A 56,006-nucleotide genomic window follows, 5' to 3' on the forward strand; every position below is an offset into this window, starting at 1 on the left:
ACGTATCCTCCTGATCCCGTGGCCCGGATGCCGGGAATTTGCGCCACTCTGGCACCGGTATTTCGGTGTGGCAAGGCGCAATTTGATCAAATTAAATTCCTCAAAAATGAATACCCTTTCAAGCAGCGAATGGTTTAACAATGGCGCAGAGTTATTAGGTTTCCAGCAACCGACTCGGTTTGTTTCACAAAAAAGGAGATGCCCCATGGGTTTGCGCATCAATGACACCGTTCCGAATTTCACTGCAGAGACGGATCAGGGCACTGTTCAGTTCCATGACTGGATCGGTGACAGCTGGGCGATCCTGTTCTCGCACCCCAAGGATTTCACGCCCGTCTGCACTACCGAGTTCTCGGCCGTCGCGCAGCTGAACGACGAATGGGCGGCCCGCAACACCAAGGTAATGGGCGTCTCAGTCGATGGTGTCGAGGACCACAAGAAGTGGAAGAAGGACATCGAGGCGTATGGCAACGCCAACCCCGGTTTTCCGATCATCGCCGACGACGGCCTAGCCGTGTCCAAGGCGTTCGACATGCTGCCCGCAGAGGCGTACCTGCCCGATGGCCGCACCCCTGCAGACAGCGCCACTGTGCGTTCGGTCTTTATCATCGGCCCGGACAAACAGTTGAAATTGTCGATGACCTACCCGATGACCGTGGGCCGCAACTTTGCCGAAATCCTGCGCGCGCTGGACGGTCTGCAGATGAGCGCCAAGGGCGTGGCCACCCCCGCGAACTGGGTGCCGGGCGAAGACGTGATCATCCCGCCTGCGGTGTCGAATGACGAGGCAAAAGAAAAATTCGGTGAGTTCGAAACCATCTTCCCGTATCTGCGTAAAACCAAAGCGCCCAGCTAAAGTAGCTCGGGCAGGGCGCTAAGCTCTGCCCGATTCCAATCCCCCTTTTGGGGTGACTAAGCTGCGGATCGTTGAGGGTGCTGATACAGTTTCCGACGGTAGGCAGCACGCTTGAATTCACGCGTCAGCTTGTCGGCCAGCGGCGGGCTTGCCTGTATGGTCGAACCGCCGATTTCTTGTGCGACTTCCTGATTGCCGCTTCCTTGCAAGGAAAGGATCGGCTGCCCAGTCACCCAGTGCATTTGCAGGAACGTGTCGACCGGTCGGTCAATCTGGTCGGTTACGGCAAGCAACCGCTCAGCCGCACGCCGCCCGACCACCTGGCAGACGCATTGCAGGCCAATGACTTTTGGCAGGATCAGACGCAATCCGTTTTGCTTTACAAGCGTTCGTGCCGCATCCTCGCGTTGTTTCACGGGAATTCGGATATAGTGATCCGGGGTTGCAAGCGGATCCAGCATTTCCAACGCACTGGCCATGCGGCAAGGGTCTATACGCAGATCATCCTCGGTAATGATAGCGCGGTCGATCTTCTCATCAACGAGCTTGCGCCAGATTCGCCGATGGCTCGCGAAAACTCCGATCTCCGCTGGGCGCAGCGGAAAAGGGTATCTGGGGCGATACAGATCGCCTGGAAACAATTGTACATCCGCGATTTGAGCAGGGTCCTTCCCATCGACGGCCTCGAACAGTTCCGCATCGGGCAGACTGGCACACAGCCGTTCGGCATTGGGTCGCCGCGCTGTGCTTGCTGTCATATGGATGACAAAAGTCCTCATGCCACAGTGCATAGAACACGATAACGAAAGGGGGAAGAGAAACCCGAAAGAAACACTTCCCCGTGATCCATCAGAAACCGTAACGCAGGCCGACATTGACGCTGAAGGCGTCGATATCATCCTCGACCGTACCCGTGGACGCACCGTTTGGTGCCAAACGTGCCGAGGATACGTCGAATGCGCGGGCATATCGGGTGTCCAGGGTCAGAGAGGTATTTGGGCTGATCTCATAGGCTACACCGGCAATAATTTGCGCAGCAAAGGTGGTGTCGGTGTCGTTCAGTTCGACGCCCGGCCCGTAGACAAAGTCCAGATCAGAGTAGGTGGCACCAAGACCCAGACCGACATAGGGCGTGAAGGCCCCTGCCTGTTTGAAGTCGACCAGCACATTGGCAAACAGCGATGTCTGCGACACGTCACCCGAAATGTTGCCTTCCGCGCCGGGACCGTTGCCCGAGAAATTGACGCCGTCCACGTCGTTATCACGATAGGACAGTTCCAGCTCGATCCGGGTGCCAAACTGATCGTTCGACCATTGCGGGATCTCTTTGCCGACCGCGATGCCCAGCCCATAGCCGCCATCGAAATCGGTATCCACCGACTGCGATGATCCATTGATCGTGCCGCTAAAGTCGCTGTCCTGTAGTTGGCTGTACCCGGCAAAGCCCTGAAGATAGAGACCCTCGGACAAGCTCTGTGCGGCCAGCGCGGACGCGCTGATCGTCAAAGCTGTCGAGGCGAGAAGAAGACGCGTAACTATGACCATGTCCTTTGTTCCACAATTGGTATGGCGCACATGTGGGCAGTAGAAGCAGGAATGAAAGGCGCCAGCCCTTCACTTCAATTCACAGGATATTGGGCGTGTGTGAGTGAATAAGATCAGCACCGACCTAACATTTTGATTCACGGTCTATGTGGTCGAATTCGAACTTTCAGAACTGTTTGTAAGCAAAGGTTCGGAAAGCAGCTCATCGATAAAGTAGCTCAGCAATTGCACGCGCCCCGTAACTCCTGCTTTGCGATACACCGCGGCGCATTGCGCTTTGACCGTGCCTTCTTTGGTTTGCCGCAATGTCGCGATGCCCGCAATTGACAGACCCTTTATAGACAACAGGGCAACGTCGCGCTCAGCATCACTCAGGTTCCACTCAGTGAATTGAGAGGCGATGAGTTGAGCAAACGCGCCCTGCGCGACACTCAGTTGTCGTTGCATGTCGCGCACACGCCTGTTTTGGGACCGGATCAGTGCAATCGTCGCGGCAAGACCGCCGATCAATGCCAGGGCCAGAACCAGTTCGAAACTATGCAGGTGGCGAAAGCCCGCGCTTTCCCCACCGGTCCAGTCCAGCATCGCGTCCGTCACGAAAAAGGCGGCGCAGACGGCCTGCACCACCAAAAGGAGCCAAAGCAATGACGTTTGTGAAAGCTTCATGAGGCTCCTGTGATTTTATCCGATCAATCGTCGTCCTCTTCGAGTTCGATGGCAGTTACCACGCCGTCCGTCTCGGACAGGACGAGTTCAGTTTCCACGCCATCCTTGATGAGTTCAACCTCGATCTCGCCGTCTTCGAATTCGATCTCTTCGATCTGGTATCCCTGCGCCTCCAGGGCCGTGCGGATATCGGACTCGGTGGTGCCCAGTTTGTCGCCCAGCCCGACATTGGCCAGTGCAAGAACCGGCGCTGTTGCAATCAATCCGGTCAGTGTCAGCAGTTTCAAGGTTTCCATTTTGCATCTCCTTTTTGCGTTGTGGCGATGTTGTGAAACTGGGAACAGGGCGCGTGCGCTGCGATTGGCTTTTGGTTGAAACGCAAGGAATTGGACCAAGGTTTATCCCGGTAAAATGCGGTTTCAGGCCACCTGGTTCTGCATTTGACCGAATTGTGCTAGGGTCATGTGGGGGAATTCTACAGGCACGAAACCACGGCGTCGGGCGTTCAGACTGTGTAAAACAGGAGAAGACGATGGCATTCACAGATTGGTACGTTGAAGGCGATGCATTCGGGAACTGCAATTGCGGCTATGCCTGCCCTTGTCAGTTCGAAGAATTACCAACCCACGGAAATTGCCGCGGCTTTGAGGTGCTTGAGGTTTCCAAAGGACATTTTGGCGACACCGACCTTGCGGGCACAAAAGCTGCGCTGATCTACGCCTGGCCTGGCCCGATCTTTGAGGGCGGCGGCCAGATGCAGGTGATCATCGACCCAAGCGCCTCGGACGCGCAACGGGCCGCATTGGAAAAGGTCTTTCACGGGGAAGAGACCGAGGAAATGGCAACCCACTGGCATGTCTTCCGCACGATGTGCGACACGGTTCACGAGACCCTTTATGTGCCGATTGATTTTGAGATGGACATGGATGGGCGCACTGCCAAAGTCTCAATCGGTGAGGTGCTGAGCTCAACTGGCCGTCCTATCGAGGCCCCACATGGCGGTGGTCCGCATCGCGTTCGGATCGACATTCCCGGTGGTATCGAATTTACCCTGGCCGAGATAGGCAGCGCCTCGACCAAGGCAGATGCCGCGATCTCGCTGGATTTAAACGACAGTTATGGCCAATGGCATGTCATGAAACACGGTCCAAGCGGCGTTTCACACTGACAGATGCGACACACGGGCATGACTAAACCAAACCCGAACTCATAGGCTCATAGTAAACCCGAAAGTGGACTTAGGCAGAGTGTTCCGCTGCGTAGGTGGTGTCACCAAATCATTGGGACCGACAGGTCTGACCGAAGAAGGCGGACTTCGTAGGGTTTGAGGACTGGCAGAGCGGTCTCGCCATAACCCGTTTTGCTGCACATAAGTTCGGGGAACAGTTCAAACAGCTCGCGTTTGGTGGCCGGGGCCATTGCGCTCATTGTGGTGTCGCCGGGGAAAAAGGACTCGGACCAGACACCTTCGACATTCACTAGCTCATGTTTGTCGAACAATATATGGATGTATTCGACCCCTTGTTCCGGAGGGAGTTGTTCGATGCCCTGACCGTCGACCATGCCTTTGGCCGGGGCCAGCATTACAGAATCAAAGTAATACAGCTCCATAACAGCAGAGGTTACAGCAATCCGATGCTGGGGAGAGACCAAAAGATCCCGACTAGGACAACCTTCGGTAAAGCGGTCGGCGCGGATACGAACCGGGCAAAGGTGCGGATCACGTTTCAACTCTTGCGCAGATAACTGGCGCCGGCCAATCCAGCGCACCGGCCGCGCACTGCCATCTGCCGTGATCACTTCGTCTCCGGGTTCCAGTGTTTCAATTAGGCGTCGACCTGCCGCCGTAAGGATCAGGGACCCGGAAGTAAAGCAAACGAAAGTTGGAAGTGTATCGTAGACCGAAGGCGACGCAGGGTTTTGCGTCAGTGTGTTGCCTGACAGTACATCGTTGACCGCAACCTGACCGGATGTGACGACGATGTACTGAGTTCCTTGCCATTGCAGCAAAGTAAAAGTAACTGGCGATCCGCCGACATTGGCGGTGTAATTCTCAAAAACCTGGAAATCTTCGGAAGTATTCAACCCAGCGATGCCGCTCACATCAAATTGCTGGCTGCCATCGGCGTCCGGGTTTTCAAGTTGGTTGTCATTGTCGGTAATTGCCACCTGAAAGGCGTTCGTGACCGTGACATTCGGATTAAAAAGCGGATCGGCGCTTACTTGATACAGTGTAAAAAAATTCATGGATTAACGATGCCCCTGAAATTGAAACACTCATCTTCATTCCCACCACAATACACGCAATGCGTGTATTATATAAGGTGCTGATTTCTTGTTTCGGGACCTATGGCACCAATGGCAGAGTGAGGCGGGTTAAGTAAGTTCTGAGCATCAGACCTAACCAGATGGCGCAAAGACAAAAAAAGGCCCCGGTCAATAGCCGGGGCCTTTCTGCATTCAAAGTGGGGCAGATTACTCTGCGCTTTCCTCTTTCTTTTCTTTCTTCTCTGGAACGATCTCTTCGCCGGTTTCCTGATCGACAACTTTCATCGACAGGCGGACCTTGCCGCGATCGTCAAAGCCCAGCAGCTTGACCTTTACTTCCTGACCTTCCTTCAGAACATCCGACGGATGGTTCAGGCGGCGGTTTTCGATCTGGGACACGTGGACCAGACCGTCGCGCTTGCCAAAGAAGTTCACGAAGGCGCCGAAGTCGACGATCTTCACGACTTTACCGGTGTAAACCTGACCCTCTTCCGGCTCAGCGACGATCGAGTGGATCATCTCATAGGCCTTCTTGATCGATTCACCATCAGGCGAGGCGATCTTGATCACACCATCGTCGTTGATGTCGACTTTGGCGCCCGACACTTCGACGATTTCGCGGATGACCTTACCGCCCGAACCGATCACTTCACGGATCTTGTCGGTCGGGATGTTCATGGTCTCGATGCGCGGGGCGTGGACCGAGAAATCGTTGGTCTCGGACAGGGCTTTTCCCATCTCGCTCAGGATATGCATCCGGCCGTCCTTGGCTTGTGCCAGGGCTTTCTCCATGATCTCGGGCGTGATGCCTGCGACCTTGATGTCCATCTGCAGCGAGGTGATGCCGTTTTCGGTACCTGCCACTTTAAAGTCCATGTCGCCCAGGTGGTCTTCGTCACCCAGAATGTCGGACAGAATGGCATAGTCGCCGTCATCTTCCAGGATCAGGCCCATGGCCACACCGGCAACCGGTGCTTTCAGCGGAACGCCCGCATCCATCATCGACAGCGAACCGCCGCAGACCGACGCCATCGAGCTGGAGCCGTTGGATTCGGTGATCTCCGACACGATGCGGATCGTGTAGGGGAAGTCGGTCGCCGCAGGCAGAACCGCCTGCAGGGCGCGCCATGCCAGCTTGCCGTGGCCGATCTCACGACGGCCCGGGCCACCAACGCGGCCAACTTCACCCACCGAATAGGGGGGGAAGTTGTAGTGCAGCAAGAAGTTCGATTTGAAGTTGCCGTGCAGCGCGTCGATGAACTGTTCGTCGTCACCGGTGCCCAGCGTGGTCACGGCCAGCGCCTGCGTTTCACCACGGGTGAACAGGGCGGAACCGTGTGTACGGGGCAGCATCGAGGTTTCTGCAACGATTCCACGGATATCGGTGGTCGAACGACCGTCGATCCGCTTGCCGCCTTTGACGACGTCGCCGCGCAGAATGCCAGCTTCCAGCTTTTTCATTGCGGAACCGAGGTTGCCGTCTTCCAGCTGCTCTTCGGTCAGTGCTGCTTTGATTGCTTCACGCGCAGCGGCAACAGCGGCGGTGCGCTCTTGCTTGTCGGTGATCGCGAAAGCGGCGCGCATCTGCTCTTCACCGGCAGCTTTGACTGCGGCGGACAGCTCGGAATAATCCGGTGCCTGGAAGTCGAACGGCTCTTTCGCGGCGTCTTCGGCCAGCGCGATGATCAGGTCTATGACGGGCTGAATCTGTTCATGTGCGAATTTGACCGCACCCAGCATTTCGGCCTCGGACAGCTCGTAGGCTTCCGACTCAACCATCATCACGGCGTCCTTGGTACCGGCAACAACCAGATCCAGGCGCTGTTCAGGGTTCAGGCGCAGGTCCTGCATGTCGTCAACGGTCGGGTTCAGAATGTATTCACCGTCCTCAAAACCAACGCGGGCACCGGCGATCGGACCCATGAACGGCGCGCCGGAAATAGTCAGCGCAGCCGAGGCAGCGATCATCGCAACCATGTCGGGGTCGTTGACCAGATCGTGGGACAGCACGGTGCACATCACCAGAACTTCGTTTTTGAAGCCGTCAACGAACAGCGGGCGGATCGGACGGTCGATCAGACGCGCGGTCAGCGTCTCTTTTTCGGTCGGGCGCGCCTCGCGCTTGAAGAAGCCACCCGGAACCTTACCGGCGGCATAGTATTTTTCCTGATAGTGGACGGTCAGAGGGAAAAAGTCCTGACCCGGTTTTTGCTGCCGCGCAAAGGTCACGTTCGCCATGACGCTGGTTTCGCCCAGTGTCGCGATCACGCTGCCGTCGGCCTGACGGGCAACCTTGCCGGTTTCCAGTGTGAGCGTCTCTTCGCCCCACTGCATAGATTTTTTCGTTACATCAAACATATGCGTATCCTAGATGGGAGCACTCCCGCCCCTGCGGGTCTCCCGTTTGCATGGCGGCCCCATTGCCGCCGATCCCATTTTAGCTTTCGTCTGAGTGCCGGGATCAGGGCACAACGTCTCAGATAACGCGCGCATACATGAGATTGGTGTAGAAGGAAAGGGGAACCGCACAAGGCCGGTGGAGGACTGCGCAGCCTACGCCCGATCCATTTTGGACCGGGCCAGAGCCGTTCAAAAGATTGCGTGCGCGAGGATCATCACCACGCCGCATCCCAGAGCATAGCCAGTGTCGACCATGATCGCGAATACGCTTTTTTGCGCCCAGGCCCCGACCGAGGCCGTCTGCGCCGCCACTGCAAGGATGGCCAGAAGGGCGACGCCCAAACTGTTGGTGGTTTCGGTGAGCGCGATCACAGTGGCCAACAAGATCAGGAACACGATCTGCGCGGCCATCTGAGGCAATGGCGGCGATCCCGGCGGTGTCGGATCAATCCGCGTTCCTTCGGCCCAGCGCTTCTGGAATCCGACCGGTCCATAGACCAGCCATCCCAGCAGAAAGGCCGCGATCACCCCCGCTGCAAGGGCCAGCCAGTTGATCATAGCGCTGTCTCCAGCGCTGCAAGGATCGCAGTCCATCCACCCTCGTGATTGTCGCGGCTTTCCTGTGATGGGAATCGGACGTGATGCAGGCGCAGTTCGGTCCCTGCATCGGTTGGCGTGAAATCCAGCGTCACGGTGGAATCATCCTGACTGTACGGAGAATTCCACGTAAATTGCAGCCGGTTCGGGCGGTCGATGACCTTGTATTCGCCCTCATGTGGCAAATCCCCGGCTTCGGGCGCGCGCATGATGATCTTGAACCGTCCACCGACCTTTGCGTCGGAATGCGCCTCGGGCACCGTCATTCCCGGCCCCGGCAGCATGAATTTGGCCAGCATGTCCGGGTTCAGCCAGGCGTCGAACACCTTTTCAGGCGGGTGCGGGATTGCGCGTGTGATTTCAAGTGACAGATCCGTCATCTTCTGGGTCCTCCAAAGCAGTTTCCAAAGCGTCCAGCCGAAGCGCCCAGATCGAACGCAAACTGGCAAACCATTCATCCACGGCTGACAAGGGATCCATTTGAACCTCGATCAAATGCTCGCGCCATTCCGTCCGGCGCCGCACCAGTTCGGCGTTTTCCAGCACCTTGATGTGCTTGGATACCGAATTGAGGCTCATATCGAATTGCCGCGCGATGTCCGTCACCCGCAAGGGTCCCTGCTGCGCAAGCATCGTCAGGATCGCACGGCGGGTCGGGTCGGACGCGGCCTTCAATATCGCACTCAGATCAGAGCGACTCTCTCGTTCAACCATATGGATGAATTACATCCTTCTTTTGCTTCAGTCAACCAATTGGGTGAATAACACGGATAAAGCCCCTTGGCCAGAAGTTGGGACCAATGATCCCGGTGCCGTCCAAAGTCGTTTATCAAGTCATATAAATTCACTAACGGGAATGCGTTTGGTGAAATTATGTCGTCAGTGTAAGCTGTTATCACGAAGCCCGCGGTCGAATTGACGGAGAAGCGCCAAGGGACAAAATCTCGTTTCCGTCCGCTGGTCGAATACCTTGGCGTTTGCACTTAGCGAACAGAAGGGCAGACGAATGGCACAAACCAAGAAAATGCTGGATCCGGACCCCCGGATTTACGACTTCGAGACCGAATACGAGCTTGGGCAAGACAACGTCCGGCCATTCGGTCTGGACATCCACAACCCGGTCTTTTTGATCTCGAGCATCCTGATCTTCGCGTTCGTTCTGATCGCATTGGCCAATCAAGAGGGTGCCGCGGCACTTTTTGGCTGGCTACGACCATGGCTCACCAGCACGTTTGACTGGTTCCTGGTCCTGTCGGTCGATGCAATCACGCTGTTCTGTCTTGTTCTGATCGTTTTGCCGGTTGGCAAGGTGCGGATCGGTGGCAAGGACGCAAAGCCCGACTATTCCTATGCCGGATGGATTGCGATGATGTTCGCAGCCGGTATCGGCATCGGGCTGTTGTTCTTTGGGGTGATGGAGCCCGTTTATTACAATTTTGCCGAAGACGGCAACGCGGTGCCTCTGGGTATGGATATCGCGGTTCCGGGCAATGAATATGCTGGTATCGTCGGTACGATCCATCATTGGGGGCTGGAAGGCTGGGCGGTCTATGCCGCAGTTGGCCTGAGCTTGGCCATCTTTGCATATAACCTTGATCTTCCCCTGACCCTGCGTTCGGCCTTCTACCCGATCCTCGGAGAGCGTGTCTGGGGTTGGTGGGGCCATATCATCGATACGCTGGCGGTGTTTGCGACGCTCTTCGGACTGACCACTTCGCTTGGACTTGGGGCGCAGCAAGTTGCGGCGGGGTTGAATGAGGTGTTTGGCATCGAACCCAGCCCAACAGTCACAGTTTTGCTTATCATCGGCATCACGCTGATTGCGTTGGGTTCAGTCCTGATGGGAATGGATGCTGGCGTCAAACGGTTGAGTGAAATCAACATGATCATGGCCGTGGGTCTGTTTGTCTTCGTGATCGTTGTTACCGGCGTCGGCACTGCTTTCGCACGGTATTTCAACGTGATGAAGGACTACGTGTGGCACCTGCCGGCATTGTCCAACCCGTTCGGACGTGAAGACACCAGCTATTTCCACGGCTGGACAACCTTCTACTGGGCTTGGTGGATCGCATGGTCACCTTTTGTGGGCATGTTCATCGCTCGCATCTCGAAGGGTCGCACAGTGCGCGAGTTCATTCTCTGCGCCCTTCTGGCACCGACGGCAGTCTGTGCCCTGTGGATGTCGACATTCGGTGGTGCTGCCATCGACATGCTGAACGCAGGCAGTGCCGAAGGTGTGCGTGCAACGGTGATCGACAGCTACGCCCCCGAGGGCGCATTGTTTGGCTTCCTCAAGGAACTGCCCCTTTATGGCATTGTCGCGCCAATCGCACTGGTCCTGATCGTGATCTTCTTCGTCACCTCGTCGGATTCCGGTTCACTGGTGATCGACACGATTACTGCGGGTGGCAAGATGGACGCCCCGGTTGTGCAGCGGGTGTTCTGGTGCACGCTTGAGGGTCTGGTCGCCATTGCGCTGTTGCTTGGCGGCGGTCTTTCCGCCCTGCAAGGCGCCGCGGTCTCGACCGGTATCCCGTTCACGCTGGTGGTTCTAATCATGTGCTACTGCTTGTGGCTGGCGCTGAAATCAGAACGGGCCAAGATGTAAGTTCTTGATCTAGGAACCTTTAAGCGTCCGTCTTTTGGCGGGCGCTTTTTTGTCACTGGACAACTTAAAAAGCCCGAAAACTTCGAGGCCAAATGGCACGGAACTGTGGCCCTGTCGTTTATGCTTCGGCGACATTCACGGCAGTTTCGAGCGCCTGATCAAGACTGTTCGCCACCTGATCCACATCGTCCAGTGACAAACAAAGCGGTGGCACCATCCGCAGGCATTGTTGAAACGGACCGGATTTCGACAAGATAATCCCTTGTGCGCGGCAGGCTTCGAAAACCTCTGTCGTCATGTCCTTGTCAGGCGTTTTGCTGTCCCGGTCCTTGACGAGCTCCAGCGCAAGCATCAGTCCCTTTCCGCGCACATCGCCGATGACGTGATACTTGTTCTTTAAGCCATGCAGCCTTTCCAGAAGCGCAGCGCCGACGGTACGGGCGTTCTCCTGCAATCCCTCGTCCCGCATGACGGCAAGAACGGCGCGGGCCGCGGCAGCCGATGTCGGATTGGCGCCATAGGTGTGGAACATGAACCTTTCTGCCATGGGCTCGGCGATGTGCTTCTTGGCCACAACAGCCCCGATCGGGAAGCCATTTCCCAGACCCTTTGCCATGACGACGATGTCGGGCACGACGCCGTCCGCTTCGAACCCCCAGAAATTTTCGCCCGTACGGCCAAAGCCCGATTGCACCTCGTCCGCGATATAAAGACCTCCTGCCGCGCGCACGCGTTCGGCTGCGCCGGACATATATCCGGGTGGCATTTCAATAATGCCGCCATAGCCCTGCACGCTTTCGACAAAGATGCCCGCCACATTGCCGGATGTGGCAGTGGCGATTGTGCGGTCGATCTCATCCAGATAGGGTTGGGTCCCGGGGCCAAAGATGCCGCGGTATTGATTGGGTTCGGGCACAAACGCCACGTTGCCGGGCATGCCCGGGTGGCGCCAGCCTGAGATACCGGTGATCGACTGGGCCGCAGCCGTTGGTCCGTGATAGGCGGTACGCAGCGCCAGCAAATCCAGATTGCCAGTGTATGTGCGCGCCATGGTCATCGCCAGATCAACCGCCTCTGAACCAGAGTTTGTAAGGTGCACGACCCAGTCATGTCCTTTGGGCATCGTTGCGGCCAATTCTTCGGCCAGATGCGCAGGCGTTGGGTGGTAAAACATTGTCGTGCAGTGGGTCAGCTCTTGCGCCTGTGCAGTTGCCGCCGCCACAACACGAGGATGCGAATGTCCGACCGAGATACAGACGTTCATGCCCAGCAGGTCAGTGTATTTCCGACCCTCCGTATCCCAAAGGTATTGGCCCTGACCTTTCTTGAAAACGATAGGTTCGCGAAACGGTGTGAACCGCGTTAGTGAGGCCGCATAGTACTGATCCCGTCGCGCGGCTGTGTTCGAGAAGTCCCAGTCGGTGTGAAGGGGGTGGTCGGTCATTTGGAACCTCCGGTTTTCAATCGTGAGTTTTCGGGGTCAAAGGGGGCCTCAGGCAGGATGGTTGCCGCACGATGTTGACCCAGGATTGAGATGGTCAGCCCCCCGCGCGCGGTCGGGTCACGCAGATAGGCCAAGGCCAGAACCTTACCGGTCCGGTGGCCATAGGCACCCGAAGTGGCGATCCCCACCGGCAGACCGTCTTTCCAGACCGTGTGTGCGTAGAACGGATCTATCTCACCGGCGTCGACCTCAAGCAGCACCATGTCCCATTCGTTGTCCCTTGCTAGTTCGTCGCGTAGGCCCTTGCGGACAAACGGGGTCAGACCGGCCTCAAGTGGGCTGCGTTCGGTCGTCAGGTCACTGCCCCAACCGCGATAGCCTTTTTCAAGGCGCATGGAGTTCGCCGCATAGGCCCCATAGAACCCAAGGCCATGAGGTTTGGCGATCTCTTCAAGCTTCAGGAATAGCTGCACGGCATGTTCTTTAGCCATGTGCAATTCCCAGCCGCATTCGCCCAGATAGGACACCCGCAGGGCACGCAGGGGAAACCCCGCTACATGGATCTCTTGCGCGGTGAGCCATGGCATATGGTTCAACTCGGGCAACACATCGGCGGATTTGGGCCCCATGACGCCGATAACTGCCAGATCCTCGGAGACGTTTCGGATGGTGACGTCAAAGCCCTTGGCAACCTGCGTCAGAAGATCATGGTCGATCTGCTCGGCCGCGGCGGCGCTGGTCAGATAGGCATGATCTTCAGTCAGGCGGGCGACGGTGAATTCTGACAGAACACCACCTGCCGGGGTCAGCGCATGGGTCAGGCCGATGCGTCCCGGCGGGATCGCGCGGTTCGCGCCCAATGCTTGTAGGAAGGCCGCGACATCGGGGCCGGTGACGTCGAATTTCGAAAACACCGACAAGTCGGCCATGGCGACGCGGTTGTGCGCGGCCTCGACCTCTCGCGCCACGGATTCGAACCAATTGGCGCGACGGAAGGTTTCGCCGGCGACTGCTCCGGGCGTGTTTGAGAACCAGTTTGGACGCTCCCACCCATAAGCCGCGCCCATCACCGCGCCACGTTCGACCATCAGGTCGTGCAGCGGAGACAGCCGCAGGCCGCGTCCTGCAGGCCGTTCCTCATGCGGATAGTGCACTCCAAATTGCAGGCCGAAACACTCGACGGCCTTGACCACGCGATAATCACGATCAGCCCAGGACCCAAAGCGGCGCGAATCCACCGCCAGTGCGTCCATAGGTGGCGCGCCGTGGGTCATCCAATGTGCCAGGAACCAACCCGCGCCACCACCTTCCATCACCCCCATCGATGAGCCGGTCAATAACCATGCGTTTTCCAGCCCGTGCGCAGGGCCGATCAGTGGATTTGCATCCGGGGTGAAGGTAATCGGCCCGTTGATCACCGACTTGACGCCGCCGGTTTCCAACGCGGGTATGCGCTCCATGGCGGCCATGATGATATGTTCAACACTGTCCAGATCCGGCGGCATCAGGTCCGCGCCAAACTCGGGTGGCACACCATCAACGGACCAGACCTTGGCGTCCTTTTCATAAGGCCCCAGGATCAGCCCATCGCGTTCCTGCCGCACATACCAGCTTTCTTCAGGGTCGCGAATGATCGGCAGTTCGGGCAGACCCTCTTTGATCCGGGACGATACGGCCTCCACCGTGTCCGTCACCAGGTATTGGTGCAGCACCGGAACAGACGGGATGTTGAGTCCCATCATATGCCCGATTTCCCAGCCCCAGGTGCCTGCGGCGTTGACCACGTGGGTGGTTTCTATGATCTCCTTCGCAGTCTCAATCCGCCAATGATCCTGCTGACGCTCAATCGCGGTGACTGCGCAATTGCGTATGATCCGAGCCCCGCCACGCCGGGCAACCTCAGCCATTGCGTGGGTCGCCAGCGTAGGGTCTACATGGCCGTCATCAGGTTCATAAATCCCGCCGATCAGCCCATCCAGTTTGGCCAGAGGGAAGAGCTCGGCGATCCGATCGGGCGTCAGGACCTCCAGCGGGTAGCCGGTGAATTCGGACAGACCGGCCACATGGCGGAACTCATCCATTCGGTCGGGGTTGAGGGTAATCCGCATCGCACCTGAGCGGTGAAAGCCGCAATCGCGTCCGGTTTCCTGCGGAAGTATATCGCGGTAAAGCCGGACAGATGTGGCGCGCAATTCTTGAATGGTGGGATTATGCGCGAAATGGGTGCACAGCCCCGCCGCGTGCCAGGTCGACCCATGGGTCAGATCGTTTTTCTCGACCAACACCACATCAGACCAGCCCGCCTTGATCAGATGATACAGTAGTGACACGCCCATCGCACCGCCACCGATGATGACAACCTGCGCCTTGATCATGCGCGCATCCTTTCGCCCGAGGGATCAAAGGGCGGTCGGAGCAATGGCTGCGCCAGATAGTCCTGCCCGGCAACCCGAACCGTGAATTTTCGATCGCATGTCTGGGTCAACGTCTCGCCCGGTTGGACAGCGACCATGGCGAAACACAGGTTCAGCCCCGTACGCGGCCCGCGCCCGCCCGAGGTTGTCAGCCCCACATGGGTGCTACCCTCGAACACCGGTTCGTCATGCAGCATCAGTGCATTGCCGAGAACTTGCAGAAGGATCAGGCGTTGTTGCAGACCATTGGCCTTTTGCTGTTCCAATGGGGATTTGCCGAGAAAATCCTTGGACCAATCAATGGTGAACCCCAGGCCGGCCTCAAGCGGAGTGATCTGGGGACCAAGTTCATGCCCCCAATGCTTAAAGCCCTTTTCCAGCCGGCAGGCGTCCACCGCATAGTGACCAAGAGGGCGTGCACCCGCGTTTTGCAAAGCATCGAACAGTTGAGGTGCTTTAGCGTTGGGTATGGTTAGTTCCCAGCCCAATTCGCCGACAAAACTAACGCGCGTGGCGCGGCAAGTAATGCCTGCCATTTCGGCGGTGGCGGCATAGCCAAATGCCATTTCTGGAACGCTGCCAAGACCCTGTAGCAGCGTTCGGCTGCCACCTCCCATTACACCGATTGTGCAGAATGCTTCGGTCAATTCCTTTACAGACACATCGCCCTTCAAATGCCTGCGCAGGAACATCAGATCGCGCATGCGCGTGGCGGCGCCCGAGGTCAGATGAAACGCATCCCTACCCAACCGCGTGATAGTCACATCCATTTCGATCCCACCGCGCGCGTTAAGTATCTGCGTATAGACAGCCCGACCAATGGGCACGTCCATCTGTGCGGTCGTCAGGTGGTTCAATGCCTTCAGAGCATCCGGCCCGGTGATGTCCAGTTTGGCAAACGGGCTCAGGTCAATCAGCGCAGTGCCCTGAGCCAAGACTGCCGCTTCGGCCTCAACCAGCGTCCACCACCCCTGATCTGTTGTCGAATAGGGCTGTGCCGGTCCGTAATACAGCCCGCGTTCCCAACCGGCCGTCAGGCCAAAATGCGCCCCAGCCTCAGCCCAGAAATCGTGCAGCGCTGTGGTGCGCAGACCTCGGCCGGCGTTGGGCTGTTTATATGGCCAATGCAAAGCGAAAAGATCCGCGACGGCCTCTTCCATGCGGTCGGCCATATGTTCAGCGCTGGCTGTGTGCGGGTCGACCCGGGCGACATCGACCTCCCACATGTCCATCGGGGGGTGGCCGTCGACCATCCAATCCGCCAGCGCCCGCCCAATCCCCGCCGAAGACATGACCCCGACCGAGTTCATACCCGCAGCCACAAACAATCCATCGACCGTGGTTTCACCAACAAGCGGCCTTGTGTCCGCGGTAAAGCTTTCCGGGCCATTCATGAAATGCTGAATGCCGACCGTTTCAAGGCTGGGACACAGCTCTAATGCGGCCTCCATGAAGGGGGCAAATTGATCCCAATCCTCAGCCAGTTCAAGAAAGGGCCTGTCCCCTTCGGGGCCGTATGCGTCCCAACACTTTGCGTTGGGTTCAAAGCCACCGATGACCAGTTTGGCCGCGTCGCCCTTGATGTAGATGCCCCGGTCCAGATCGCGGATCACCGGAAACGGGTTGGGCAGGTCAGGCATGGGTTCGGTGACGACATACATGTGTTCAACTGACTGCAATGGCAGCGCCACGCCAACGCTGGCGGCCAGCTCGCGTGACCAAGCGCCGGTGGCAATGACAACCTGATCGGCGTCCAGTTCCGTTCCGTCGGTCAGGCCTACACCCGTGATCCGCTGCCCCTTTTTCCGTAGGGACTGAATCCCGGTATATTCGCGTATCGTCACCCCACGATCCCGTGCACCTTTGGCGTATGCCATGCACAAATCGACCGGATTCACATTGGCATCTTCCGGTACATGCAGCGCGCCGACATGGTTCTTCAGATCAAGGTTTGACAGGGGCACGTCCGAGGCGTCGATCATGCGCGGGGTCAGTCCCAGCACCTGACCCAGATCGGCAATCCGGCGCAGCTCGTCCAGGCGGGCGGGGTCGCGGGCCAGCCAATAGCCAGCGGTTTGGCGATATCCAGTGGACATGCCAGTCTCGGCCTCAAGGGTCGGAAAAACCTCAAGTGCGGCCATTGCCAATCGGGTCATGTTTGGAGTTGCTCGAAGCGGGCCGACAATCCCCGCCGCATGCCAGGACGTGCCCGAGGTCAGCTGATTGCGTTCCAGAACAGTGACGTCATTCGAACCGCGTTTGGCCAGATGGTAGGCCAGGCTCAGACCAATAGCGCCACCTCCGATGATCAAGATACGGCCCATCAGAAGTAATCCAGATCTGGCTTCTCGACCTTGCGCTGCGCGATATAGTCCTGCAGCGCGGCGTCGATGTCGGGGTCGAGACCGGGGTCTTGATATGCGTCAAGCTGCTCTTTCCAGATTGCATTGGAGCGGGCTGCGGCATCCAACTCTCCGGCCGCGTGCCATTGTTCGAATGAATTGTCTTCCGGGGTCCAGGGCCGGAATAATGCGGACATGAAATTGGCCTGCGTATGCTCAGAGCCCAGAAAGTGCCGCCCCGGTCCGGTCGCGGCAATTGCCTCCATCGCCTGAGCGTTCTCGCTCATGTCGATTCCATCGAAGAACCGTCCGACTTTGCCGCACAGATCATGATCCAGGATTGTCTTTTCGAACGAAGTCACCAAGCCGCCTTCAAGCCATCCAGTGGCGTGGTTGATAAGATTGGCGCCCGCGAACATCGACATCATCAACCCCCATGTGGCTTCTTGCTGGCTTTGGCCGTCCGGAACTTTTGAGGCGCTGAGCGTGCCAACCGTGTGCAGCGGCACCCCCAGCCTGCGGGCAAGCTGACCGGCAGCTAATACCATCAACCCGGCCTCGGGCGTGCCAAAGGTCGGTGCCCCGGATTTCATCGACATGGTCGAGGCGAAACTGCCCATCATGCAGGGCGCCCCGGGGTTTATAAGTTGGGTCAGCGTCATCGCCGCCATGGTTTCAGCCAGCACCTGAGCCAGCGTCCCGGCAACGGTGGACGGAGACATAGCCCCGGTCAGAACCCAGGGGGTGCAAGCGACCGGTTGCCCGGCCCGGGCATAGGTTTTCAACGCGCCCGACATGTGGCTGTCCATTACCAGCGGCGCGTTTGTATTCGATACGCAGTACAGCACGGCGTTCTCCGCGACGAAATCATCACCGAACACAATTCGTGCCATGTCGATCGCGTGGCCCGCACGCTCGGCCCCGATAAAGGCCCCCATAAAGGCGCGGTCAGAATGGCGTATATGGCCATAGAGCATGTCGAGATGGCGTTTGTTGGCCGGTAAATCCACCGGCTCGCAGACCACGCCGCCCGAATGGTGCAGCCAGGGCAGGCTGTGATGCAGCTTGACCAGATCGACGAAATCCTGATGCGAGGCATAGCGCCGCCCGCGGTCCAAATCATGCACAAAGGGCGGACCCCAAGCCGGGCATAGCACGCTGGCGTCGCCGCCCAGCTGAACGTTGTTGGCCGGGTTTCGGGCATGTTGAACGAACTGTGCTGGCGCGGCTGCCATAATCGTTTTGCGGCAGAACCCCGGCGCGAACCGCACACGCGAGCCATCTACGTCACAGCCTGCATCGGCAAAAATGCTCAGAATCTCTGGGTCGTCTTGGAACTCCATCCCGGTTTCGGCAAGGATGGTATCAGCATTGGCCTCGATCTGTTCCAACCCTGCCTCGCTGAGGACATTGAAGGTCGAAAGCTTGCGCAGAATATACGGCGCGCGCGCCTCGGGAAGAGTGCGAGATCCAGCGGCCCTGCGGCGTCGAGATGAGCGCGAACGTGTCATGGCCAAAGCGTTGACCGAGTGCTTGACGTAAACCAAGAAAATTCCAACAGTATAAAGATCATTTATACTAAGGATGAGCAATGCTGGATCATCGTAAACTCTCACCAAGTCTGATGCGTTCACTTGAGGTTTTCGTCGCCGTTGCGGAAACGGGTCAAATGCGGGCGGGCGCAAAACTTCTGAATCTGTCGCAGCCAGCAGCGTCCCAGCACGTCACAGCGCTGGAAAAGGCATTCGGCACAGTGCTTTTGGATCGCAGTACGCGTCCGGCGCGGCTGACCTATGCGGGTGCGCGTTTGCATGGAAGAGCGCAGAAAATTCTGGATGCACTTTCCGACATGGAAACGGAACTGCGCCACGTTGGCCAGAAATCCCTGACGCTGCTGCGGGTCGGCATTCAAGCCTCGATCGCCACGACGCTGACGCCCTCTTTGGTAGATTTCGCGCAGCGTGAGTTTAATGTCGAAGATATTACCCTGCATGCCGGCCAAAGCGGCAACCATGAACACCTGCTGCGGACTAAACAAGCGGACCTCGCGATCACATCAAATCCGTTTCTGGATATGGATGGCTTGGAGCGTCATCACGTTCTGACCGAAAGATACCTTCTGGTTCTTCCCGAAGCATATGACGGCCCGACAGGCAGCCTGGAGGCGATACAAACGCGGCTTCCTCTGGTGCGGTTCGGAGATACAACCAACGCGGGCCGCCAGATTGCGCAGCATCTGCGCCGATTGCGGTTTGAGCCCGACAAGGTCATCCAGGCGGACCGCTCCAGCATGGTTACGTCCTGTGTTTCTGCAGGTCAGGGGTTCAGCCTTTTGACGCCGACTTTGCTGATCGATGGTCTGGTTGAAAATATGAGCCTGCAGTTAAAAGATCTTCCGGTCTCGGGCCTTTCGCGCACTTTAACGGTTGTCGCCAGAAAGGAAGAGCTTCAGAGCTTTCCGGAGGCGCTTGCAGACATGTCCAGGCAGAAATTGGTGCAGCGCATCACCGGCCACATGGGCGACATCGGAGCAAAAAGCGTAGAGTACGATATGGTCTAGAGCGCCGTCACAAGCTGAACAGCGCGGGGAACTTCGGGCTCAGGTTCAGCCTAAAGTCGCTACCTGTTGGTGAACTTCGACAACATTGCCTTCGGGGTCGCGAAAGAACACTTGGTGCCACTCTTTCGAAAAGGCAGTGCCATAGTCCGAATAAGGAACCGCGTTTTCATCAAGTATCCTCAGGACCGCGGCAAGATCATCCGTTCGGAACGCAATGTGTCCGCGGCTCACCGGATTGATGACCTGATCATTTTTGAAAGCGACGTCAAAGTCCCGTTCCGCAAGGTGCATCTGCATGCTGCCGTCCGTTGCAAAGCGGATTTGGCCGTCATAACCCGAGTCTTCGGTTGCTTCAGAGCGCGGGAAATTATGCTGTGGAATATCACCCAAACCCAAGACGTTTGTATAAAAGTCGTGTAGGCGGTCAACGTCGTCTGCCACCAGGTTAATATGATGAAATTCCAGCTTCATTTGGTTCCATTTTACTTGTCGTCACACACTGGATGTGTGCTTGGGGGACTGAGGTATTGAGCAGCTGTTGATCAGGTCCCGGGATAGTGCCGACAGAGTTTGTGAACTGCAAGCCGGATTGAGCCCCACCATACCGCTACTCCGAGCGCGCGTTCCCTGATCCAACAAAAAACGCCCGCCAATTAGGGCGGGCGTCCGAAATCCAAAAGCGGTAAGATCCGAAATTAACGACGGATGCCCAACTTTTTGATCAGGTCCTGATAGCGCGCTTCTTCTTTGCCCTTCAGGTAGTCCAGCAGCTTACGGCGCTGGGCGACCATCTTCAGCAGACCGCGACGACCGTGGTTGTCTTTTTTGTGGGTCTTGAAGTGCTCGGTCAGGGTGGTGATGCGCGAGGTCAGGATGGCAACCTGGACTTCTGGCGAACCGGTGTCGCCGTCCTTGGTGCCGAATTCTTTCATGACGCGTGCTTTTTCAGCGGCAGTAATCGACATCGGGGTCTCCTTTAAAAGGTTAGAGTTGATGGCGCAGGCCGGGATGTCGTCCAGCACAGGCCCATGGAGAAAACCGCACCGATTCCGATGCGGATGGGCGCGTATAAGCGGATTTCAGGCAAATGGCAAAGGGATTCTATTGCTTCAACTCAGCGCGTTGAGCTGCGACAGTTCCTGACCGTTGATCAGTTGGATATCGTCCAGGGTCAATCCTTTGGCACCAAGCAGTTGCGCGACGTCTTGTCCGTCGACCATGATACGGGTCAGGTTTTCGTTTTCAGCGTCTGTTTCAATGTGGATCTCCGGATCTTCCTCGCCTTCCCACGAGATCAACAGCTTGTCCTGCCCGGGTTCAAAATCCATGACCTTGACGGCATCGTCATCATCCTCGGGGTTCAGGTGGATGCTGTCAGCACCTTCGCCTCCGGTCACGATATCACCGCTATGGGCAACAATAGTGTCGTCGCCAGCACCGCCATTCAGAAAATCCGCGGAGTCTTCGTTTTCGCCATCCGCGCCGGTCAGCACATCGTCACCGTCGCCGCCAAACAAGACGTCTTCACCTGCGCCACCAGCAAGCTCATCGTCGCCATAGCCCCCATGCAGCGCATCGGCGCCCGCGCCTCCGGTCAGCGTGTCGTGGTCCTGCCCGCCGTACAGATCGTCATCCCCATCGCCGCCGTCCAGCCTGTCGTCGCCGAAATGGCCAAAAAGCTTGTCGTCGCCATCATTCCCGGACAGGACGTCATCGTCACCTTCGCCATGCAAAACATCATCGCCTTCGCCACCCTGGATTGTATCAACGCCATCGCCGCCATGCAGGGTGTCATCGCCCATGCCCCCCAGCACAGTGTCGTCGCCGCCGTAGCCGTTGATCTGGTCGTCGCCATCTTGCCCGGCCAGAATGTTTGTGTCGTCGTCCCCGGCCACAACCAAATCGCCTTCGAATTCCGAGACTGTGGTCCCGGTCGAGGACTCTTCGACTTCGTCGATGTTTTCACCAATCTCAAGATAACTGCCGTCAGAGACCTCTTGCGGTTCATCTTCGATGATCTCGTCTTCTTCGGTGTCGTCGTCAGCCTCGATAATACCGCCCATCGCATAGGCTGCTCCGCCCATTGCGGCCAGGCTCAGCAATCCGAACAGAAACATGGCAACCCTCCGAGAACGCACTGCTCCGAGGGTGAAATATCCCATGTGATCAGTCAGTTGGTCAAAGCCAAGCTGAACTTGTGGTTAACCGTCGGTCACCACGGTTCGGGCTGTTGGGTATAGGCGATGTAAAGCGGGTGCTTGGGGTGTCCGGCCTTGGTCAGCCCCAAATGAAACAGTTGCTGACCGGTGCCGCGCAGCAGCGTCTCAACCGCCGGGCCGCGGTCCAGATGTGCACCATGGGTGCCCCATGCGGCGATGACCTGATCGGCCCATTGAACACCATCCAATATGGCCGCGTCGTTCTCGGGTCCTACCGGGTCGGCAGCAGCGCGCATCTTGCGCGGGTCGGTGTCGCGCCATGCGAAGATGTTGGTTACCTGAAACGCTCCGAACCCCAGCGCCCGCGCGCGGCGCTCGCAACGTTCCACTGTCGGGTCGTTCTGAACCTCGGTCGCAGTTGACGGGTTCAGCATCACGAACAGCGCTTTGCGCCCTGCCGGATCCCAGATGCGGGTCAGGCTATAGCGATATTTCTCGCAATCGGAATAGACGGCGGTCGAGGGCGCGTCGCCCTTGGTGTGGGAACGGGTAATCATGGACTTCGCCTAGCACGTGGCTTAGGTAACGAACACCCGGCTGGGGTGCAATTCGCCGGATTTGTAGATCCCGACCGCCACGGCCTTGCCGTCCAGCGAAGCCCAGGCTTCATCGCCGTATTCCACGTCCGAGGCCAGAACCATGCCCGGATTGCCGTTGCGCAGGCGGGTTGCGCCTTCTGGTGTGCATTTCAATTCAAGCAGATCGGCGAGGCCGGTTTCCAGCGGGTGCAGGTAGTCGTCCAGTGCGGTTGTCTTGGCCATTTCATCGATCTGTTCGATGCTCAACCCGTCTTCAACCTCGAACGGGCCGGACCAGATGCGGCGAAGAACTTTGACATGGCCATGGCATCCCAGCGCCGCGCCCAGATCACGCGCGATCGAGCGGACATATCCGCCTTTGCCGCAAGTCATCTCTAGCACAACGTGGTCTTCGTCGGGGCGGTCGACCAGAATCAACTCTTCGACCCAAAGCGGGCGGGCGGATAACTCTACTTCTTCGCCGTCTCGCGCCAATTTGTAGGCCCGTTGCCCGTCAATCTTAACGGCCGAGAATTTGGGCGGGACCTGCATGATATCGCCCAGAAACGGGGTCAACGCCTGTTTGATGTCGTCATCCGAAGGGCGCGCATCGCTTTGTGCGATCACTTCGCCCTCGGCATCGTCGGTGTTGGTTGCCTGACCCAAGCGCACGGTGAAGGTGTAGGCCTTCAGCGCGTCGGTGATATAGGGAACGGTCTTGGTCGCCTCACCCAAAGCCACGGCCAGAACGCCGGTTGCTTCGGGGTCAAGCGTGCCTGCATGGCCCGCTTTCTTGGCATCCATCGCCCACCTAACCTTGTTGACCACAGCGGTCGAGGTCATGCCCGCGGGCTTATCCACCACCAGCCAACCGGAAATGTCGCGACCCTTGCGTTTGCGTCCCATTCTACACCCTGAATCTTACCGAGGCGCGCGACCTAACGGATCGTTCTGCCACTGTCAATTTCAGGGCGTATCTTCGACCACGCCTACAATAGGGCCAAGCGAAAACCCAACATCCGACCGATTGCCCGCGCGTTCATACATACGAGAGATATTGCCGTCGAAGAACAGGGCATTCGGGGTATCCAGTACATCGCGGAACAGGCTGCCGAATTCGTGAAAGGTGACATAGTCATCCGAGATCGCGAATACTGCCCGTGTCCCATCCGCGCTGGTGCCAACGCCGTTGCGCACATAGCGCGAAGTTGAATCAGGCAGGAAGCGCGGGTGCAGTTCACCATCTATGACCAGCATTGGGCCGGATTGCGTGGCGAAATGGCACTGCGGAGCCTGATCCACATATTCCAATGTCTCAAAAACGTCGGCGCGGCCTTCGCGGATGCAAAACACTCCGTTCGGTAGCAAACCGAAGTTGCCCGGCCCGGCATTGGGGATCACCCGCATCTGTTCCTGACCGCCTTCGACGTAATGCCCGACGGGCGAGCGGTCGTCATGATACATGCCCGCGTTCATGGCAAATGCCAGACGCTTTCCCTGTGGGGCCAGGGTCTCGTTCACCGATGAGAAATGGCCCAGCACCTTACCGTCTTCATCATTGAGGAAGAGGCGCAACTCTTCGCTGACGGCATCAACTTCGCAGACGGTGTACCGCTTGTCCTCATGGGTCACCTTCTCGCATGTGACCGCTGAGGCCTGCGCGGCCCAGAAGACCGCGCCCAAAATGACAAATGCGCGGATCACTCGTCCAGATCGCGGCGTACCGCGTCCTGATCGAACATGCGGCGGGTGTCATCCATTCGGTCAAACGTGTCGTCCAGCCGGAACCGCAGATCGGGTGAGAATTTCAGGCCGACCTTCTTGCCGACCGCCCGCCGTAATTCACCCTTGTTGCGGGCCAGCAGCGCGATCACATCCTCCTGCCCCTTGCCGCCCAAGGGCAACACATAGGCGGTGGCGATCTTCAGATCGGGCGAGGTGCGCACCTCACCCACGGTGATTGACATGCGGTTCAGGTCGGGGTCGTGGACATCTCCGCGCGCCAGAACCTCGGACAGGGTGCGGCGGATCAGTTCGCCGACACGCAGTTGTCGTTGGGACGGGCCGGGGCCATCGTGGAATTTGTTCTTTGCCATATCCCCGATCTAAGCCCAAAGCAGGGCTTTGCCAAGCGGGCGCGAACGGGGTAGGAGGCTTTGAGCCGAATTCAACAAAAGGACCAGCGCTATGACCCATATTCCGGGGATCGTCATCACAGGGGCTTCGGGCCGTATGGGGCAGATGCTGATCAAAACCGTGACGAACAGCGATCAGGCGCGTTTGGTTGGTGTGGTTGAGCGAACGGGCCATGACTGGATCGGGCAGGATGTGGGCGAGGCGATGGGCGGTCAGGCGCTGGGCGTCACCGTCACAGACGACCCGCTAGAGGCGTTTTCGCAGGCGCAGGCGGTGATCGATTTCACTGCGCCCGAGGCGACGCTGGAGTTTGCCTCACTGGCCGCGCAGGCACGGTGCGTCCACGTGATTGGTACCACTGGCATGTCGGATGAGCAGATCGCAGCGCTGGAACCGGCCTCTCGCCATGCGGTCATCGTGCGGGCAGGGAATATGAGCCTTGGCGTCAACCTACTGGTGCAGCTGACCAAAAAGGTCGCCGCAGCGCTGGATGAAGATTTCGACATCGAGATCATCGAAGGGCACCATCACCACAAAGTCGACGCGCCCTCGGGCACCGCGCTGATGCTGGGCGAGGCCGCCGCCGAAGGGCGCGGGGTTGATCTGGCCGATGTGTCCGATCGAGGCCGCGACGGCATCACCGGCGCGCGCAAGCGGGGGGATATCGGGTTCCATGCCATTCGCGGCGGTGACATCGTGGGCGAACACGACGTGCTGTTCGCAGCCCCCGGAGAACGCATCGTCCTGCGCCATCTGGCCACCGACCGCGCCATCTTTGCCCGCGGCGCGCTGAAGGCGGCGCTGTGGGGGCAAGGCAAGGCTCCGGGTCAGTATGACATGGTGGATGTGCTGGGGCTGTAAGGAATCCTACCTGAACGCGGCGATCCCCGGCGGTTCTGCATGTCCCAGGTCGATATGCGCGAACAGAGCATCCAAACGCTGGTCCCATGTCGGGAACTGACCTGTCAACGCATAGGTCAGACGCTCTGCTCCGATTGATATGCCTAACGATGCGGCCTCGCCGCCGATGATGATCTCTCCGATTTCGGTCCAGTTGGCAGATGGTGGATAGGATTCGGGTGCGGGTTCAGTTTGATTGCCGACGCGGTAATAAACGCCCATTGTGACCAGATAATCCTCGCCAAACGGATCTGGAAAGAAATAGCCTGAGGCGTCGCGGGCGGCCAATGCCTCGGCCTCATCGCGCAGCAGGACCTTTTGCGAGAACGGCAAGTTCATCCCATCCAGAACCGAGCGCACGTCATCGGCCTGAGGCACGCTGACAAAAGCAATGCGGGATGGGTCAAGGCTGAACTCTTCAGTCAGAAGACGCACCATAAGTTCCGTGGTATCACGCCCGCTGACCGCGTCTTCTGGATGGCAGCCAACCTCGTGAAACAGGGGCAGGACATCGGGGCGGTTTTTTTCTTCCACATCTGCGACGCGAGCCAGCGGTTGTATGACGAAAGCGTTTGGTTGCAATTTCTTTTGCTCGAAATCGTGCCGCAGCCCGCCATTATAGTCGACGTTCCCGGTGACAATCGAAAAAGGTTGTGACTCGGAAAACCCGAGCTTGGCGAACGCGGCTTTGAGACCAGCCAGTGTTTCGGCGAACTCGGCCTCGAACGCCTCATTCTGGCCAGTTGCGCCGATAGCAAATCGCGGTAGCGCCGCACTCGCGGTAGCTGCGGTGCCTAGTTGTACCAATTTCCGACGGTTCAATCCCATCTGCGCCTCCCTTGTGCACACACAGGGAGAGTATCACAGAAGTTTGCGGCAAAGGTTAAGGGAATCTGAAAAGAGCCGCCCGGAAGCGACAGGTTTGGCTACAGATCGCGTATCTTGTCCGCGCGCAAGGGGCAGGCAAGGTAAACGCCGAACTCTTTACCGATATCGGCGCTGACCCGGGCGTGCACCCGGCCCTGCCGATCAAGGAAGCGCTGGTTGTCTTCAACGGGGAATATCCCTTCGTGCCAGATGCCGGGATGAATATAGAGGCCACGCGTGCCGTCACACCAGAATGCGACCACCTTTTCCGGCGTCAGGTTGTCGCCGGGCAGGGCGACAGGCACGATGAAGGGCTTGTTGTCCAGCGGCCAGAACATCTGCCCGCCATCGGGGTGGTAGTTCATGTGCCACAGTAGAACCTGATCGCGCGGTGCCGTCTGCAGGTCGGTCTGCGCCTGTTGTGGATCAGCGGACCAACCCAGAACATAGTGGCCTTTGACGGCCTCGTTTTCACCATAAAGCACGTCACCCTGCCAATCGCATTTGAACGTGCCTTCGACCCAGCCGCCCTCGTCGCCGGTGCCTTCGTCAATCTGGCGCCAGCCCTGTTGGGGCCAGCGAGCGATTTCAATCTCGAAGGTATCGGGGTCATCAACTAGACAGCCATAGCCTTTGACCGACGTGTCCGTGGCCCGGATCAGCGGAACCTCGTGCCAGGGAAGGGACGGTTTTGAACTGGCCTCGAAGATATATTCCGGCGCGCTCATGATGTGCCCAGATGCCTGTCGACCATGCGCTGTACCATCGGTGCGAAATGGGTGAAATCCGGCGTTTCCATGTCAGCCCGCTTGCCTGCCTCGTCCAGATAGCGCACCTGAATGATCTCTTTCAGGTTCGGATTACTCTCGAACTCTGCGACCTCCTCAGCGCTCATCGGCCCGCCCTGCAATTCCAGTGTATGGACCGAAGCGGTGGACAGGCGGTTGAAATATTCAGGCTTGGTGGCGCAGAGATACCTCTTGGCTGCCACGTGATAGCGGCAGCAATCGGTGATAACCGAGGGGAAGAACTGTTCCAGCACCTCAGCGCCTGCATCCTCGTGATGACGGTCCTCGGTGTCATCTGGGTGATAAGTGCCGAACTCGGAGGTGAAATGGCCGATATCGTGCAGCAATGCGCCAACAATGATTTCCTCGGGCTGGCCGTTCTGCTCGGCGATCGTGGCACCTTGCAACATGTGTTCAGCCATGGTGACGGGCTCACCCAGATATTCCTCACCGCCGCGGCGGTCGAAGATATCGCCGATGAAGGCCACGATATTGTCCCGGCTCAGGGTCGAGAAATTGGGCTTCATTCTGCGGCCTCCGGTTGGCTCATTTCCATCGCGGCCAATGTGGACAGCAACCCGTCCTTGTCGGCGTAACAGCCCTGCAACCAGCGTGAGCCCGCACCGGAATAGCCCAGACGCGCGTGCAGCACGCGGGTGTTGTCGACGATGAAACTCTCGCCTGGTTCCAGTTTGAACGACACGCCCATGGCAGGGTCGTCGATGATCTCGCCCAATTGGCGATAGGCGGCGTAATAAGCCTCCATCTGATCAAAGGGCACATCGACGAACGGAGCCGATGAGCGGTTGTTGAACCGGATACCGACCAATTCACCATCCGGTGATAGCTCGATCATGGGGCGGCGTGAGCGCAGGCAGATACCGTCCGAGCCCTTGTATTCGAACCGGGCGGGATAGCCTGCAAGCAAGGCAAATCCTTCCGGGTTCTGTTCGTGCAGTTTTTCAGCAGCGCGAAAGCCGTCAACCACGATGGAATCACCACCCTCGGCGCTGTTTTCCAGACAATACAGAATTTGCAGCGTCGGAACCGGATCACGATAGGGGTTGTCGGTATGCGCCTGCAGACCAAGTCCAGTATAGGCCAGGTTCGTCGGGTTCACTTCGGTCCGAACCTCGAAATAGGGACCGTAGTTGGTTTCGCGCACATAGCCGAACAGATCAGCGACTTTCAGCAGGGATTCCGGTTCGGTCGGGCCGCCGGTCAGCTTGGCAAAGCCATACTCGGCCACCGCGCCCAGCCAGCCGCGTTTGGCGGCGGGGTTGGCCAGGACTTCATCCCAATCAGCGCTGGGCGCGTCGATGCCGCGTTCCCAGGTAGTGATGCCGGGAGCCGTCCGACCCATGGGGCGGTTTTGATCGCGGTCATAGCTATGCTCGGCCAGCCAGTCGGCGGGAAAGGTGACGGTCTTGCCTTCTGGCTGAAAGGTGACTGTCAGATCACCATTGCTGATTTCGGCGGCGCTAACCGAAATGTCTGAGGGGATATCACCGATGGTGATCAGACGTTGGCCATTGCCGGGCGCGCGCGTTTCGGGGTCCAGCGCGTTGTCGCGTAGCCAGATGGCGTGAAAGCGAGCCTTTGTGCCAGTGTCGAATTCTACGGTCACAACCGAGGCGTCATGGGTGGCAGAGCGCAGCATGGGGGGTCTCCTGTTCAGCGCGGGCTTTGGTTGAGGAGATACGCCTCTTGTGGCATTACGACAATTAATCCTTCTTTCTGCTGAGGCTTGGAAAAACTTATGGCTAAGAAAAAGATCGGGTTGCCGCCCTTAGACTGGCTGCGCGTTTTCGAGGCAGCGGGGCGTCTGGGCGGGTTTTCGGCAGCGGCGAGGGAATTTGGTCTGACACAAGCGGCGGTAAGCCAGCGGATCGGTAACCTAGAGGCCTGGCTAGGGCGCACGTTGTTTGTGCGTGAGGCGCGTGGCGTGTCATTGACTGTCGAAGGGGAAAGCTATCTGCCACTGGTGCAAGACAGTTTGCAGGCGCTTGAACGCAATACCGAGGATCTGTTTGGAAAATCCCCGCGCGAATTGCGGGTGGCCGGTTTGTCATCGCACATCCATGCGCTTGTGGTGCCAAGTCTTGCCCGGTTTCAGGAGGTGCAGCCGAAGGTGCGTGTCCTGACCGATTCCGTGGCGCGGCGGTCGTCGCTGGATGAAGAGCGGACATGGCTGCAAATCCGCTATGGTCGCGGTGCCTGGCCCGGGCGGGATTCCGAATTGATCGCAGCCGAAGTGTTGGTGCCGATGGCGGCTCCGGGTGTTGAATGGGGCGCGCCTTTGATTGATCTGCGCGGAGAACGGCCGGGGTGGCGAGACTGGGCGCGAAAGGCTGAGCAGGGCGATGTGACGACGTCGACCATTAGCTTCGATTCAATGGAACACGCGTTGTCCGCGGCACGTCAGGGCATGGGCGTAGCGTTGGGGTCGGTGCCCTTGGCCAAGGCGGATCTACAGGACGGGCGGTTGCGCCGGTTGCACCTGCCCGAGCTGAAAACGAAGGATGGGTATTGGCTGACATGGCCGGAAGAACGGGCGAAATCAAAGAAGCAGCGCGCTCTGATAGCGGATTTTCTGGAAGCTCTGCGGGGATAGGCGATCAGAAATCGATCGCGATGCCTTTCTTCTCCCAATCGCCATAGCGGGCCGGGTCAGGACCGTCGCGACCGCCCAGTTCCTTTGGCATCTCTTTCGCTTTGGCCTCGGCCTTGCGACGGCGCTCTTCGGCTTCGGCCAAGGCGCGCTGGGCGGCAGGCGGCAGGTCTTTGCGGTCGTCACTCATGACTTCGGGTTCCTTTCCGTGCATGGGCTTGATATACGCCCGCGTCCGCCATTGGCAATGCGGGCGAGGATTTATTCAAAGGCGATTCCATGTCCGACAACGCAACAGCCGCCCGACGCAGCGCAATCTATCTGCTGGATCAGATACTGGGCGAAGGACGCCTGCTGTCCGAATGTCTGGCCGCCGGTGCGCTGGACCGGTTGGCCCCTGAAGATCGCGCGCGGGCGCAACGTCTGACGCTGGAAACCTTGCGCGGGTTGGAGCGTGCGGATCGTCTGCTGGAAAACCACCTGAACCGTACCCCCGCTTTGACTGTGCATAATGCCCTGCGCCTTGGCGCGGTCGAGCTGTGCCACGGTGAAGCGGCACATGGTGTGGTGAATTCAATGGTCGACATTGTAGGGCGTTCACGCAAGCACGGACGGCTGAAAGGCCTGGTGAATGCCGTGTTGCGTAAAGTGGCCGCCGAAGGGCCCGAAGCATGGCCCAAAATGCGCGTGCCGCGTTTGCCCGAATGGCTGCGTGATCCGCTGATCATGGCCTGGGGGGAGGATGCAATCGCGGGAATGGAAAAGGTGCAATTTGCCGGCGCACCGCTTGACCTGACTGTGAAGCCGGGTGCCAGCGGACCGGGTGAAGTCCTGCCGACCGGTTCGACGCGGCTGCATGATGCCGGTCAGGTCACTGCCCTTCCGGGCTATGGCAAAGGTGATTGGTGGGTGCAGGACGCGGCGGCCGCTATTCCAGTGCGCATACTTGCCCCGAAACCGGGCGAAAAGATCCTCGACCTTTGCGCCGCTCCGGGTGGAAAAACACTGCAACTGGCGGCGGCTGGGGCCGATGTTACGGCGCTCGACGTCTCGGAAACGCGGTTGGCGCGGGTGTATGAGAACCTCAAACGCACAGGACTGACTGCCACCGTCGTCGCAGGAGACGCGCTTGAACACCAGGGCCAGTATGATGCCATCCTTTTGGACGCGCCGTGTTCGGCCACGGGAACGATCCGCAGACACCCGGACCTGCCTTTTGCTAAAGACGGATCGGAATTTGGTGAGTTGATCGAGCTGCAGGCCCGGATGCTGGCCCACGCTTGGAGCTTGTTGAAACCCGGCGGGCGGCTGGTCTATTGCACTTGTTCTCTCCTGCCGGATGAGGGCGAGGTGCAGGTCGAAGAAGCGCTGGTCCAACACCCCGATATGTCGGTGGATCGGACGGCTTTGAACATTGCCGGAATCGAGTCCGAATGGATCACTGAAGAAGGCGGCCTGCGCCTGCGGCCCGATTACTGGGCTGATCTTGGTGGAATGGACGGGTTCTATATCGCACGCCTGAACAAATCGACGTAGTGGCACGCTTTTCGATGACTTGACGATCGCCCCGGTCTATCGTTGGGTCTCAGGCGCCAGCAGAGCGCAAGGGGCAGAGTAACGAGCGTCATGTCAAAGACAGATACCATGACCAATCGGTGGACACGGTTTCAGAACCGTCTCTATGCACGACTCAGCCAGCGGCGCAAAGCGGTCTCGGGGTTTGTTGGCGAGCCGGAACCACGCACGGTTGGCTCATTTGCGCGCGGACGTCAGTTGGTCGCCGGAAATCTGCTATTTGCGGGCTATCTGGTCGAAGCTCAGGATACCGAGCTGTGGGATGTGGCCGCGCCCAGCACCGGGTTCGACAATGAACGCCACGGCTTTGCCTGGCTCGACGATCTGGCTGCTGTCGGCGATATGCGCGCGCGTGAAAAGGCCCAGCGGTGGGTCTGGGGCTGGATCAACGCGCATGGTCGCGGTCAGGGGCCGGGCTGGGCACCTGATCTAACCGGTCGGCGCGTCATACGCTGGATCAACCATGCGATTTTCCTGTTGCGCGGCGCAGATGAACACCAAAGCAGGATGTTTTTTCGCTCGTTAGCCCAACAGACATGGTTTCTGTCCAAGCGTTGGAAGGCAGCGACCCCCGGTCTTCCCCGGTTTGAGGCGCTTGCCGGGCTGGTGCAGGCCGGATTGGCGCTGGAGGGGTTGGAGCAAATGGCTGATCCCGCCCTTCGTGCGTTGGCGCGCGAATGCGACAGCCAGATTGATGAGCAGGGCGGAATCTTAACCCGCAACCCCGAAGAGCTGCTTGAGGTTTTTATGCTGCTTTCATGGACCTCGGCCGCGCTCAGCGCGTTGGGCCGGGGCACGCCCGGGGCGCAGGCAAGTGCCATTAAACGCATGGCCCCCACCTTGCGCAGCCTGCGTCATGCGGACGGGGCTTTGGCCCGATTTCACGGCGGTGGGCGCGGTGTCGAAGGGCGTCTGGATCAGGCACTGGCGCAAAGCGGTGTCAGGCCACATCACGCCACGGGGCTGTCCATGGGATTTGCCCGACTTTATGCGGCCAGAACCAGCGTGATTGTGGATGCCGCCACTCCACCCAAGGGGGCGGCGTCATGCAACGCCCATGCCTCGACCCTGGCGTTCGAGCTAACCTCGGGCCGCAGACCGCTGGTGGTCAATTGCGGATCGGGCGAAAGCTTTGGGACGGAATGGCGGCGTGCGGGTCGGGCGACACCGTCGCATTCGACACTGTGCCTTGATGGGTATTCAAGCGCTCGACTGGCGCCGCCGACGCAGGGCGCCGAACGCGAGGCACTGGTGGATGCGCCGCATGAGGTTCCCATTGATTTCGAGGACGCCTTTGAAGGCACGCGCTTCATGGCCGGGCATGACGGGTATACCAAGGTCTTCGGATTGACTCATGCCCGCACTTTTGAGCTGCGATTTGATGGGCGGGAGCTGGCCTGCGAGGATATTTTGCTGACGGCCACTGACAAAGCGAAGCACCAATTTGACAAGGCGATGGACGCCTCGGGATTGAAAGGCATCGCCTTTGATATCCGGTTCCACCTGCACCCGGACGTGGATGCGGCGCTGGATTTGGGGGGTGCGGCGGTTTCGATGGCGCTGAAAAGTGGTGAGATCTGGGTTTTCCGCCACGACGGCGTCGGAAAATTGTCCGTAGAACCAAGCGTTTATTTGGAAAAAGGGCGTTTAAAACCACGCGCGACAAAACAGATCGTTCTATCTGGCCGCGCAATGGAGTATGCGACGCGCATCCGGTGGACGCTGAGCAAGGCCCAGGACACAGCCTATGCCGTGCGGGATATACACCGGGACGAGCCCGAGTTTGACTGACGCCAAAAGGACCTTTGACCCCATGACCGATCTTCACCCCGTGCGCCGCGCGTTGCTTTCCGTTTCCGACAAGACCGGGCTGATCGAGCTGGGAAAGGCACTAGCCGAGCGTGGGGTGGAACTGCTGTCGACCGGCGGTACAGCCAAGGCGCTGCGCGATGCCGGGCTTGCGGTGAAGGACGTCAGCGAGATTACCGGCTTCCCCGAGATGATGGATGGTCGTGTGAAAACGCTGCATCCAATGGTGCATGGCGGCCTGCTGGCCCTGCGCGATAATGACCGCCATGTGGCGGCGATGGACGAACATGGTATCGGCGCGATCGACCTGCTGGTGGTGAACCTCTATCCGTTCGAGGCCACTGTGGGCAAAGGTGCGGGTTACGACGAATGCATCGAAAACATCGATATTGGTGGCCCGGCGATGATCCGCGCGGCCTCGAAGAACCACGCTTTTGTGAATGTGGTTGTGGATGTTAAGGATTACGACGCGCTGCTGGCCGAGCTGGCGGCCAATGATGGGCAGACATCCTATGCGTTCCGTCAGAATCTGGCGCAGACAGCCTATGCCCGTACTGCTGCCTATGACACTGCTGTGTCGAATTGGATGGCTGATGCGCTGGCCGCGCAGGCCCCGCGTCGTCGCGCCTTTGCCGGTGAGCTGAAACAGACCCTGCGTTATGGCGAAAACAGCCACCAACAGGCGGTCTTCTACACCGATGGCACCAACCGCCCCGGTGTCGCGACCGCGGTGCAGCATCAGGGCAAGGAACTGAGCTACAACAACATCAACGACACGGACGCGGCATTTGAACTGGTAGCCGAGTTCGATCCGGCGCAAGGCGCAGCCTGCGCGATCATCAAACATGCCAACCCCTGCGGTGTTGCCAAAGGCGCGACATTAATCGAGGCCTATAAGGCCGCGTTTGATTGTGACCGCACTTCGGCCTTTGGCGGGATCATTGCGCTGAACCAGCCGCTGGATGCCGAAACCGCGCTGGAAATCACCGGGATTTTCACCGAAGTTGTGATCGCTCCGGGTGCGTCGGATGAGGCCAAGGCAATCTTTGCCGCCAAGAAGAACCTGCGTCTGCTGACAACTGATGGCCTGCCGGATGTGACCGCAGGTGGCAAAACCGTCCGTCAGGTAGCCGGTGGCCTTCTGGTGCAGGACAAGGACAACGGATTTGTCGGCCTGGATGACCTGAAGGTCGTCACTAAGAAATCCCCGACCGAGGAACAGATGCGCGATCTTCTGTTTGCGTGGAAAGTCGCCAAACATGTCAAATCCAATGCCATTGTCTATGTCAAAGACGGAGCAACCGTGGGTGTTGGTGCCGGACAGATGAGCCGCCTGGACTCGGCGATGATTGCAGCCAAGAAAGCCGAGCGCATGGCTGATGCTCTGGGCTTGGCCCAACCACTGACCATTGGTTCCGCCGTGGCGTCGGATGCGTTTTTCCCGTTCCCGGACGGTCTGATGGAAGCGGCCGAGGCCGGCGCGACCTGTGTTATCCAGCCGGGTGGCTCGATGCGCGATGACGATGTGATCGCAGCCGCGGATGAGGCCGGTCTGGCCATGGTCTTTACCGGCATGCGCCACTTCCGCCACTGATGCGCTTTCGTCTGCTTCTCTGGGCCGTTTTGGCCGCGTTACTGATCGACCAGATCAGCAAGTATCTGGTCGTTCACGTGATGCGCGTAGCCGAAGGGAACATTGATGTCCTGCCGCCGTTGCTGGTGTTCAAATACGGTGAGAATCGGGGCATCAATTTCGGCCTGTTTCAAGGCAATACCGATGCCGCCCGATGGGCGTTGATCGGTGTTTCCATGGTCATCGCAATCGGTGTGCTGATCTGGCTGATGCGCACAGCCCCGTCGAAACTGATGCTGGTTTGCGGCGGGTTGCTGATCGGCGGGGCGCTGGGCAACGTCGTGGATCGCCTGCTTTATGGCTATGTTCTGGATTTCCTGAACATGTCCTGTTGCGGCATCAACAACCCTTTCGTGTTCAACCTTGCTGATGTGTTCATTTTCGCGGGAGCGATTGGTCTGGTGCTGTTCGAAGGCAAAAAGGCCGCGTGACGCGCCATTTGAAATGCGATAAAAGCGCCTGAAACAGGCTGGAGACTCTGATGCGGCTGCCGCGTTCCTTATTTGCTTTGACATTGGCTTTTGCGGCTGCAGGCTGTTCCGATATCGGATTGCGCCACTTGGAAGCGCCCGGGCAGGGGCCGGACGAATTCTCGGTCCTGCCTGTCAAACCACTGACTCAGCCCAAGGATTACGCTTTTCTGCCTGCGCCCACTCTGGGTGGTGAGAACCTGACCGATCCGAACCCTAAGGCCGAAGCTGTCGTTGCCCTTGGCGGGAACGAATCTTCGCTGAATGCAAATACGGCCATCCCGTCCACGGACGCCGCCCTAGTGACGGCCTCCAGCCGGTATGGGGTTCCGGCAAATGCCCGGCAGGTGGTTGATGCCGAGGATGCAGAATTCCGCAGAAAGCAGAGCCGCCTGACGCGCTTGCGCTTGTTCAACGTGGATCGGTATTCGCAGGTCTACCGCCGCGAAACGTTGAATCCCGACCGTCAGAATGAGGCAGCACGCCAAGCCGGGATAGAAACACCTTCGGCGCCACCGGTAGATGAATAATCTTTAACTTTTCGTCATTGGCCTTGAACCCGCGTGGCGCCACCGTAGTTTGAACAGCATAAATCAAACGGAGGACGCCCTATGGTTCGGGCCCTGGCATTGTCGGCAGCCCTGATGGCCGCAACCCCTCTTGCTGCAAGCGAGGGGCACGAAGCGGTTACGACCTTTACGTTGGACAACGGCATGGATGTCGTCGTGATCGAGGATCACCGCGCCCCTGTTGTGCAGCATATGGTGTGGTATCGCGCGGGGTCGGCGGATGAACCCGTGGGATCATCGGGCGTGGCGCATTTCCTTGAGCACTTGTTGTTCAAAGGCACTGACACTTTGGCCCCAGGCGAATTTTCCGCCACCGTTGCGGCCAATGGCGGCACCGACAACGCGTTTACGTCGTATGATTACACCGCGTATTTCCAACGGGTTGCCGCCGACCGGTTGGAACTGATGATGCGGATGGAAGCAGACCGGATGCGCAATATCCGCCTGAACGAAAGTGATATTGCCACCGAGCGTGACGTGATCCTTGAGGAACGCAATCAGCGCACCGACAACAGCCCGCGCGCCCTGTTTGGCGAACAGATGAGCGCGTCGCAATACCTTAACCACCGCTACGGTGTTCCGATCATCGGTTGGCGGCACGAGATGGAGACGCTGGACATGGAGGACGCGCTGTCCTTCTACCAGACCCATTATGCGCCCAATAACGCCATTCTGGTCGTCACCGGTGATGTCGAACCTGACGAGGTCAAATCGCTGGCCGAGCAGTATTACGGCGTGATCCCCGCCAACCCTGACCTGCCCGAACGGGTCCGGTCGCAGGAACCGCCGCAAACGGCAGAACGCCGTCTGACATACAAAGACGCGCGCGTGTCCCAGCCCTATGTGCAGCGCAGCTATCTGGCACCCGAGCGTGATCCGGGCGAACAGGAAAAAGCGGCTGCTCTGTTTCTGTTGGCAGAACTGTTGGGCGGAAGCACGACATCCTACCTGAACGAAAAGCTTCAGTTCGAGCAGCAGAAGGTTGTCTACACCGGGGCGTTCTATCGGGGTGTCTCGCTGGATGATACGACCTTTGATCTGATCGTCGTCCCGGCTGCAGGCGTTTCCCTGCAGGAGGCCGAAGATGCAATGGATCAGGTGGTTGCCGACTTCATCGCTGAGGGTGTGAACGAAGAAGACCTCGATCGGATCAAGATGCAGCTGCGGGCGTCGCAGACCTATGCGCGCGACAATGTGGATGGGATTGGCAACCGCTATGGCCGCGCGCTGACCAGCGGCCTGACAGTTGAGGACGTGCAGGCCTGGCCCGATATTCTGCAAGCCGTCACTGGGGATGAGATCATCGCCGCTGCCCGCGAGGTAATACAACCGGAAACATCGGTCACCGGCTGGCTGATGCGCGATGACGAGGTGACGCAATGAAACGGATATTCGCAACCCTGATCGCGTTCGTTGTCGCCCTGCCCGCGTGGGCCGATATCGAGATCGAAGAGGTTACTTCTCCTGGTGGTATCACCGCCTGGCTGGTCGAGGATCACTCGATCCCCTTCACCGCGCTGGAGCTGCGTTTTCGCGGCGGCACATCGCTGGATGACGCGGACAAACGCGGTGCGGTCTACCTGATGAGTGGCCTGATTGAAGAAGGCGCAGGTGACATGGATGCCCGCACCTATGCACGTGAGTTGGAATCGCTGGCGGCCTCGTTCCGGTACGGTGCAACCGATGACTCGGTGTCGATCACCGCGCAGTTCCTGACCGAGAACCGGGACGACGTGATCGACTTGCTGCGCACCACCATTCACGAGCCGCGCTTTGATCAGGATGCGGTGGACCGGGTAAAGGCGCAGGTGTTGTCCGGCCTTAAATCCGATCAAACCGACCCGAATGACATTGCGGGTCGTAACTTTGCCCAAATGGCCTATGGCGACCACCCTTATGGCACCGAAGGTAAGGGTACGATCGAAAGCGTGACCGCGCTGACGCGCGATGACGTGGTCACCGCCTATCAGGATGTCTTTGTCCAAGACCGGATGTATGTCGGCGCGGTGGGTGACATCACTCCCGAAGAGCTGGGCGCGTTGCTGGATAAACTGCTGGCCGACCTGCCAGAAACTGGCAAGCCGATCCCTGAACGTGCTGATGTGTCCATCCCCGGTGGTGTCAGCGTAGTCGAGTTCGACACGCCGCAATCTGTGGCCCTGTTCGGACATGCAGGCATTGACCGCGATGATCCCGATTTCTTTGCCGCCTTTGTCCTGAACCACATCCTTGGCGGGGGCGGGTTTGAAAGCCGCCTGATGCAGGAAGTGAGAGAAAAGCGTGGCTTGACCTACGGAATCGGCACTTATCTGGTGCCCAAGGACCTGGCCTCGATCTATCTGGGGTCCGTGTCGTCAAGCAATGATCGCATTGCCGAAGCGGTCGAGGTGATCCGCGATGAATGGGCTCGGGCCGCGTCCGAAGGTGTAACCCAGAAAGAATTGGACGATGCCAAAACCTACCTGACGGGCGCTTATCCGCTGAGGTTTGATGGCAATGGCCAGATCGCGGGGATCATGGTCGGGATGCAGATGGAAGACCTGCCCATCGACTATATCGCCACCCGCAACGACAAGGTGAATGCGATCACGCTGGAAGAGATCAACCGGGTCGCCAGCGAATTGCTGGACCCTGATGGGCTCCACTTCACCATTGTCGGTAAGCCTGAAGGTCTGGACGGCTAAACCCGTTCAGGCCGCGACGGGCTGTTTCTGTGCCCGAAGCGTATGCTTGTTGCTGCTCAGAAGCTTTTGCCGCGCATGCCTGAAATGCGCGGCTTTGAGCGCATCGTCGATATGCCGGTTGCGGCGTAGCAGGCGGGAAAGACGGAAATTGTCGAACACCAGGCAAGTTGTCGGCTCAGAGGCGATGACGGTGGCCGTTGCGGGTAGGCCAAGGCCGAATGTCAGCTCTCCTAGTGTCTCGTCCGAGCCGCAAATATTGATGACCTGACCATTTTGAAGGATGGTTGTTCGCCCGCTCAAGACATAGCCAAGGAAATCTGTTGTTCTGGCTTCTTCGATCAGAATGTCGCCTTTGGCGAACTCCTGAACCGACGCAGTGTTCAATAGCTTTCGGGCATGATGCGGTTTCAGTGACCCAAGATGATGCGAGATGAACTGGCGCTCGGCTGCGGAAAAGCGAATGAGATGCCGCGAAAGGTATCCGCGCAGCAATCCGATGACCGAGATCGCGATATAGGCCATTTGTATGATCGAACCGGCAAGATTGAATTCTTCAACCATGCTGATCAGAACGCAGGTTGCTGCAACGATAACTAGAACCGGGTAGAGCACACCATTGCCGCGGACTATGCCGACTTGCAGTAAAAAGTAGTTCAGAATGTAAAGGCCAGCCCCGGCTACGCCGATCATGGTGGCCAATTCGACAAACTCGGTAAATTCAAATGGACTATTCAGCATGTAAGGACCCACCCTCGCAATGAATGGGTCCTACGCTGCGTCAATCACGTGAAGCCGTAAATGAACAACTTCACAGGTTAATGGCCGTTATGAGCGTGCTTTCGCCTGCGCGCGTAGCATTTGTCCCATCATCTGGCCGAACTTGCCCGAACCACGCTGGTACAGCGCGCCGTCTACGGCCAATACTGTGCCGCTGATATAGCTGGCCAGATCGGAGCTTAGGAACATACAGGCATTCGCGACGTCCTGCGGCTGACCCCAACGGCCCAGGGGGACGTCCTTGCGCAGCGCTTCTCCGGCATCTGGCGTAGGGGCCAAACGCTTGGCCCCTTCGGTACCCTCGATAAAGCCCGGCACGACCGAGTTCACGCGGATACCCTCGACACCCCATTCCATCGACAGGGTGCGGGTGATCTGATCCACGCCCGCCTTGGCGGCACAGACATGGGCCTGGCCTTCGTAAGGCAGATAGGATTGCGGGGCCGAAATGTTGATGATGCTGGCACCCGGACGCTTGAGGAAAGGATAGGCCCCCTTCATCACGTGGATCGTGCCCATCAGGTCGATATCGATCACGGTCTTGAAGGCGTTGACTGACATTTCGGCCGCCAAAGCCGGGAAGTTGCCCGCCGCGCCCGATACCAGCACGTCGAAGTCACCGAGCGCGTCGTGGAACTGTTTCAGCCCGTCCGCCACGGCCTCTGGGTCGCGCACGTCAAAGGTCGCACCGATGGCGTCCTGTGCGCCCGCTTCTTTCAGCGCGGCAACGGTGTCATCGACCTTTTCCTGCGATCTGCTGGCGACCGCCAGTTTGGCACCCGAGGCCGCAAAAGCTTCGGCAATGCCGCGATTGATACCGCTGGTTCCGCCGATGACGACGATGGTTTTTCCTGAAAAGTCCATGTAGGCCTCCCTTGGCGGGGAGCCCTACTCGCCGTAGGGCACCCAGATGTTTTTGACTTCGGTCGCAGCCTGCAGGAAGCGGCGGGAATGGTCCACGCCCCAATCGATTGCCGTCGCGTTATTCACCCAGGTCCGTTTCAGGTTCCCGGCCGAGACGACCTCGATCTCTTTCGACAGGTCGGTGGAAGAGAACGACCAGACCGCATCGACGTTCAGGTGCGAGGCCAGCGGTTTCGCCAGTTCCGCGTGGCTGCCGGTCAGGATGTTGACCACGCCAGCGGGGACGTCAGACGTCTCAAGGATCTGGTAGAAATCAGTCGCTGCCAGAGGATAGGGCTCTGAGGCCACCAGGACTGTCCGGTTCCCCATCGCAATCGCCGGGGCCATTGCCGAGACCAGACCCAGCAGAGGTGCCTCATCCGCGCACAGCGCGCCGATGACACCCACGGATTCCTTCATCGCAATCGCCACGCCACGGATCGGAACGCCGTGCACCTGACCGTCGTACTTGTCGGCCCAGGCGGCGGCGGTGAACAGGCGCTGGATTGAAGCTTCGACCTCTTTCGCACCGTCTTTCTTGCCGGTCATCGCGTCGATGCGAGCGGCAAACTCGTTGGCGCGTGCCGAGAGGTTTTCGCCGATGTAATACAGGATCTGTGCCCGCAGATGACCGGTGGTCTTGGACCAGCCTTTAGCACCCGCTGCAGCCTCAACCGCGTTGCGTACATCCTTACGATTACCAACCCCCACATGGGCCAATAGACCTGACTTGCCCCAAACAGGTTTCGAATAGCCGCTGTCAGGCCGCGCCTGCTTGCCTCCGACATACATCTTGGCGGTGCGGTCGATTGGATCGACCGGGGCACCTTCGCCGGTGGTCGCATCGACCTTCGCCAACGGCTTAGCTTTGCCCTTTAGCCTGGTATAGGCCGTCAGCCCTTCCCAGCCGCCTTCACGACCAAAGCCGCTTTCGCGCACACCGCCAAAGCCAGCGGCCGCATCAAACAGATTGGTGGCGTTCACCCAGACCACGCCCGCAACCAGCTTGGGCGCGATGTCCAGCGCGAGGTTCACGTTCTCGGTCCAGACCGTCGCTGCCAGCCCGTAGCGTGTGTTGTTGGCCAGTTCCACGGCTTCTTCTGGTGTGCGGAAGGTTGAGGACACCAGAACCGGGCCAAAGATTTCTTCCTGCATCAGCGGGTCAGAGGTTTCGAGGCCCGAGATCAGCGTCGGGGGGTAATAACACCCGTTCGCCGGCAGATCGCACGCTGCTTGGTGCACGTGACCAGCGGTGTTGCTTTCGACCATGCTTTTGATGGTTTGCAGTTGGACCGGGTCTACAACCGCGCCCACATCGATGCACTTATCCAGCGGATCGCCGATACGCAGCGAGTCCATCCGTGCGCGCAGCTTCTCGTGGAAACGGTCGGTGATTCCTTCTTGAACCAACAGGCGCGAACCGGCGCAGCAGACCTGACCCTGATTAAACCAGATCGCATCGACCAAACCTTCGATAGCACTGTCAATATCGGCGTCGTCAAAGACGATGTAAGCCGACTTACCACCCAGCTCCAACGTCAATTCCTTGCCCGAACCAGCGGTCGCTTCACGGATACGGCGGCCAACAACAGTCGAGCCCGTAAAGGCGATCTTGTCGACGTCCGAGTTCACGATCATCTCACCCACTGCGCCGTCACCAGTGACGATGTTGATTACGCCTTTGGGCAATCCAGCTTGGGTGCAGATATCGGCGAACAACAGGGCTGTCAGCGAGGTGTACTCGGCAGGTTTCAAAACCACCGTGTTGCCCATGGCCAGGGCCGGGGCAATCTTCCACGACAGCATCAGCAGCGGGAAATTCCACGGAATGATCTGCCCGCAGACGCCCAACGCCTCAGCATCGGGCAGTTCGCTTTCCATCAGCTGCGACATGCCTGCGTGGTAGTAGAAATGACGCTGCGCCAACGGGATGTCGATGTCGCGTGATTCACGGATCGGCTTGCCGTTGTCGAGGCTCTCAAGCACCGCAAACAGGCGCGAATGCTTCTGCAACAAGCGCGCGATGGCATAGAGGTACCGCGCACGGGCTGCACCGCCCAGCTTCTCCCATTTCGGTTGCGCCTTGCGGGCGGCAGAAACAGCAGCGTCCACATCGGCCTGTTTGGCCTGCGTCAGCTTGGCCAAAACCTCTCCGGTCGCCGGGTTGCGGCTGTCGAACCCTTTGCCGGGTTTGGTGAACGCACCATCGATATAGTGACCGAACTTGTCGCCCTGATCGACCAGCCAGGCCAGAGCCTCGGCGGCGCTTTCGGGGGCAGGGCCGTAATCCATGGTTTCGAATATCTCTTTGACTGTCATTGTTTTTGTCCTCAGCCCATGGAGTGACGGTAACCGGCGGAGTATGCGCCAGTTACATAGTGTTCCAACTGCCGCTCGATATCGCCCAACAAGGACGACGCGCCAAAACGGAACAGGTCCGGCTCCAGCCAGCGGTCGCCCAGTTCGTCCTTGATCAGCGACAGGTAAACCAGCGCGTCCTTGGCTTTTGAAATCCCGCCCGCAGGTTTGTACCCGACCCGGTATCCGGTGCGGTCATAGTAGTCGCGGATTGCACGGATCATCACCAAAGACACAGGCAGGGTGGCGTTGACGCTTTCCTTGCCGGTCGAGGTCTTGATGAAATCCGCCCCGGCCATCATGCAAACCAGCGAAGCACGCGCGACGTTGCGCAGGCTGCCCAGCTCTCCGGTGGCGAGGATGGCTTTGACATGTGCATCGCCGCAGGCGACGCGGAAAGCCTTCATCTCATCATACAATGCCTGCCAGTCACCCGACAGGACATGACGGCGCGAGATCACGATGTCGATCTCTTCGGCCCCGGCCTTTACGCTTTCTTCGATCTCGGCCACGCGCAGATGGAATGGCGATAAACCAGCCGGGAAGCCGGTGGAAACCGCGGCAACAGGTATGCCGGTGCCATGCAGCGCGTCTGCAGCGGTTTCGATCATGTCGTGATAGACGCAAACGGCCCCGGTTGTGATAGGCGGCATATCCAGCGCCTTCAGAACCGAAGGTGCAACGGGTTGCCGTGCCTTGGCACACAGACGGCGGACTCGACCAACCGTGTCGTCACCCGACAGGGTGGTCAGGTCGATCATCGTGACCGCCTTTAACAGCCATGCGGCCTGATATTCTTTTTTGACGGACCGACGACCGGGCAGGGTCGCGGCGCGGCGTTCAATGGCCGAAGTATTGACCTGCACGGCGCGTACCCAGTCCAGATCAAGATCCATACCGGGGTTTCTGGGCTCGGTCACTTGCGGCAGATGCGCGGTGCGCACGGGGCTTTCTGAGCTCTGCGTTTCCATCTTCACATCCTTTGGGAGGTTTGCGCCAAATTCGCACGGCTTGGCGCTAATTGGAAGGCATAGCGGCCTTCCGTGTGCAATTTTTTTGACCAAATGGACAAATTTGAGGTTTTCTTGCGAATAATTCGCAATAGCGTTGACTTAGTTGCGAATGGTTCGCATATTCATTCTCAAGAGGATACCTAAATGGGGTCAGAAATGATTCGTCGTAGTTTTCTTGCGGTTATGGCTTTTGCCGCCGCTTTGCCCCTCGCGGCATGGGCCGAGGCGTCGCTGAAGGTTGTTGCCACCACGGGCATGATCGCTGATGCGGCACGTCAGATCGGTGGCGATCAGGTTGAGGTCAAGGGCTTGATGGGCCCGGGCGTCGACCCGCATGCCTATCGTCAGACCCGCAGCGACATCGTTGCTATGACCCGGGCGGATCTGATCCTGTGGCACGGTCTTTACCTTGAAGCGCAGATGGAAGACTTCTTCCATGATCTCGGACGTAAACGTCCAGTCGTGGCTGTGGCCGAAGGTGTCGATAAGTCCAAACTGCGCGCGCATGACGACTATGCCGATAAGTATGACCCGCATGTATGGATGAGCCCGGCAGTTTGGCGCGATGTGGTGGTCGAGGTTCAAGAAGCCCTGACAGAGGCCCGCCCCGAGGCTGCTGATTTTTTCGCCGCGAACGCGCAGACACATCTGGCCGAGATTGATCAGTTGGAAGCCTACGGCAAACAAGTGCTGGCCGACGTACCGGAAAACAACCGTGTGCTTGTAACGGCGCATGACGCCTTTGGCTATTTCGGTGAGGAATACGGCTATGAGGTGCTTGGTATACAGGGCATCTCGACCCAGTCCGAAGCCGGTCTGAACCGGATTGGCGAGCTGGTCGATACCTTGGTGGATCAGCAGCTGACGGCAGTCTTCGTGGAAAGCTCGGTTTCTGATCGGTCCATGCGCGCGCTGATCGAAGGGGCCGCGGCCAAAGGCCATGATGTTGGCATCGGCGGAGAGCTGTATTCCGACGCAATGGGTGAACCGGGCACCTATGAAGGCACGTATATCGGGATGCTGGATCACAACATCTCTGTGATTGCCGGAGCGCTGGGCGCAGACGTGCCCGAACGCGGCATGAACGGCAAATTGTCGGCGGGGTCTTGAACGATGCTGTCGCTGGCTGCGCATCAGGGTGCTTCGGTTGCTGAAAAAATTACAAAGGACTGCCCGCTGGCCATTCGCGGCCTGACTGTCTCATACGGTCAGAAACCTGCCGTGTTTTCGGTGGATATGACCGTGCAACCCGGCGCGATGACGGCGATCATCGGCCCGAACGGGGCGGGGAAGTCTACGCTTCTGAAGGCGGCGCTGGGCATCGTTTCGCCCCTGTCCGGGCAGGTGTCCGTCTTTGGTGAACCGCTGGAGAAACAGCGTGCACGAATTGCCTATGTGCCGCAACGCGCAAGCGTCGACTGGGATTTTCCGACGCGCGTGATTGATGTTGTGTTGATGGGTCTGTCCCGCGAGCTGGGCTTGCTGGGTCGTGTCCGTGCCCGGCATATGTCCCGGGCCATGGACTGTCTTAACCGGGTCGGGATGCGCGATTTTGCCGATCGTCAGATTGGTCAATTGTCCGGTGGCCAGCAACAGCGCGTTTTTCTTGCCCGTGCTCTGGCGCAGGATGCTGATCTTTATCTGTTGGATGAACCCTTTGCCGGTGTCGATGCCGCGACGGAGAAAGCAATTATCGCAGTGCTGAAGTCGCTGAAAGAGGCGGGCAAGACCGTCGTGGTCGTGCATCACGATCTGGCCACCGTGACTGATTATTTCGACCATGTATTCTTGATCAATACCCGCAAAGTGGCCGAGGGAACTGTGGCCGAGGCCTTTACCGCCGAAACCCTGCAATCGGCGTATGGCGGCCGTTTGGCCACTGCGCAGATCGACCAGATTTCGCGCGCATTGGGGTAAATCATGCTTTGGGATGCTCTGACCCTGCAGCTGGGCTATAACGCCACGCTGGTCGCGATTGGTGCGACCTTGCTGGGTATATCCGCTGGTGTGACTGGCACGTTTCTTTTCCTGCGCAAACGCGCGCTGGTCAGCGACGCAATCAGCCACGCAACTCTGCCCGGCGTCTGTCTTGGGTTCATGGTTTTGGTCGCCCTTGGCGGCGATGGGCGCAATCTGATCGGTCTGCTGGCCGGATCGGCCGTGTCGGCCTGGGTCGGTTTGCTTTGCATGAATTGGCTGACACGCCACACACGACTGGCCGAGGATGCCGCCATTGGTGCCATCCTGTCGGTGTTCTTCGGCCTTGGCATCGTGCTGTTGACCGTGATCCAGACCATGGGCGTCGGTCGTCAGGCCGGGCTGGAAGGGTTCCTGCTTGGCTCGACCGCAGGGATGTTGTGGGCCGATGCGCTGGTCATCGCAATCGGTGGGGCAGCGACGCTGTTGCTGGTCATGATCATCCGCCGACCTATGACCATGGTGGCTTTCGACCCGGAATACGCCGCTGCCCGGGGGCTGCCGGTGCACCGGATTGATCTGGCGATGATGGGGCTGGTCATGGCGGTTACCGTGGTGGGCCTGAAAATTGTCGGGCTAATCCTGATTGTGGCGCTGCTGATCATCCCACCTGTCACGGCGCGGTTCTGGACGGACCGCTCGGACCGCGTGGTGCTGCTGGCTGGCCTGGCCGGAGGGTTGGCGGGCTATCTGGGGGCGGCGATGTCGGCCTCGGCCCCCAATTTGCCCACCGGCCCGATCATTGTTCTGGTCAGCTTTGGCTTTTTCGCACTGTCCCTGTTACTTGCGCCTGTTCGGGGTGTTCTGGCAGCGGTTCTGCGGCAACTGCGGTTCCAGCGTCGGGTTCACATTCGGCAGGGTCTGCTGGCACTGGCGCAAGGGCAAAAGATCTATGAGCCGTTGACCTTGCGCCTGTTGCGGCGTGCCGGTTTTGCGCGGGCAGATGGCGTGGCCACCGAAATCGGCAAAACCCGGGCTGCCAAGGCGCTGCGGGATGAAAAGCGCTGGGAAATCGTCAGGGCCGATCAGATGCATGAGGCAACGGCAGCGCTCTATGACGGGTTGCGGGACATCGAAACCGTCCTGACCCAAGATCAGATCGCCGAGATCGACCGCCAGATCGGCGGCCCGCAGGAGGTTCCGGCATGAACGGTGAAGAATTCGTACCCCTGTCTTTGACACCCTTGCTGATCGGCACGTTTGCCGCCATCGCTTGCGCTTTGCCCGGGAACTTCCTGGTCCTGCGCAAACAGGCCCTGATCGGGGATGCGATCAGCCATGTGGTGCTGCCGGGTATTGTCGTGGCCTTTCTGCTGACCGGAACGATTTCAACCTGGCCAATGATGCTGGGCGCCGCGGGTGCGGCGGTGGTGGCCGTGGTTCTGATCGAAGCCGTCAGGCGGCTGGGGCAGATCGAGGCGGGTGCCGCGATGGGGGTGGTTTTCACCACGATGTTTGCTGCTGGTGTGCTGCTGTTGGAACAAACCGATACCTCGACCGTGCACTTGGATGTTGAACATGCGCTGTATGGCAATCTGGAAAGCCTGATCTGGTTGGACGCTGTGGGCTGGTCTTCGGTGTTGGATCCTGTGGCGCTGGCGGGGTTGCCGCCGGAATTGCCTCGGATTGCGCTGACTTTGCTGGGGGTATCTGTCTTTGTATGGCTGTTCTGGCGGCCGCTGAAAATTTCCACCTTTGACGAAGGGTTCGCGCGCACCATTGGTGTCCGGACCGGAGTTCTGGGCATGGCCCTTGTGATCACGGCAGCTATTGCCGCCGTGGCGGCATTTGACGCCGTGGGTTCGATCATTGTGATTGCCATGTTTATCTGTCCCCCGGCGGCGGCGCGCATGATGACCAACCGGCTGGAAACCCAGATCGCATGGAGCATCGTCTTTGCCATCCTATCGGCTGTCTCCGGGTACGTGCTGGCTGGATATGGTCCGCTCTGGCTTGGGGCGGCGGACGCGGTCAGTGCTGCGGGCATGATCGCAACAATGTCCGGTTTGTTCCTTGCGTTTACGGCTTTGTGGGGGCCGTGCCGGACACGGGCGGGTGCACCCGGAACCGCTTGACCCGGCATTTTCCCGCCGTCGGGCTCTGCACCGCATCGGCCAAACTTCGCCACCTGCATGGGGCGCGGAGAGTCTTCACGTCGTGAGGCCGTAATCGTGGTATAAATTGTTTCATTGAATATTGGATGACCACCACTCACTCCGGATCGTTCGAGCAATCGCACCCAGACTGGCCGCCAGTCTAGGCTGGCAAGGTGTGATTGTTCGAACGCCCCCTCTTCCTACATTTTATGCAAGCCAAAGCGGTGGCAGAATCGTGCGCGAATGTGCTAGGTCTGGTGGTATGGCGCAGGCACACCCCAATATCAGCGAAAATCGACCGGTCATCCGGCAACTTGACGACGCAGCAATCAACCGTATTGCGGCAGGCGAGGTTGTTGAACGTCCAGCTTCTGCGGTCAAGGAATTGGTGGAAAATGCCATCGACGCAGGCGCAACCCGCGTCGCGATCGACATTGCCGATGGTGGAAAGACGCTGATTCGCGTCACCGATGATGGCTGTGGGATTGCTGCTGAGGATCTGCCATTGGCCTTGTCGCGCCACGCGACGTCAAAAATTGACGGGTCGGATCTGTTGAATATCCACACCTTCGGGTTTCGGGGTGAAGCATTGCCTTCGCTGGGCGCGGTCGGCCGCCTGACTATCACCAGCCGGGTGTCGGGAGGCGAGGCGGCCTCGATCCAAGTGGCAGGTGGTCGGATGGATGGGGTGAAACCTGCGGCCTTGCGTGCCGGCACCGTGGTTGAACTGTGCGATCTGTTCTTTGCAACTCCGGCGCGTTTGAAATTCATGCGCACCGACCGGGCCGAGGCGCAGGCGATCAACGACACCGTCAAAAGGCTGGCGATGGCCGAACCTGCGGTGACTTTCACTTTGCGTGACGTCTCTGGCGGTGGAGAAGGGCGCGTGACCTTCCGCGCTGACCGCGAAAATGGTGATCTGTTCGACGCACTGCATGCCCGGCTGGCCCGCGTTATAGGGCGCGAGTTTGCTGAAAATGCCCTGCAGATCGATGCCACGCGCGAGGGGATCCGGTTGTACGGTTACGCCGCCTTGCCGACCTATTCGCGCGGTGCGGCGGTGGCGCAGTATCTGTTCGTCAATGGTCGTCCTGTGCGCGACAAGATGCTGACGGGCGCGCTGCGGGCGGCCTATTTCGATTTCCTCAGCCGGGATCGTCATCCGGCAGCAGCATTGTTCATCGACTGCGATCCGACGTTGGTCGACGTGAATGTGCATCCGGCAAAGTCCGAGGTCCGGTTCCGCGATCCGGGCGTCGCGCGCGGGTTGATCGTCTCGGCCCTGAGGCACGCGCTGGCCGAGGCCGGGCACAGGGCCTCTTCCACAGTGGCCAATGCGACACTGGGCGCGATGCGTCCTGAACCCGCACAGCCTACGCCTGCGCGCGTTTATCAGATGGACCGACCTTCGCCATCTGCACGGCAGGCGGCGTATCAAGCGCAGGCGCCGGGGTTCGCCGAGCTGTCACAAGATTACAGCGGCAACGTGGTCGAGCCGGGCCCTGTGCCTACCGCCGAGGCTCCGGTTGAAGACCTGCCTTTGGGCGCGGCACGTGGGCAGGTACATGAAAACTACATCATCGCCCAAACGGCAGACGGCATGGTGATCGTCGATCAACATGCGGCACATGAGCGGCTGGTTTATGAAAAGCTCAAAAAACAGATGGCCGAGAATGGGGTTGCTGCGCAGGCGCTTTTGATCCCGGAAATTGTTGAACTGTCCGACAGCGATTGCGCGCGCTTGATGCAGGTTGCGGATGACCTGACAAAGCTGGGTCTGACCATTGAACCTTTCGGCGGCGGTGCCGTCGCGGTGCGTGAAACTCCTGCCATTCTGGGAGAGGTGGACGCGCGGGCGATGATCCTCGATATCCTCGACGAACTGGCCGATCAGGGCGAAAGCCAGACAGTGCAGGCGCGGATTGAGGCGATTCTCAGCCGGGTGGCCTGTCACGGCTCGGTCCGGTCGGGCCGTCGCATGCGGGCCGAGGAAATGAATGCCCTGCTGCGGGAAATGGAGGCCACGCCCCATTCCGGTCAGTGCAACCACGGGCGGCCGACTTATGTGGAATTGAAGCTGAGCGATATCGAACGATTGTTCGGCCGTAGTTGATCCATTGGCTTGGTTAGGCTATGGAGAATAAAACAAGAACATCCGAGGCGACATGATCGAGATAGCAGGAACCCAATATGCGCTAAACGACCCAGTGATCCTGACTGTGGGTGGGGTTGTTGCGCTGATCCTGCTGCTGCTGTTTCTGTCGCTACGCGCAGCCAACCGGTCGGCCCGTATGGCAGAACCTTTGTCCCGCCAGATGGCGCACCTGGGCCAGCATGTGCAGCAGTTGGGGCAGGGGCAGGAACAATTGCGCGGTGGATTGCAGCATGTTTCGGACACGCAGGCCAATGCGCAGGTGCAGGTCATCCAGACAGTTGAATCCCGCCTGTCCTCGGTCCAGCAGCAGATGAATGACCGACTGGCGGATAACGCGATGAAATCGGCGCGTGCTTTGGCCGAGATGCAGGAGCGGATGAAGGAATCCCTGCACGGCTCGTCGAAACAGACGGCGACGTCGCTGACACAACTGCAGGAACGTTTGGCCGCCATCGACAAGGCGCAGGACAATATCACAAAACTGTCGGGCGATGTGTTGTCCCTGCAGGACATTCTGTCGAACAAGCAAACGCGTGGTGCTTTCGGAGAGATTCAGCTGAATGATATCGTGTCCAAGGCGCTGCCTTCGGATAGTTTCAAGCTGCAGGCCACCCTGTCGAATGGACGGCGCGCAGATTGCCTGATCAACCTCCCGAACCCTCCAGGACCGATTGTCATCGACAGCAAGTTCCCGTTGGAGGCCTATGAGGCGCTGATCGGTTCGACCAATGACATGGAGTTGAAGGCGGCGGTTCAGATGTTCCGCAGCACGGTGCGCAAGCACATTACAGATATTTCCGAGAAGTACATTCTGGACGGTGAAACGGCTGATGGTGCACTGATGTTCCTGCCGTCCGAGGCGGTCTATGCCGAACTTCATGCCAAATTTCCTGAACTGGTGCAGGAGAGTTTCACCAAACGCGTGTGGATCGTATCGCCCACCACCTGCATGGCGACACTGAACACGATGCGTGCGATCCTCAAAGACGCGCGGATGCGGGAACAAGCTGGGGCGATCCGCAAAGAACTGGGTTTGCTGCATAAGGATGTTGAGCGTTTGGGTGATCGGGTCGGCAATCTGGACCGCCATTTTGGGCAAGCGGCCAAGGATATCTCGGAAATCAAGATCAGCGCGGAAAAGGCTGGCCGCCGGGCACAGCGGTTGGATAACTTCGATTTCGAGGAACTGGCGCCTGACGATCAGACCAACGTTGTGCCTCTGGGCCAGTCCGAAGGCTAGGCATTACTGGATTGACAGATCCAGATTGTAGCCGACCGTCTTGTCCGTATCGCGGTCATTGCCCATCAGGTAGACCCGGATCGTGTAATCTCCATCCTCAGGCAATTCGATGCGCGCGGTATTCCCGTCGATCGAGCCGTTGTAGATCGCGAAACCATCACTGTCCGGCGGCAGGATGTTGAAGTAGATCACGCCATAGCCATTTGTGTCGCTTACCTTCAGGTCGGCGAACATCTCTTGCCCGGCTTTTGCACCCAACTTGTAGTCGAAGTACTCGTTTCCAGTGACAGTACCATTGACCATTGTCCCGAAATTGCCCGGTTCGAACTTCACGTCAGCGACCAACTGGGCAGAAGCGACAGATGAACAACCCATAAGGGCAAGAATAAAGAACATAGTCCGGATCATTTCAAATGCCTCCAACAATCAGCTTGCAGCGCAGGGTACCACATGAGCGCTGATTGCGTCAGATCTTCAGGAACGGTTGGAACAGACGCGGCATCAGCTTGTTGAATTTCAGCGGCGCGTCAGTGACCGCCAGGCAGATGCAATCCTCGGTGATGTCGGCTGTCGGCGTATGGTGCAGGTCTTCATCTGCAATCTCCACATCGCCACGGGCAAAACGGTCGACCTCATCCGAAAACGCGCCCTGCAAAACCATGGTCAGTTCCACGCCGTTGTGGCTGTGGTCGGGAACTGCGGTGCCCGCCGGAATGAACAGCAACCGAGCTGTTGCTTCGCCGCTCGTCGGCAGTATCGCCTGTTTGACCCCCATGCCGATTGGTCGCCAGCGGATGTCATTCACGTCACCGCCCACATAATCCTGCAACGGGGTTGGCAAGACCGAGCAGCCGGGTCGCCTGGGTTTGGCAATCGGCGCACCGTTTGCAATCAAAGCCATCGTTTCCGCAAGTGCCTTGTCGTTCATTGCAACGGTCTCGTCCTGCTCTTCCAGGACATATCCGCCGACAGCATCAAAGCTTTCGGCTTGCGCACGACATTGATTGCACAGGGATAGATGTGTCGCGACCATCAGGTCGAAAGCCTCGGGCAGAGTGCCTGCGGCGTAAGCCATCAGCAGGTCGTCTGTCAGGTGATGTTTGATCTTGTTGCTCATATCCGTCATCTCAATTCATCGCATGGCGCAAGCGGTCCAGCGCCAGCCGTATCCGTGATTTGATCGTACCCAGTGGCAATCCAGTCTGAGAAGCGATTTCTCGATGGCTCAGATCGCCAAAATAGGCTTTCTCAATCAGTTGTCTTTGCGCCTCTGGCAGCGCGGTCATCGCGTTGCGCAACTGCGCGGTTTCCTGTTGCAGCACGAGTATGTCGTCCTGCTCCGGTTCGGCCTCGGGCCCCCATCCCAGTTCTTCGGGCTCGGGGCGGCGTTGTTTGCGCAGGACGTCGATGCGCTTGTTCCGGGCGATCGTGAACACCCATGTGGCCACGGTTGCCCGCGTGGGGTCGAACAAATGTGACTTGTGCCACAGCGTGACCATCACCTCTTGTGCGCACTCTTCGGCCATGGCCGCATCTGAGCCCGACTTGATCAGGAACGCCTTGATCCGCGGCGCGAAGTGCTGAAACAACTCAGCAAACGCGGCCTGATCCTGCGCGTCCCTTATACGTCTGACATGGTCCACCCACTCAGCTCGTTTGTCACAATTGTCTTGCGCTCGGTTCACCGGTTTTCCCTTGATGCGTTTCTTTGCGCGCCACGGTTTCTGTGAAGGCCTGCTGGCCACCGGTTCATCCAAGGTCGCGGTATCGATCTCGGTAAACATAACAACATTACGCGGTAAGCCCCAAGCTGGATCACATTGTGATGCGATTTTAATCCGAACCGGGCCATGTTTCGTATGATAAGTATCTACATGTCGAAGAAAACAGCGCCGTTTGAACGGCTTGCAGGCGAATTGGAACACTGACGAGAATGAACAGGATCGACCATATTTCAGGCCATACTTACCACGGTCGAAAAGGCGGGATCGAGAATGCATTTCGCTATTCCATAGATTACATCCTGTTGGACCCCGAAGCCCGGCCTGACACGCCGCTTTTGTTTTCGATGAACCGCGTAAATGCGATGTATTGGCGAGATCGTGACCACGGCGGTGAACCCGGCAAAGGGCAGGGTGCGGCGTGGTTGCGAGCCAATTTCAACGAAATGGGTGTGACGCAACCTGCAAGGCTTGAGTTGCTGACGCAGCCACGGGTGCTGGGGCATGTCTTCAATCCGGTCAGCTTCTGGTTCTGCTTCGATGCCAATGAACAGCTATATGCGGTGGTAGCCGAGGTTACGAACACCTACGGCACGCGCCACAGCTATCTGTGCAACAATCCCGGCTTTGCGCCGATCCAACCGACGGATCGCATCGTTGCGGACAAGCTGATGCATGTCTCACCGTTTCAAAAGATCGAAGGGACGTATGAGTTCCGGTTCGACCATCGCCCCGAGCGTATCGGCGTCTGGATTGACTATAGTCGAAAAGCGGGTGGGTTGATTGCCACCCTGACCGGGCCGCGCGCGCCGCTGACCAACCGGGCAATCCTGTGGTCGTTGCTGCGGCGTCCCTTCGGTGCGCGACGTGCGTTTTTCCTGATTATCTGGCAGGCGATCAAACTTAAGATCAAAAAGGCCCGGTTTGTCCCGTTTCGAACCGCCCCTGTGCCCGATCAGCCGATATCCCGCAGTCGCAAGCCTTAGCCCTTAGGTCTTTGCTTAAGATCAAAGACTCAGCCCCCTCCTCATGGTTGTGGTATTATTGAAACCGCGAATACGAGGAGTTTGGTCATGATGGAAATTTCGCCAAGGAAAATCGCTCAGGTTGCGATGATGGGGCGCGAGTTGGGTCGCGCCGAGGGCGAATTGCGCGCCTTCATCGACCGGATGAGCGAGGACGAACAGGCCGAACTGGTGGCTGTCATGTGGGTTGGGCGCGAAAGCTTTTTCGCCGAAGATCTGCCTGAGGCCATCGCAACCGCCAAGTCCGAGGCTTCGACCCCTTGCGCGGACTACCTGATTGGTACGCCGCACTTGTCGGACCACCTTGAAAATGGCTTGGATGCACTGGGCATCTCGGCGGAGGATGTGGAAAACGACCTGATGTAAGTGCACCGGCTATGTGCATCCGGTGCGGCCTGCAAATTGCAAACCATTCGCCGAATACCCGTTTTTTGGATAACATGATCAGGAAACCCGAAAGCCTGCATTCTGGCTGGGTGCTTTTAGACGGAGCGTGATCCATGTGGCGCGTCTTGCAAATATTTGCGGTGCTCGCGCTTTGCGTGGGCTTACAGTCCCGCCCGGCCCACGCCTGCGGCGTCTGCGTAGAGCTTCCGGAATATTCTCTGGCAGACCGGATCCTTTCTGCGCGCGTGATCGTGCTGGCGGCACCGTCGCCAGACAACCCATTCAGGTACTTCCCCGTGTCGGTTTTGAAAGGCAATCCAGAGCAGGTTGGGGCTTTGCCCGAAATACCTTTCCTGGTCGACAGTGTCATGCGATCCGCCTTTCGTGCGAATCCGGACAGAACGGTTTTGATGGTCTACGGGGCGGGGTATCAGGACAAGGCCGGTCGCAGCCTGCCCAGCGGTTGGACCAAAGGGTTCTTGATGACACCGGATCGGGCCCACTTCCTTAAAACACTGCGTGTCGAAGGGCTGGGCTGGGCCAGTGGTGCGCCGAATCGCGCGGCGCAGGTTGCCTTTTTTAGTGCTTATCTCACACATGAAGATCGCCTGCTGCGCAACACGGCGCTGATCGAAATCCACCGCGCGCCCTATTGGCTTTTGACCCACCTGGCCGATGCCGTGCCAATCGCCCAATTATTGCAGGACCTGCGCAATCCCAATCGTCTAGCCTACGCACCGGCACTTATCCGATTGTTGGGTCTTCAGTCGGATCCAAAGGCTAAAGAACGTGTAAGGCTTGGCTATCAAAGCGCGCTTCGCAGTGGGGGTCTCAACCTGTACGACTGGGGTTTGGCGGGTATCGCAGTGGATGGGGAACAGGCAATACTTGAAATCGAAAAGTCGCTGGAACGGTCTGGACGCACGGCTGACGAAAAGCGATTCCTGATCCGCAGTCTGGCCGATGGCGGAACGACCTATCCCAAGTTGCGACCCCGGATCTTGGATGTGTTTAGGCATCAGTTGGACAAAGACAGCACTGTTGCGATTTGGATTGCCCTGGCCGTACGACCTTGGGGCACCAACGCACTGAACCCCAACTTCGAAGCTATTATGGCTCAAAATGATCTGGACCCGGCGACGCTGTTTCTCATGCGAGCGGCAATCGAAGCTGACGAACCGGGCTAACGTCGCGGTGACGCTCCTCATAGTTCCAAATCGCATTAGGGAACAGATGGGGCAGCGCTTTCGCCAAGCAAATGCATCCCAACAGCATCAGCGCAATCGATTTCAGAAAAATATCGCGCTCGATCAAAATCGTCTTGTATCTGGTCGACATGCAAGGATATACCCGCCAGCGGAGACGTGGCCGAGTGGTCGAAGGCGCTCCCCTGCTAAGGGAGTAGGCCCGGAAGGGTCTCGAGGGTTCGAATCCCTTCGTCTCCGCCATTACACTCTGAATCGGACGTAATCGCGAACTCATTTGTTGCCGATGATACGCGACGTTTTTGTCCGGGCGTGTGGTCCTGGTTAGACTTTCATCTCTAGTCGCGCATCTTGGAAACGTTTCAGAACGCTCGGTATATCTCCGTCAGACAGTGCGCACAGGGCTGTTGAAAGCCCATCGGCGAGCGCTGCGGAGTTTGCAGATACCGACAAAACCCGGCGCGCTGGTGTTTGACCGGCGGGGCTGAGGATGTGACCGTGAGCGTCAGTCAGCATCAGGTTACCGGCATCAGAGGTCGCAACAGCTCGGTCGCGCAGAGAGATACGCTTAGTGATCTGACCTTCGGCGCCTGCCAAACCGACTTGCCAATCGCGCCCATCGTGAGTTTGTCCCAGGGCCACGACTTCCCCCATATCGACCAAAACGTCT

Annotated in this window: 55 protein-coding genes and 1 tRNA gene (1 of these 56 only partly in view); 23 read left to right on the plus strand and 33 right to left on the minus strand. The window is 58.6% G+C overall.

All coding sequences use genetic code 11. The features are described from left to right. Positions 1-205: 205 nt before the first annotated feature. Entirely contained in the window at positions 206-856 is a 651-nt protein-coding gene (locus QMP16_RS10320; protein WP_058274981.1) for a peroxiredoxin, read from the plus strand. Between the two features lie 56 nt (positions 857-912). Here the strand turns inward: QMP16_RS10320 and QMP16_RS10325 are convergent, their stop codons facing one another. The 4 genes from QMP16_RS10325 to QMP16_RS10340 form a co-directional block, all read right to left on the minus strand. After that, on the minus strand, positions 913-1,647 hold the full coding sequence (locus QMP16_RS10325; protein WP_348774591.1) for a glycosyltransferase family 25 protein: 735 nt from the start codon (positions 1,645-1,647) through the stop codon (positions 913-915). A 58-nt stretch (positions 1,648-1,705) separates the two neighbouring features. After that, a complete protein-coding gene (locus tag QMP16_RS10330) occupies positions 1,706-2,401 on the minus strand; it encodes an outer membrane protein (RefSeq protein ID WP_282152307.1) in 696 nt (231 codons plus the stop codon). A 144-nt stretch (positions 2,402-2,545) separates the two neighbouring features. Continuing rightward, entirely contained in the window at positions 2,546-3,067 is a 522-nt protein-coding gene (locus QMP16_RS10335) for a helix-turn-helix transcriptional regulator (protein WP_282152308.1), read from the minus strand. A 23-nt stretch (positions 3,068-3,090) separates the two neighbouring features. Next, positions 3,091-3,363 (minus strand): PepSY domain-containing protein, encoded by a 273-nt coding sequence (locus QMP16_RS10340; RefSeq protein WP_282152309.1) that lies wholly within the window; start codon positions 3,361-3,363, stop codon positions 3,091-3,093. Between the two features lie 236 nt (positions 3,364-3,599). On the opposite strand from QMP16_RS10340, the gene QMP16_RS10345 reads away from it, so the two are divergent. After that, complete coding sequence (locus QMP16_RS10345) at positions 3,600-4,235, plus strand: DUF1326 domain-containing protein (RefSeq protein ID WP_113790916.1); 636 nt, start codon at positions 3,600-3,602, stop codon at positions 4,233-4,235. Positions 4,236-4,336: 101 nt separating this feature from the next. Here QMP16_RS10345 and QMP16_RS10350 read toward each other — a convergent pair whose 3' ends face one another. The 5 genes from QMP16_RS10350 to QMP16_RS10370 form a co-directional block, all read right to left on the minus strand. After that, positions 4,337-5,314, minus strand: a complete 978-nt coding sequence (locus QMP16_RS10350; RefSeq protein WP_282152310.1) for a Hint domain-containing protein — start codon at positions 5,312-5,314, stop codon at positions 4,337-4,339. Between the two features lie 228 nt (positions 5,315-5,542). Next, on the minus strand, positions 5,543-7,693 hold the full coding sequence (pnp, locus tag QMP16_RS10355) for a polyribonucleotide nucleotidyltransferase (RefSeq protein ID WP_282152311.1): 2,151 nt from the start codon (positions 7,691-7,693) through the stop codon (positions 5,543-5,545). Between the two features lie 231 nt (positions 7,694-7,924). Beyond that, positions 7,925-8,293 carry a DUF1761 family protein gene (locus QMP16_RS10360; RefSeq protein ID WP_282152312.1) on the minus strand — a complete coding sequence of 123 codons (369 nt, stop codon included), beginning with the start codon at positions 8,291-8,293 and terminating at the stop codon, positions 7,925-7,927. Next, positions 8,290-8,712 carry an SRPBCC family protein gene (locus tag QMP16_RS10365; RefSeq protein ID WP_282152313.1) on the minus strand — a complete coding sequence of 141 codons (423 nt, stop codon included), beginning with the start codon at positions 8,710-8,712 and terminating at the stop codon, positions 8,290-8,292. Before QMP16_RS10365 ends, QMP16_RS10360 begins: the two co-directional genes overlap by 4 nt. Next, positions 8,693-9,046, minus strand: coding sequence for an ArsR/SmtB family transcription factor (locus QMP16_RS10370; protein ID WP_282152314.1), 354 nt, complete (start codon positions 9,044-9,046; stop codon positions 8,693-8,695). The genes QMP16_RS10365 and QMP16_RS10370 overlap by 20 nt, the downstream gene beginning before the upstream one ends. A gap of 292 nt (positions 9,047-9,338) precedes the next feature. Here QMP16_RS10370 and QMP16_RS10375 point away from each other — a divergent pair, with 292 nt between their 5' ends. Next, complete coding sequence (locus QMP16_RS10375) at positions 9,339-10,940, plus strand: BCCT family transporter (RefSeq protein ID WP_282152315.1); 1,602 nt, start codon at positions 9,339-9,341, stop codon at positions 10,938-10,940. Between the two features lie 118 nt (positions 10,941-11,058). On the opposite strand, the gene QMP16_RS10380 is transcribed toward QMP16_RS10375, so the two are convergent. From QMP16_RS10380 to QMP16_RS10395, 4 genes are read right to left on the minus strand one after another with little or no spacing between them, the layout of a single operon-like run. Further along, the gene (locus tag QMP16_RS10380) at positions 11,059-12,384 is read right to left on the minus strand and encodes an aspartate aminotransferase family protein (protein WP_282152316.1); all 1,326 of its coding nucleotides are present in this window, start codon (positions 12,382-12,384) and stop codon (positions 11,059-11,061) included. Further along, positions 12,381-14,759, minus strand: a complete 2,379-nt coding sequence (locus tag QMP16_RS10385; RefSeq protein ID WP_282152317.1) for a GcvT family protein — start codon at positions 14,757-14,759, stop codon at positions 12,381-12,383. The genes QMP16_RS10380 and QMP16_RS10385 overlap by 4 nt, the downstream gene beginning before the upstream one ends. Continuing rightward, the gene (locus QMP16_RS10390; protein WP_282152318.1) at positions 14,756-17,122 is read right to left on the minus strand and encodes a GcvT family protein; all 2,367 of its coding nucleotides are present in this window, start codon (positions 17,120-17,122) and stop codon (positions 14,756-14,758) included. Before QMP16_RS10390 ends, QMP16_RS10385 begins: the two co-directional genes overlap by 4 nt. Then, positions 17,122-18,651 carry a trimethylamine methyltransferase family protein gene (locus tag QMP16_RS10395; protein ID WP_282152319.1) on the minus strand — a complete coding sequence of 510 codons (1,530 nt, stop codon included), beginning with the start codon at positions 18,649-18,651 and terminating at the stop codon, positions 17,122-17,124. The genes QMP16_RS10390 and QMP16_RS10395 overlap by 1 nt, the downstream gene beginning before the upstream one ends. Before the next feature lie 80 nt (positions 18,652-18,731). Here QMP16_RS10395 and QMP16_RS10400 point away from each other — a divergent pair, with 80 nt between their 5' ends. Beyond that, on the plus strand, positions 18,732-19,700 hold the full coding sequence (locus QMP16_RS10400; protein WP_282152320.1) for a LysR family transcriptional regulator: 969 nt from the start codon (positions 18,732-18,734) through the stop codon (positions 19,698-19,700). Between the two features lie 45 nt (positions 19,701-19,745). Here QMP16_RS10400 and QMP16_RS10405 read toward each other — a convergent pair whose 3' ends face one another. From QMP16_RS10405 to rbfA, 7 genes are all read right to left on the minus strand, one after another. Beyond that, positions 19,746-20,171: a VOC family protein gene (locus QMP16_RS10405; protein ID WP_282152321.1), complete on the minus strand. Its 426-nt coding sequence runs from the start codon at positions 20,169-20,171 to the stop codon at positions 19,746-19,748. Between the two features lie 224 nt (positions 20,172-20,395). Beyond that, complete coding sequence (gene rpsO, locus QMP16_RS10410) at positions 20,396-20,665, minus strand: 30S ribosomal protein S15 (RefSeq protein WP_039543122.1); 270 nt, start codon at positions 20,663-20,665, stop codon at positions 20,396-20,398. A gap of 144 nt (positions 20,666-20,809) precedes the next feature. Next, a complete protein-coding gene (locus QMP16_RS10415) occupies positions 20,810-21,817 on the minus strand; it encodes a calcium-binding protein (RefSeq protein WP_282152322.1) in 1,008 nt (335 codons plus the stop codon). 95 nt (positions 21,818-21,912) lie between these two features. Further along, entirely contained in the window at positions 21,913-22,416 is a 504-nt protein-coding gene (locus tag QMP16_RS10420; RefSeq protein WP_282152323.1) for a DUF1643 domain-containing protein, read from the minus strand. A gap of 21 nt (positions 22,417-22,437) precedes the next feature. Continuing rightward, entirely contained in the window at positions 22,438-23,343 is a 906-nt protein-coding gene (gene truB / locus QMP16_RS10425; RefSeq protein WP_282152324.1) for a tRNA pseudouridine(55) synthase TruB, read from the minus strand. A 60-nt stretch (positions 23,344-23,403) separates the two neighbouring features. Further along, positions 23,404-24,141 carry a phosphodiester glycosidase family protein gene (locus QMP16_RS10430; RefSeq protein WP_282152325.1) on the minus strand — a complete coding sequence of 246 codons (738 nt, stop codon included), beginning with the start codon at positions 24,139-24,141 and terminating at the stop codon, positions 23,404-23,406. Then, the gene (gene rbfA, locus QMP16_RS10435; RefSeq protein WP_058274960.1) at positions 24,138-24,533 is read right to left on the minus strand and encodes a 30S ribosome-binding factor RbfA; all 396 of its coding nucleotides are present in this window, start codon (positions 24,531-24,533) and stop codon (positions 24,138-24,140) included. Before rbfA ends, QMP16_RS10430 begins: the two co-directional genes overlap by 4 nt. 91 nt (positions 24,534-24,624) lie before the next feature. On the opposite strand from rbfA, the gene dapB reads away from it, so the two are divergent. Then, positions 24,625-25,434, plus strand: a complete 810-nt coding sequence (gene dapB, locus QMP16_RS10440) for a 4-hydroxy-tetrahydrodipicolinate reductase (protein ID WP_282152326.1) — start codon at positions 24,625-24,627, stop codon at positions 25,432-25,434. Positions 25,435-25,440: 6 nt separating this feature from the next. On the opposite strand, the gene QMP16_RS10445 is transcribed toward dapB, so the two are convergent. The 4 genes from QMP16_RS10445 to tmpA form a co-directional block, all read right to left on the minus strand. Beyond that, entirely contained in the window at positions 25,441-26,301 is an 861-nt protein-coding gene (locus QMP16_RS10445; protein ID WP_282152327.1) for a hypothetical protein, read from the minus strand. 98 nt (positions 26,302-26,399) lie between these two features. Beyond that, the gene (locus QMP16_RS10450; RefSeq protein ID WP_109313582.1) at positions 26,400-27,068 is read right to left on the minus strand and encodes an ureidoglycolate lyase; all 669 of its coding nucleotides are present in this window, start codon (positions 27,066-27,068) and stop codon (positions 26,400-26,402) included. Further along, positions 27,065-27,655 (minus strand): (R)-1-hydroxy-2-trimethylaminoethylphosphonate oxygenase, encoded by a 591-nt coding sequence (tmpB, locus tag QMP16_RS10455; protein WP_282152328.1) that lies wholly within the window; start codon positions 27,653-27,655, stop codon positions 27,065-27,067. The genes QMP16_RS10450 and tmpB overlap by 4 nt, the downstream gene beginning before the upstream one ends. Further along, positions 27,652-28,788: a 2-trimethylaminoethylphosphonate dioxygenase gene (gene tmpA, locus QMP16_RS10460; protein ID WP_282152329.1), complete on the minus strand. Its 1,137-nt coding sequence runs from the start codon at positions 28,786-28,788 to the stop codon at positions 27,652-27,654. Before tmpA ends, tmpB begins: the two co-directional genes overlap by 4 nt. 99 nt (positions 28,789-28,887) lie before the next feature. Between tmpA and QMP16_RS10465 the strand changes: the two genes are divergently transcribed. Further along, positions 28,888-29,742, plus strand: coding sequence for a LysR family transcriptional regulator (locus QMP16_RS10465; RefSeq protein WP_058274954.1), 855 nt, complete (start codon positions 28,888-28,890; stop codon positions 29,740-29,742). 4 nt (positions 29,743-29,746) lie between these two features. On the opposite strand, the gene QMP16_RS10470 is transcribed toward QMP16_RS10465, so the two are convergent. Continuing rightward, positions 29,747-29,929: a DUF1674 domain-containing protein gene (locus QMP16_RS10470; protein ID WP_170550772.1), complete on the minus strand. Its 183-nt coding sequence runs from the start codon at positions 29,927-29,929 to the stop codon at positions 29,747-29,749. Between the two features lie 89 nt (positions 29,930-30,018). On the opposite strand from QMP16_RS10470, the gene QMP16_RS10475 reads away from it, so the two are divergent. The 7 genes from QMP16_RS10475 to QMP16_RS10505 all read left to right on the plus strand — a co-directional run bounded on the left by QMP16_RS10475 (position 30,019) and on the right by QMP16_RS10505 (position 38,479). Beyond that, positions 30,019-31,275, plus strand: a complete 1,257-nt coding sequence (locus tag QMP16_RS10475; protein WP_282152330.1) for an RsmB/NOP family class I SAM-dependent RNA methyltransferase — start codon at positions 30,019-30,021, stop codon at positions 31,273-31,275. A 90-nt stretch (positions 31,276-31,365) separates the two neighbouring features. Continuing rightward, on the plus strand, positions 31,366-33,105 hold the full coding sequence (locus tag QMP16_RS10480) for a heparinase II/III family protein (protein ID WP_282152331.1): 1,740 nt from the start codon (positions 31,366-31,368) through the stop codon (positions 33,103-33,105). A 22-nt stretch (positions 33,106-33,127) separates the two neighbouring features. Further along, positions 33,128-34,717, plus strand: coding sequence for a bifunctional phosphoribosylaminoimidazolecarboxamide formyltransferase/IMP cyclohydrolase (purH, locus tag QMP16_RS10485; protein ID WP_282152332.1), 1,590 nt, complete (start codon positions 33,128-33,130; stop codon positions 34,715-34,717). Beyond that, positions 34,717-35,187 (plus strand): signal peptidase II, encoded by a 471-nt coding sequence (gene lspA / locus QMP16_RS10490; protein WP_282152333.1) that lies wholly within the window; start codon positions 34,717-34,719, stop codon positions 35,185-35,187. The genes purH and lspA overlap by 1 nt, the downstream gene beginning before the upstream one ends. A 50-nt stretch (positions 35,188-35,237) precedes the next feature. Further along, positions 35,238-35,756 carry a DUF3035 domain-containing protein gene (locus QMP16_RS10495; protein WP_282152334.1) on the plus strand — a complete coding sequence of 173 codons (519 nt, stop codon included), beginning with the start codon at positions 35,238-35,240 and terminating at the stop codon, positions 35,754-35,756. 81 nt (positions 35,757-35,837) lie between these two features. Continuing rightward, on the plus strand, positions 35,838-37,178 hold the full coding sequence (locus QMP16_RS10500) for a M16 family metallopeptidase (RefSeq protein ID WP_282152335.1): 1,341 nt from the start codon (positions 35,838-35,840) through the stop codon (positions 37,176-37,178). Further along, the gene (locus tag QMP16_RS10505; protein WP_282152336.1) at positions 37,175-38,479 is read left to right on the plus strand and encodes a M16 family metallopeptidase; all 1,305 of its coding nucleotides are present in this window, start codon (positions 37,175-37,177) and stop codon (positions 38,477-38,479) included. Before QMP16_RS10500 ends, QMP16_RS10505 begins: the two co-directional genes overlap by 4 nt. A 6-nt stretch (positions 38,480-38,485) precedes the next feature. Here the strand turns inward: QMP16_RS10505 and QMP16_RS10510 are convergent, their stop codons facing one another. The 4 genes from QMP16_RS10510 to deoC all read right to left on the minus strand — a co-directional run bounded on the left by QMP16_RS10510 (position 38,486) and on the right by deoC (position 43,488). Beyond that, a complete protein-coding gene (locus tag QMP16_RS10510) occupies positions 38,486-39,217 on the minus strand; it encodes a cyclic nucleotide-binding domain-containing protein (protein ID WP_282152337.1) in 732 nt (243 codons plus the stop codon). A gap of 87 nt (positions 39,218-39,304) precedes the next feature. Then, positions 39,305-40,120, minus strand: coding sequence for an SDR family oxidoreductase (locus QMP16_RS10515; RefSeq protein WP_282152338.1), 816 nt, complete (start codon positions 40,118-40,120; stop codon positions 39,305-39,307). Positions 40,121-40,144: 24 nt separating this feature from the next. Then, positions 40,145-42,478: an aldehyde dehydrogenase family protein gene (locus QMP16_RS10520; RefSeq protein WP_282152339.1), complete on the minus strand. Its 2,334-nt coding sequence runs from the start codon at positions 42,476-42,478 to the stop codon at positions 40,145-40,147. Positions 42,479-42,489: 11 nt separating this feature from the next. Then, positions 42,490-43,488 (minus strand): deoxyribose-phosphate aldolase, encoded by a 999-nt coding sequence (gene deoC / locus QMP16_RS10525; protein ID WP_282152340.1) that lies wholly within the window; start codon positions 43,486-43,488, stop codon positions 42,490-42,492. Positions 43,489-43,686: 198 nt separating this feature from the next. Between deoC and QMP16_RS10530 the strand changes: the two genes are divergently transcribed. The 6 genes from QMP16_RS10530 to QMP16_RS10555 all read left to right on the plus strand — a co-directional run bounded on the left by QMP16_RS10530 (position 43,687) and on the right by QMP16_RS10555 (position 50,998). Beyond that, positions 43,687-44,640 carry a metal ABC transporter solute-binding protein, Zn/Mn family gene (locus tag QMP16_RS10530; protein WP_282152380.1) on the plus strand — a complete coding sequence of 318 codons (954 nt, stop codon included), beginning with the start codon at positions 43,687-43,689 and terminating at the stop codon, positions 44,638-44,640. Between the two features lie 3 nt (positions 44,641-44,643). Next, positions 44,644-45,447 carry a metal ABC transporter ATP-binding protein gene (locus tag QMP16_RS10535; protein WP_058274943.1) on the plus strand — a complete coding sequence of 268 codons (804 nt, stop codon included), beginning with the start codon at positions 44,644-44,646 and terminating at the stop codon, positions 45,445-45,447. A gap of 3 nt (positions 45,448-45,450) precedes the next feature. Further along, positions 45,451-46,656 carry a metal ABC transporter permease gene (locus QMP16_RS10540; protein WP_282152341.1) on the plus strand — a complete coding sequence of 402 codons (1,206 nt, stop codon included), beginning with the start codon at positions 45,451-45,453 and terminating at the stop codon, positions 46,654-46,656. Next, positions 46,653-47,582 carry a metal ABC transporter permease gene (locus tag QMP16_RS10545; RefSeq protein WP_282152342.1) on the plus strand — a complete coding sequence of 310 codons (930 nt, stop codon included), beginning with the start codon at positions 46,653-46,655 and terminating at the stop codon, positions 47,580-47,582. The genes QMP16_RS10540 and QMP16_RS10545 overlap by 4 nt, the downstream gene beginning before the upstream one ends. Positions 47,583-47,865: 283 nt before the next feature. After that, positions 47,866-49,716, plus strand: a complete 1,851-nt coding sequence (gene mutL / locus QMP16_RS10550) for a DNA mismatch repair endonuclease MutL (protein WP_282152343.1) — start codon at positions 47,866-47,868, stop codon at positions 49,714-49,716. Positions 49,717-49,768: 52 nt separating this feature from the next. After that, positions 49,769-50,998, plus strand: a complete 1,230-nt coding sequence (locus QMP16_RS10555) for a DNA recombination protein RmuC (RefSeq protein WP_282152344.1) — start codon at positions 49,769-49,771, stop codon at positions 50,996-50,998. 3 nt (positions 50,999-51,001) lie between these two features. On the opposite strand, the gene QMP16_RS10560 is transcribed toward QMP16_RS10555, so the two are convergent. Genes QMP16_RS10560 through QMP16_RS10570 form a run of 3 tightly spaced genes read right to left on the minus strand, consistent with a single transcriptional unit; the run spans position 51,002 to position 52,782 of the window. Then, positions 51,002-51,406, minus strand: a complete 405-nt coding sequence (locus QMP16_RS10560) for a hypothetical protein (protein WP_282152345.1) — start codon at positions 51,404-51,406, stop codon at positions 51,002-51,004. Positions 51,407-51,464: 58 nt separating this feature from the next. Continuing rightward, positions 51,465-52,115 carry a ChrR family anti-sigma-E factor gene (locus tag QMP16_RS10565; RefSeq protein ID WP_282152346.1) on the minus strand — a complete coding sequence of 217 codons (651 nt, stop codon included), beginning with the start codon at positions 52,113-52,115 and terminating at the stop codon, positions 51,465-51,467. A 10-nt stretch (positions 52,116-52,125) separates the two neighbouring features. Beyond that, complete coding sequence (locus tag QMP16_RS10570) at positions 52,126-52,782, minus strand: sigma-70 family RNA polymerase sigma factor (RefSeq protein ID WP_282152347.1); 657 nt, start codon at positions 52,780-52,782, stop codon at positions 52,126-52,128. A 149-nt stretch (positions 52,783-52,931) separates the two neighbouring features. Here QMP16_RS10570 and QMP16_RS10575 point away from each other — a divergent pair, with 149 nt between their 5' ends. The 4 genes from QMP16_RS10575 to QMP16_RS10590 all read left to right on the plus strand — a co-directional run bounded on the left by QMP16_RS10575 (position 52,932) and on the right by QMP16_RS10590 (position 55,579). After that, positions 52,932-53,705 (plus strand): DUF1365 domain-containing protein, encoded by a 774-nt coding sequence (locus tag QMP16_RS10575; RefSeq protein ID WP_282152348.1) that lies wholly within the window; start codon positions 52,932-52,934, stop codon positions 53,703-53,705. Positions 53,706-53,792: 87 nt separating this feature from the next. Further along, on the plus strand, positions 53,793-54,110 hold the full coding sequence (locus QMP16_RS10580; protein ID WP_058275224.1) for a DUF3775 domain-containing protein: 318 nt from the start codon (positions 53,793-53,795) through the stop codon (positions 54,108-54,110). A gap of 176 nt (positions 54,111-54,286) precedes the next feature. After that, positions 54,287-55,318: a hypothetical protein gene (locus QMP16_RS10585; RefSeq protein ID WP_282152349.1), complete on the plus strand. Its 1,032-nt coding sequence runs from the start codon at positions 54,287-54,289 to the stop codon at positions 55,316-55,318. Between the two features lie 171 nt (positions 55,319-55,489). Further along, positions 55,490-55,579, plus strand: a tRNA-Ser gene (locus tag QMP16_RS10590). An 81-nt stretch (positions 55,580-55,660) separates the two neighbouring features. Here the strand turns inward: QMP16_RS10590 and QMP16_RS10595 are convergent. Then, a protein-coding gene (locus QMP16_RS10595) for an FAD:protein FMN transferase (RefSeq protein ID WP_282152350.1) crosses the window boundary here: on the minus strand, positions 55,661-56,006 show its final stretch. It continues 548 nt past the right edge of the window; 346 of the gene's 894 nt are visible here — the last part of the coding sequence; its start codon lies off the right edge, out of view; its stop codon occupies positions 55,661-55,663.

Origin of the sequence: Ruegeria atlantica (genome assembly GCF_947495585.1) — a bacterium.
Lineage (GTDB): Bacteria > Pseudomonadota > Alphaproteobacteria > Rhodobacterales > Rhodobacteraceae > Ruegeria > Ruegeria atlantica_G.

What these genes read in the sequence shown, in the direction of transcription:
- QMP16_RS10365 (WP_282152313.1), bottom strand. Translation starts at nt 8,712, where the DNA reads ATGACGGATCTGTCACTTGAAATCACACGCGCAATCCCGCACCCGCCT.
- QMP16_RS10510 (WP_282152337.1), bottom strand. Translation starts at nt 39,217, where the DNA reads ATGCTGAATAGTCCATTTGAATTTACCGAGTTTGTCGAATTGGCCACC.
- QMP16_RS10480 (WP_282152331.1), top strand. Translation starts at nt 31,366, where the DNA reads ATGTCAAAGACAGATACCATGACCAATCGGTGGACACGGTTTCAGAAC.
- QMP16_RS10575 (WP_282152348.1), top strand. Translation starts at nt 52,932, where the DNA reads ATGAACAGGATCGACCATATTTCAGGCCATACTTACCACGGTCGAAAA.
- lspA (WP_282152333.1), top strand. Translation starts at nt 34,717, where the DNA reads ATGCGCTTTCGTCTGCTTCTCTGGGCCGTTTTGGCCGCGTTACTGATC.
- QMP16_RS10330 (WP_282152307.1), bottom strand. Translation starts at nt 2,401, where the DNA reads ATGGTCATAGTTACGCGTCTTCTTCTCGCCTCGACAGCTTTGACGATC.
- QMP16_RS10560 (WP_282152345.1), bottom strand. Translation starts at nt 51,406, where the DNA reads ATGATCCGGACTATGTTCTTTATTCTTGCCCTTATGGGTTGTTCATCT.
- QMP16_RS10340 (WP_282152309.1), bottom strand. Translation starts at nt 3,363, where the DNA reads ATGGAAACCTTGAAACTGCTGACACTGACCGGATTGATTGCAACAGCG.
- rpsO (WP_039543122.1), bottom strand. Translation starts at nt 20,665, where the DNA reads ATGTCGATTACTGCCGCTGAAAAAGCACGCGTCATGAAAGAATTCGGC.
- QMP16_RS10470 (WP_170550772.1), bottom strand. Translation starts at nt 29,929, where the DNA reads ATGAGTGACGACCGCAAAGACCTGCCGCCTGCCGCCCAGCGCGCCTTG.
- QMP16_RS10400 (WP_282152320.1), top strand. Translation starts at nt 18,732, where the DNA reads ATGCTGGATCATCGTAAACTCTCACCAAGTCTGATGCGTTCACTTGAG.
- tmpB (WP_282152328.1), bottom strand. Translation starts at nt 27,655, where the DNA reads ATGAAGCCCAATTTCTCGACCCTGAGCCGGGACAATATCGTGGCCTTC.
- QMP16_RS10570 (WP_282152347.1), bottom strand. Translation starts at nt 52,782, where the DNA reads ATGTTTACCGAGATCGATACCGCGACCTTGGATGAACCGGTGGCCAGC.
- QMP16_RS10335 (WP_282152308.1), bottom strand. Translation starts at nt 3,067, where the DNA reads ATGAAGCTTTCACAAACGTCATTGCTTTGGCTCCTTTTGGTGGTGCAG.
- QMP16_RS10465 (WP_058274954.1), top strand. Translation starts at nt 28,888, where the DNA reads ATGGCTAAGAAAAAGATCGGGTTGCCGCCCTTAGACTGGCTGCGCGTT.
- QMP16_RS10405 (WP_282152321.1), bottom strand. Translation starts at nt 20,171, where the DNA reads ATGAAGCTGGAATTTCATCATATTAACCTGGTGGCAGACGACGTTGAC.
- QMP16_RS10445 (WP_282152327.1), bottom strand. Translation starts at nt 26,301, where the DNA reads ATGGGATTGAACCGTCGGAAATTGGTACAACTAGGCACCGCAGCTACC.
- QMP16_RS10540 (WP_282152341.1), top strand. Translation starts at nt 45,451, where the DNA reads ATGCTTTGGGATGCTCTGACCCTGCAGCTGGGCTATAACGCCACGCTG.
- pnp (WP_282152311.1), bottom strand. Translation starts at nt 7,693, where the DNA reads ATGTTTGATGTAACGAAAAAATCTATGCAGTGGGGCGAAGAGACGCTC.
- QMP16_RS10345 (WP_113790916.1), top strand. Translation starts at nt 3,600, where the DNA reads ATGGCATTCACAGATTGGTACGTTGAAGGCGATGCATTCGGGAACTGC.
- purH (WP_282152332.1), top strand. Translation starts at nt 33,128, where the DNA reads ATGACCGATCTTCACCCCGTGCGCCGCGCGTTGCTTTCCGTTTCCGAC.
- QMP16_RS10320 (WP_058274981.1), top strand. Translation starts at nt 206, where the DNA reads ATGGGTTTGCGCATCAATGACACCGTTCCGAATTTCACTGCAGAGACG.
- QMP16_RS10475 (WP_282152330.1), top strand. Translation starts at nt 30,019, where the DNA reads ATGTCCGACAACGCAACAGCCGCCCGACGCAGCGCAATCTATCTGCTG.
- QMP16_RS10325 (WP_348774591.1), bottom strand. Translation starts at nt 1,647, where the DNA reads ATGCACTGTGGCATGAGGACTTTTGTCATCCATATGACAGCAAGCACA.
- truB (WP_282152324.1), bottom strand. Translation starts at nt 23,343, where the DNA reads ATGGGACGCAAACGCAAGGGTCGCGACATTTCCGGTTGGCTGGTGGTG.
- QMP16_RS10350 (WP_282152310.1), bottom strand. Translation starts at nt 5,314, where the DNA reads ATGAATTTTTTTACACTGTATCAAGTAAGCGCCGATCCGCTTTTTAAT.
- QMP16_RS10390 (WP_282152318.1), bottom strand. Translation starts at nt 17,122, where the DNA reads ATGGGCCGTATCTTGATCATCGGAGGTGGCGCTATTGGTCTGAGCCTG.
- QMP16_RS10420 (WP_282152323.1), bottom strand. Translation starts at nt 22,416, where the DNA reads ATGATTACCCGTTCCCACACCAAGGGCGACGCGCCCTCGACCGCCGTC.
- QMP16_RS10545 (WP_282152342.1), top strand. Translation starts at nt 46,653, where the DNA reads ATGAACGGTGAAGAATTCGTACCCCTGTCTTTGACACCCTTGCTGATC.
- QMP16_RS10360 (WP_282152312.1), bottom strand. Translation starts at nt 8,293, where the DNA reads ATGATCAACTGGCTGGCCCTTGCAGCGGGGGTGATCGCGGCCTTTCTG.
- QMP16_RS10415 (WP_282152322.1), bottom strand. Translation starts at nt 21,817, where the DNA reads ATGTTTCTGTTCGGATTGCTGAGCCTGGCCGCAATGGGCGGAGCAGCC.
- dapB (WP_282152326.1), top strand. Translation starts at nt 24,625, where the DNA reads ATGACCCATATTCCGGGGATCGTCATCACAGGGGCTTCGGGCCGTATG.
- QMP16_RS10395 (WP_282152319.1), bottom strand. Translation starts at nt 18,651, where the DNA reads ATGACACGTTCGCGCTCATCTCGACGCCGCAGGGCCGCTGGATCTCGC.
- QMP16_RS10495 (WP_282152334.1), top strand. Translation starts at nt 35,238, where the DNA reads ATGCGGCTGCCGCGTTCCTTATTTGCTTTGACATTGGCTTTTGCGGCT.
- QMP16_RS10565 (WP_282152346.1), bottom strand. Translation starts at nt 52,115, where the DNA reads ATGAGCAACAAGATCAAACATCACCTGACAGACGACCTGCTGATGGCT.
- rbfA (WP_058274960.1), bottom strand. Translation starts at nt 24,533, where the DNA reads ATGGCAAAGAACAAATTCCACGATGGCCCCGGCCCGTCCCAACGACAA.
- QMP16_RS10375 (WP_282152315.1), top strand. Translation starts at nt 9,339, where the DNA reads ATGGCACAAACCAAGAAAATGCTGGATCCGGACCCCCGGATTTACGAC.
- QMP16_RS10500 (WP_282152335.1), top strand. Translation starts at nt 35,838, where the DNA reads ATGGTTCGGGCCCTGGCATTGTCGGCAGCCCTGATGGCCGCAACCCCT.
- QMP16_RS10555 (WP_282152344.1), top strand. Translation starts at nt 49,769, where the DNA reads ATGATCGAGATAGCAGGAACCCAATATGCGCTAAACGACCCAGTGATC.
- deoC (WP_282152340.1), bottom strand. Translation starts at nt 43,488, where the DNA reads ATGGAAACGCAGAGCTCAGAAAGCCCCGTGCGCACCGCGCATCTGCCG.
- QMP16_RS10385 (WP_282152317.1), bottom strand. Translation starts at nt 14,759, where the DNA reads ATGATCAAGGCGCAGGTTGTCATCATCGGTGGCGGTGCGATGGGCGTG.
- QMP16_RS10380 (WP_282152316.1), bottom strand. Translation starts at nt 12,384, where the DNA reads ATGACCGACCACCCCCTTCACACCGACTGGGACTTCTCGAACACAGCC.
- QMP16_RS10520 (WP_282152339.1), bottom strand. Translation starts at nt 42,478, where the DNA reads ATGACAGTCAAAGAGATATTCGAAACCATGGATTACGGCCCTGCCCCC.
- tmpA (WP_282152329.1), bottom strand. Translation starts at nt 28,788, where the DNA reads ATGCTGCGCTCTGCCACCCATGACGCCTCGGTTGTGACCGTAGAATTC.
- QMP16_RS10505 (WP_282152336.1), top strand. Translation starts at nt 37,175, where the DNA reads ATGAAACGGATATTCGCAACCCTGATCGCGTTCGTTGTCGCCCTGCCC.
- QMP16_RS10370 (WP_282152314.1), bottom strand. Translation starts at nt 9,046, where the DNA reads ATGGTTGAACGAGAGAGTCGCTCTGATCTGAGTGCGATATTGAAGGCC.
- QMP16_RS10530 (WP_282152380.1), top strand. Translation starts at nt 43,687, where the DNA reads ATGATTCGTCGTAGTTTTCTTGCGGTTATGGCTTTTGCCGCCGCTTTG.
- QMP16_RS10580 (WP_058275224.1), top strand. Translation starts at nt 53,793, where the DNA reads ATGATGGAAATTTCGCCAAGGAAAATCGCTCAGGTTGCGATGATGGGG.
- QMP16_RS10535 (WP_058274943.1), top strand. Translation starts at nt 44,644, where the DNA reads ATGCTGTCGCTGGCTGCGCATCAGGGTGCTTCGGTTGCTGAAAAAATT.
- QMP16_RS10450 (WP_109313582.1), bottom strand. Translation starts at nt 27,068, where the DNA reads ATGAGCGCGCCGGAATATATCTTCGAGGCCAGTTCAAAACCGTCCCTT.
- mutL (WP_282152343.1), top strand. Translation starts at nt 47,866, where the DNA reads ATGGCGCAGGCACACCCCAATATCAGCGAAAATCGACCGGTCATCCGG.
- QMP16_RS10515 (WP_282152338.1), bottom strand. Translation starts at nt 40,120, where the DNA reads ATGGACTTTTCAGGAAAAACCATCGTCGTCATCGGCGGAACCAGCGGT.